The 54,200-nt window shown below is 58.5% G+C and carries 65 protein-coding genes and 3 tRNA genes (2 of these 68 cut by a window edge); 12 read left to right on the top strand and 56 right to left on the bottom strand.

The annotated features are described in order from the left end of the window. From dapA to HB780_RS14280, 4 genes are all read left to right on the top strand, one after another. Nucleotides 1–267, top strand: the final stretch of a protein-coding gene (gene dapA / locus HB780_RS14295; protein ID WP_183692816.1) for a 4-hydroxy-tetrahydrodipicolinate synthase. 675 nt of this gene lie to the left of the window's left edge; the window shows 267 of its 942 coding nt (coding positions 676–942); the start codon falls outside the window, past its left edge; it ends in the stop codon at nt 265–267. Nucleotides 268–409: 142 nt separating this feature from the next. Then, nucleotides 410–601, top strand: coding sequence for a hypothetical protein (locus HB780_RS14290; protein WP_183692815.1), 192 nt, complete (start codon nt 410–412; stop codon nt 599–601). Nucleotides 602–631: 30 nt separating this feature from the next. Beyond that, nucleotides 632–901, top strand: a complete 270-nt coding sequence (locus HB780_RS14285) for a hypothetical protein (protein ID WP_183692813.1) — start codon at nt 632–634, stop codon at nt 899–901. A 109-nt stretch (nt 902–1,010) separates the two neighbouring features. After that, nucleotides 1,011–1,343: a DUF1883 domain-containing protein gene (locus HB780_RS14280; RefSeq protein WP_183692812.1), complete on the top strand. Its 333-nt coding sequence runs from the start codon at nt 1,011–1,013 to the stop codon at nt 1,341–1,343. 8 nt (nt 1,344–1,351) lie between these two features. On the opposite strand, the gene HB780_RS14275 is transcribed toward HB780_RS14280, so the two are convergent. Both HB780_RS14275 and HB780_RS14270 read right to left on the bottom strand, forming a co-directional pair. Beyond that, nucleotides 1,352–2,668 (bottom strand): replication-associated recombination protein A, encoded by a 1,317-nt coding sequence (locus HB780_RS14275; RefSeq protein ID WP_183692811.1) that lies wholly within the window; start codon nt 2,666–2,668, stop codon nt 1,352–1,354. Then, entirely contained in the window at nt 2,665–4,068 is a 1,404-nt protein-coding gene (locus HB780_RS14270; protein WP_183692810.1) for a DegQ family serine endoprotease, read from the bottom strand. Before HB780_RS14270 ends, HB780_RS14275 begins: the two co-directional genes overlap by 4 nt. 175 nt (nt 4,069–4,243) lie before the next feature. Between HB780_RS14270 and HB780_RS14265 the strand changes: the two genes are divergently transcribed. Beyond that, entirely contained in the window at nt 4,244–4,609 is a 366-nt protein-coding gene (locus tag HB780_RS14265; protein WP_183692809.1) for a lysozyme inhibitor LprI family protein, read from the top strand. Nucleotides 4,610–4,683: 74 nt separating this feature from the next. Here HB780_RS14265 and ilvD read toward each other — a convergent pair whose 3' ends face one another. Continuing rightward, the gene (gene ilvD, locus HB780_RS14260; protein WP_183692808.1) at nt 4,684–6,522 is read right to left on the bottom strand and encodes a dihydroxy-acid dehydratase; all 1,839 of its coding nucleotides are present in this window, start codon (nt 6,520–6,522) and stop codon (nt 4,684–4,686) included. 345 nt (nt 6,523–6,867) lie between these two features. On the opposite strand from ilvD, the gene msrP reads away from it, so the two are divergent. Together msrP and msrQ are read left to right on the top strand one after the other, a co-directional pair. Then, nucleotides 6,868–7,815: a protein-methionine-sulfoxide reductase catalytic subunit MsrP gene (gene msrP / locus HB780_RS14255; protein ID WP_183692807.1), complete on the top strand. Its 948-nt coding sequence runs from the start codon at nt 6,868–6,870 to the stop codon at nt 7,813–7,815. Continuing rightward, nucleotides 7,812–8,468 (top strand): protein-methionine-sulfoxide reductase heme-binding subunit MsrQ, encoded by a 657-nt coding sequence (gene msrQ / locus HB780_RS14250; RefSeq protein WP_183697135.1) that lies wholly within the window; start codon nt 7,812–7,814, stop codon nt 8,466–8,468. Before msrP ends, msrQ begins: the two co-directional genes overlap by 4 nt. A 9-nt stretch (nt 8,469–8,477) precedes the next feature. Here msrQ and HB780_RS14245 read toward each other — a convergent pair whose 3' ends face one another. The 5 genes from HB780_RS14245 to HB780_RS14225 form a co-directional block, all read right to left on the bottom strand. Continuing rightward, on the bottom strand, nt 8,478–9,374 hold the full coding sequence (locus HB780_RS14245) for an efflux RND transporter periplasmic adaptor subunit (RefSeq protein WP_183692806.1): 897 nt from the start codon (nt 9,372–9,374) through the stop codon (nt 8,478–8,480). After that, nucleotides 9,371–9,580 carry a DUF1656 domain-containing protein gene (locus HB780_RS14240; RefSeq protein ID WP_183692805.1) on the bottom strand — a complete coding sequence of 70 codons (210 nt, stop codon included), beginning with the start codon at nt 9,578–9,580 and terminating at the stop codon, nt 9,371–9,373. Before HB780_RS14240 ends, HB780_RS14245 begins: the two co-directional genes overlap by 4 nt. A 4-nt stretch (nt 9,581–9,584) precedes the next feature. After that, nucleotides 9,585–11,657 (bottom strand): FUSC family protein, encoded by a 2,073-nt coding sequence (locus tag HB780_RS14235; RefSeq protein ID WP_183692803.1) that lies wholly within the window; start codon nt 11,655–11,657, stop codon nt 9,585–9,587. Next, the gene (locus tag HB780_RS14230; RefSeq protein ID WP_183692801.1) at nt 11,654–12,130 is read right to left on the bottom strand and encodes a MarR family winged helix-turn-helix transcriptional regulator; all 477 of its coding nucleotides are present in this window, start codon (nt 12,128–12,130) and stop codon (nt 11,654–11,656) included. Before HB780_RS14230 ends, HB780_RS14235 begins: the two co-directional genes overlap by 4 nt. Before the next feature lie 101 nt (nt 12,131–12,231). Then, nucleotides 12,232–12,627 carry a ribosomal maturation YjgA family protein gene (locus HB780_RS14225; protein WP_286203105.1) on the bottom strand — a complete coding sequence of 132 codons (396 nt, stop codon included), beginning with the start codon at nt 12,625–12,627 and terminating at the stop codon, nt 12,232–12,234. A 242-nt stretch (nt 12,628–12,869) separates the two neighbouring features. Here HB780_RS14225 and HB780_RS14220 point away from each other — a divergent pair, with 242 nt between their 5' ends. Further along, the gene (locus tag HB780_RS14220) at nt 12,870–13,739 is read left to right on the top strand and encodes a DUF817 domain-containing protein (RefSeq protein WP_183692797.1); all 870 of its coding nucleotides are present in this window, start codon (nt 12,870–12,872) and stop codon (nt 13,737–13,739) included. Nucleotides 13,740–13,801: 62 nt separating this feature from the next. Here HB780_RS14220 and HB780_RS14215 read toward each other — a convergent pair whose 3' ends face one another. Further along, entirely contained in the window at nt 13,802–14,398 is a 597-nt protein-coding gene (locus HB780_RS14215; protein ID WP_183692795.1) for a TetR/AcrR family transcriptional regulator, read from the bottom strand. Between the two features lie 102 nt (nt 14,399–14,500). Between HB780_RS14215 and HB780_RS14210 the strand changes: the two genes are divergently transcribed. Then, on the top strand, nt 14,501–15,058 hold the full coding sequence (locus HB780_RS14210) for a DinB family protein (RefSeq protein WP_183692793.1): 558 nt from the start codon (nt 14,501–14,503) through the stop codon (nt 15,056–15,058). A gap of 112 nt (nt 15,059–15,170) precedes the next feature. Here the strand turns inward: HB780_RS14210 and rplQ are convergent, their stop codons facing one another. The 31 genes from rplQ to rpsL form a co-directional block, all read right to left on the bottom strand. After that, on the bottom strand, nt 15,171–15,593 hold the full coding sequence (gene rplQ / locus HB780_RS14205; protein WP_007690793.1) for a 50S ribosomal protein L17: 423 nt from the start codon (nt 15,591–15,593) through the stop codon (nt 15,171–15,173). A 48-nt stretch (nt 15,594–15,641) separates the two neighbouring features. After that, a complete protein-coding gene (locus HB780_RS14200; protein WP_047454415.1) occupies nt 15,642–16,652 on the bottom strand; it encodes a DNA-directed RNA polymerase subunit alpha in 1,011 nt (336 codons plus the stop codon). Between the two features lie 103 nt (nt 16,653–16,755). Next, nucleotides 16,756–17,145, bottom strand: a complete 390-nt coding sequence (rpsK, locus tag HB780_RS14195) for a 30S ribosomal protein S11 (protein WP_183692790.1) — start codon at nt 17,143–17,145, stop codon at nt 16,756–16,758. A gap of 133 nt (nt 17,146–17,278) precedes the next feature. Further along, nucleotides 17,279–17,647: a 30S ribosomal protein S13 gene (rpsM, locus tag HB780_RS14190; RefSeq protein ID WP_047454406.1), complete on the bottom strand. Its 369-nt coding sequence runs from the start codon at nt 17,645–17,647 to the stop codon at nt 17,279–17,281. Between the two features lie 218 nt (nt 17,648–17,865). Next, the gene (locus HB780_RS14185; protein WP_183692788.1) at nt 17,866–18,516 is read right to left on the bottom strand and encodes an adenylate kinase; all 651 of its coding nucleotides are present in this window, start codon (nt 18,514–18,516) and stop codon (nt 17,866–17,868) included. Further along, entirely contained in the window at nt 18,513–19,853 is a 1,341-nt protein-coding gene (gene secY / locus HB780_RS14180) for a preprotein translocase subunit SecY (protein ID WP_183692786.1), read from the bottom strand. The genes HB780_RS14185 and secY overlap by 4 nt, the downstream gene beginning before the upstream one ends. A 225-nt stretch (nt 19,854–20,078) precedes the next feature. Continuing rightward, complete coding sequence (rplO, locus tag HB780_RS14175; protein WP_183692784.1) at nt 20,079–20,558, bottom strand: 50S ribosomal protein L15; 480 nt, start codon at nt 20,556–20,558, stop codon at nt 20,079–20,081. A gap of 16 nt (nt 20,559–20,574) precedes the next feature. Further along, nucleotides 20,575–20,787 (bottom strand): 50S ribosomal protein L30, encoded by a 213-nt coding sequence (gene rpmD / locus HB780_RS14170; RefSeq protein WP_183692782.1) that lies wholly within the window; start codon nt 20,785–20,787, stop codon nt 20,575–20,577. 13 nt (nt 20,788–20,800) lie between these two features. Continuing rightward, on the bottom strand, nt 20,801–21,370 hold the full coding sequence (rpsE, locus tag HB780_RS14165; RefSeq protein ID WP_183692780.1) for a 30S ribosomal protein S5: 570 nt from the start codon (nt 21,368–21,370) through the stop codon (nt 20,801–20,803). A gap of 129 nt (nt 21,371–21,499) precedes the next feature. Next, entirely contained in the window at nt 21,500–21,862 is a 363-nt protein-coding gene (rplR, locus tag HB780_RS14160; RefSeq protein ID WP_047454397.1) for a 50S ribosomal protein L18, read from the bottom strand. A gap of 12 nt (nt 21,863–21,874) precedes the next feature. Then, complete coding sequence (gene rplF, locus HB780_RS14155; RefSeq protein WP_183692778.1) at nt 21,875–22,408, bottom strand: 50S ribosomal protein L6; 534 nt, start codon at nt 22,406–22,408, stop codon at nt 21,875–21,877. 42 nt (nt 22,409–22,450) lie between these two features. Further along, nucleotides 22,451–22,849, bottom strand: a complete 399-nt coding sequence (gene rpsH / locus HB780_RS14150; RefSeq protein ID WP_007690778.1) for a 30S ribosomal protein S8 — start codon at nt 22,847–22,849, stop codon at nt 22,451–22,453. A gap of 12 nt (nt 22,850–22,861) precedes the next feature. Then, nucleotides 22,862–23,167 carry a 30S ribosomal protein S14 gene (gene rpsN / locus HB780_RS14145; RefSeq protein WP_183692777.1) on the bottom strand — a complete coding sequence of 102 codons (306 nt, stop codon included), beginning with the start codon at nt 23,165–23,167 and terminating at the stop codon, nt 22,862–22,864. 33 nt (nt 23,168–23,200) lie between these two features. Continuing rightward, nucleotides 23,201–23,758 (bottom strand): 50S ribosomal protein L5, encoded by a 558-nt coding sequence (gene rplE, locus HB780_RS14140; RefSeq protein ID WP_047454392.1) that lies wholly within the window; start codon nt 23,756–23,758, stop codon nt 23,201–23,203. Further along, a complete protein-coding gene (gene rplX / locus HB780_RS14135) occupies nt 23,751–24,059 on the bottom strand; it encodes a 50S ribosomal protein L24 (protein ID WP_183692775.1) in 309 nt (102 codons plus the stop codon). The genes rplE and rplX overlap by 8 nt, the downstream gene beginning before the upstream one ends. 12 nt (nt 24,060–24,071) lie before the next feature. Further along, the gene (rplN, locus tag HB780_RS14130) at nt 24,072–24,440 is read right to left on the bottom strand and encodes a 50S ribosomal protein L14 (RefSeq protein ID WP_003573790.1); all 369 of its coding nucleotides are present in this window, start codon (nt 24,438–24,440) and stop codon (nt 24,072–24,074) included. Nucleotides 24,441–24,619: 179 nt separating this feature from the next. After that, nucleotides 24,620–24,904, bottom strand: a complete 285-nt coding sequence (gene rpsQ, locus HB780_RS14125) for a 30S ribosomal protein S17 (RefSeq protein WP_183692773.1) — start codon at nt 24,902–24,904, stop codon at nt 24,620–24,622. 12 nt (nt 24,905–24,916) lie between these two features. After that, a complete protein-coding gene (rpmC, locus tag HB780_RS14120; protein ID WP_183692771.1) occupies nt 24,917–25,117 on the bottom strand; it encodes a 50S ribosomal protein L29 in 201 nt (66 codons plus the stop codon). 11 nt (nt 25,118–25,128) lie between these two features. Continuing rightward, a complete protein-coding gene (gene rplP / locus HB780_RS14115; protein ID WP_034507389.1) occupies nt 25,129–25,542 on the bottom strand; it encodes a 50S ribosomal protein L16 in 414 nt (137 codons plus the stop codon). Between the two features lie 36 nt (nt 25,543–25,578). Continuing rightward, on the bottom strand, nt 25,579–26,304 hold the full coding sequence (gene rpsC / locus HB780_RS14110) for a 30S ribosomal protein S3 (RefSeq protein ID WP_007690761.1): 726 nt from the start codon (nt 26,302–26,304) through the stop codon (nt 25,579–25,581). Beyond that, nucleotides 26,304–26,702 carry a 50S ribosomal protein L22 gene (rplV, locus tag HB780_RS14105; protein WP_183692769.1) on the bottom strand — a complete coding sequence of 133 codons (399 nt, stop codon included), beginning with the start codon at nt 26,700–26,702 and terminating at the stop codon, nt 26,304–26,306. The genes rpsC and rplV overlap by 1 nt, the downstream gene beginning before the upstream one ends. 2 nt (nt 26,703–26,704) lie before the next feature. Further along, on the bottom strand, nt 26,705–26,983 hold the full coding sequence (gene rpsS / locus HB780_RS14100) for a 30S ribosomal protein S19 (RefSeq protein ID WP_007690757.1): 279 nt from the start codon (nt 26,981–26,983) through the stop codon (nt 26,705–26,707). Between the two features lie 15 nt (nt 26,984–26,998). After that, nucleotides 26,999–27,835, bottom strand: coding sequence for a 50S ribosomal protein L2 (gene rplB, locus HB780_RS14095; protein ID WP_183692767.1), 837 nt, complete (start codon nt 27,833–27,835; stop codon nt 26,999–27,001). A gap of 11 nt (nt 27,836–27,846) precedes the next feature. Next, nucleotides 27,847–28,140 (bottom strand): 50S ribosomal protein L23, encoded by a 294-nt coding sequence (locus HB780_RS14090; RefSeq protein WP_007690755.1) that lies wholly within the window; start codon nt 28,138–28,140, stop codon nt 27,847–27,849. Then, a complete protein-coding gene (gene rplD, locus HB780_RS14085; protein ID WP_047454371.1) occupies nt 28,137–28,757 on the bottom strand; it encodes a 50S ribosomal protein L4 in 621 nt (206 codons plus the stop codon). Before rplD ends, HB780_RS14090 begins: the two co-directional genes overlap by 4 nt. Before the next feature lie 13 nt (nt 28,758–28,770). Continuing rightward, nucleotides 28,771–29,412, bottom strand: a complete 642-nt coding sequence (gene rplC, locus HB780_RS14080) for a 50S ribosomal protein L3 (protein WP_183692765.1) — start codon at nt 29,410–29,412, stop codon at nt 28,771–28,773. Nucleotides 29,413–29,452: 40 nt separating this feature from the next. Continuing rightward, nucleotides 29,453–29,761, bottom strand: a complete 309-nt coding sequence (gene rpsJ / locus HB780_RS14075) for a 30S ribosomal protein S10 (RefSeq protein ID WP_003507767.1) — start codon at nt 29,759–29,761, stop codon at nt 29,453–29,455. 159 nt (nt 29,762–29,920) lie between these two features. Continuing rightward, nucleotides 29,921–31,096: an elongation factor Tu gene (tuf, locus tag HB780_RS14070; RefSeq protein ID WP_183692737.1), complete on the bottom strand. Its 1,176-nt coding sequence runs from the start codon at nt 31,094–31,096 to the stop codon at nt 29,921–29,923. Nucleotides 31,097–31,163: 67 nt separating this feature from the next. After that, nucleotides 31,164–33,263, bottom strand: a complete 2,100-nt coding sequence (fusA, locus tag HB780_RS14065) for an elongation factor G (protein ID WP_183692763.1) — start codon at nt 33,261–33,263, stop codon at nt 31,164–31,166. Nucleotides 33,264–33,293: 30 nt separating this feature from the next. Next, nucleotides 33,294–33,764, bottom strand: coding sequence for a 30S ribosomal protein S7 (gene rpsG, locus HB780_RS14060; RefSeq protein ID WP_183692761.1), 471 nt, complete (start codon nt 33,762–33,764; stop codon nt 33,294–33,296). Between the two features lie 80 nt (nt 33,765–33,844). Next, a complete protein-coding gene (gene rpsL, locus HB780_RS14055; protein ID WP_003507760.1) occupies nt 33,845–34,216 on the bottom strand; it encodes a 30S ribosomal protein S12 in 372 nt (123 codons plus the stop codon). Between the two features lie 507 nt (nt 34,217–34,723). Here rpsL and HB780_RS14050 point away from each other — a divergent pair. Further along, nucleotides 34,724–35,017: a transcriptional regulator gene (locus HB780_RS14050; RefSeq protein WP_183692759.1), complete on the top strand. Its 294-nt coding sequence runs from the start codon at nt 34,724–34,726 to the stop codon at nt 35,015–35,017. Nucleotides 35,018–35,127: 110 nt separating this feature from the next. On the opposite strand, the gene rpoC is transcribed toward HB780_RS14050, so the two are convergent. The 12 genes from rpoC to HB780_RS13990 form a co-directional block, all read right to left on the bottom strand. Further along, the gene (gene rpoC / locus HB780_RS14045; protein ID WP_183692757.1) at nt 35,128–39,339 is read right to left on the bottom strand and encodes a DNA-directed RNA polymerase subunit beta'; all 4,212 of its coding nucleotides are present in this window, start codon (nt 39,337–39,339) and stop codon (nt 35,128–35,130) included. A 189-nt stretch (nt 39,340–39,528) separates the two neighbouring features. Beyond that, nucleotides 39,529–43,671 (bottom strand): DNA-directed RNA polymerase subunit beta, encoded by a 4,143-nt coding sequence (rpoB, locus tag HB780_RS14040; RefSeq protein ID WP_183692755.1) that lies wholly within the window; start codon nt 43,669–43,671, stop codon nt 39,529–39,531. Between the two features lie 263 nt (nt 43,672–43,934). Next, complete coding sequence (rplL, locus tag HB780_RS14035) at nt 43,935–44,312, bottom strand: 50S ribosomal protein L7/L12 (protein ID WP_183692753.1); 378 nt, start codon at nt 44,310–44,312, stop codon at nt 43,935–43,937. A gap of 57 nt (nt 44,313–44,369) precedes the next feature. Further along, entirely contained in the window at nt 44,370–44,888 is a 519-nt protein-coding gene (rplJ, locus tag HB780_RS14030; protein WP_183692751.1) for a 50S ribosomal protein L10, read from the bottom strand. A 332-nt stretch (nt 44,889–45,220) separates the two neighbouring features. Continuing rightward, a complete protein-coding gene (rplA, locus tag HB780_RS14025) occupies nt 45,221–45,919 on the bottom strand; it encodes a 50S ribosomal protein L1 (RefSeq protein WP_183692749.1) in 699 nt (232 codons plus the stop codon). A gap of 4 nt (nt 45,920–45,923) precedes the next feature. After that, the gene (rplK, locus tag HB780_RS14020) at nt 45,924–46,355 is read right to left on the bottom strand and encodes a 50S ribosomal protein L11 (protein ID WP_183692747.1); all 432 of its coding nucleotides are present in this window, start codon (nt 46,353–46,355) and stop codon (nt 45,924–45,926) included. A gap of 223 nt (nt 46,356–46,578) precedes the next feature. Continuing rightward, nucleotides 46,579–47,109 (bottom strand): transcription termination/antitermination protein NusG, encoded by a 531-nt coding sequence (gene nusG / locus HB780_RS14015; protein WP_183692745.1) that lies wholly within the window; start codon nt 47,107–47,109, stop codon nt 46,579–46,581. Nucleotides 47,110–47,127: 18 nt separating this feature from the next. Then, nucleotides 47,128–47,328: a preprotein translocase subunit SecE gene (secE, locus tag HB780_RS14010; protein WP_133706442.1), complete on the bottom strand. Its 201-nt coding sequence runs from the start codon at nt 47,326–47,328 to the stop codon at nt 47,128–47,130. Nucleotides 47,329–47,523: 195 nt separating this feature from the next. Continuing rightward, a tRNA-Trp gene (locus HB780_RS14005) sits at nt 47,524–47,599 on the bottom strand. A 216-nt stretch (nt 47,600–47,815) separates the two neighbouring features. Then, nucleotides 47,816–48,700: a 3-deoxy-manno-octulosonate cytidylyltransferase gene (locus HB780_RS14000; RefSeq protein WP_183692744.1), complete on the bottom strand. Its 885-nt coding sequence runs from the start codon at nt 48,698–48,700 to the stop codon at nt 47,816–47,818. A gap of 18 nt (nt 48,701–48,718) precedes the next feature. Further along, on the bottom strand, nt 48,719–49,405 hold the full coding sequence (locus HB780_RS13995) for a glycosyltransferase family protein (protein WP_183692742.1): 687 nt from the start codon (nt 49,403–49,405) through the stop codon (nt 48,719–48,721). 335 nt (nt 49,406–49,740) lie between these two features. Beyond that, nucleotides 49,741–50,634: an NAD-dependent epimerase/dehydratase family protein gene (locus tag HB780_RS13990; protein ID WP_183692741.1), complete on the bottom strand. Its 894-nt coding sequence runs from the start codon at nt 50,632–50,634 to the stop codon at nt 49,741–49,743. A gap of 145 nt (nt 50,635–50,779) precedes the next feature. Here HB780_RS13990 and HB780_RS13985 point away from each other — a divergent pair, with 145 nt between their 5' ends. Beyond that, on the top strand, nt 50,780–51,286 hold the full coding sequence (locus HB780_RS13985) for a GrpB family protein (RefSeq protein WP_183692739.1): 507 nt from the start codon (nt 50,780–50,782) through the stop codon (nt 51,284–51,286). Between the two features lie 104 nt (nt 51,287–51,390). On the opposite strand, the gene tuf (HB780_RS13980) is transcribed toward HB780_RS13985, so the two are convergent. The 4 genes from tuf (HB780_RS13980) to HB780_RS13965 form a co-directional block, all read right to left on the bottom strand. After that, on the bottom strand, nt 51,391–52,566 hold the full coding sequence (tuf, locus tag HB780_RS13980) for an elongation factor Tu (RefSeq protein WP_183692737.1): 1,176 nt from the start codon (nt 52,564–52,566) through the stop codon (nt 51,391–51,393). A gap of 424 nt (nt 52,567–52,990) precedes the next feature. After that, nucleotides 52,991–53,413 carry a DUF3597 domain-containing protein gene (locus HB780_RS13975; RefSeq protein ID WP_183692735.1) on the bottom strand — a complete coding sequence of 141 codons (423 nt, stop codon included), beginning with the start codon at nt 53,411–53,413 and terminating at the stop codon, nt 52,991–52,993. A gap of 211 nt (nt 53,414–53,624) precedes the next feature. Then, nucleotides 53,625–53,698 (bottom strand) — tRNA-Gly (locus tag HB780_RS13970). 27 nt (nt 53,699–53,725) lie between these two features. Next, nucleotides 53,726–53,810: transfer RNA gene (locus tag HB780_RS13965), tRNA-Tyr, on the bottom strand. A 197-nt stretch (nt 53,811–54,007) separates the two neighbouring features. Between HB780_RS13965 and rlmB the strand changes: the two genes are divergently transcribed. Then, a protein-coding gene (rlmB, locus tag HB780_RS13960) for a 23S rRNA (guanosine(2251)-2'-O)-methyltransferase RlmB (protein ID WP_183692733.1) crosses the window boundary here: on the top strand, nt 54,008–54,200 show its 5' end (the start). Its footprint extends 716 nt past the window's final position; the window shows 193 of its 909 coding nt (coding positions 1–193); the start codon lies at nt 54,008–54,010; the stop codon falls past the right edge of the window.

The raw sequence follows: 54,200 nt of genomic DNA, 5'->3' as shown, positions 1-54,200 counted from the left end.
ATGTCGGCTGGATGTGACCATCTGGCGGCGGCCCAGCTAATCGACGACCGGCTGCGGCTGTTGTTCAAGGCGCTTTCGCGCGAAAGCGAACCCGCGACTGTGAAGCATGCGCTGGCGTTGATGAAGAATATGAGCCCCGATGTGCGCCTGCCGCTGACCGGCATAGAGGCGGAGACGGATGCGGCAATCCAGACAGCCATTGCTTCGCTTCGACTGGATTGCGATCACCGCGCTCCCGCGCCACTGGCTTTCCGCCTAGGATTATAAAAGCGCTCTATCGCTATGAGATTTTTATATTTTAGCTCTTCCTGCCAAATGGAAATCCTACCGCATAGCACATAGATTTGAGTGCGTGGCGCTTGCGTCGGTCAAGATCGACAGCAGCGCCGGTGACACTTGGAAAGGAACTATGATGTCACGCTACATGGAATACGGTACTGCCGCCGACCCGCTCCAACGCCCTCGGGGTACTGCCGGGGCCACACGCCCGGCCCGTTCGCATGCGCTGCAAGACGGCCTTCTCGCCATCGCGCCGCGGCTTGCCCTCGTCGTTCTCGCCGCCGGCGTCGTCCAGGTGCTGATGCACTGGGCCGTCAACTGAGCCTACCGAAGCGATTTACGAGAGAAAACCATGGCAAACGCACAGCATATCCAACGCCGCACGGCTCATATAGCCGCTTCCCCGGCACCCGCCCGCTTCACCGTCGGCCGCGACCGGCGCGGCACCTGGATCGTCCAGGATCGGCAGGGTCTCGTCGGCGGCCTGTTCGCCAACGAAGCCGCAGCGCTGCATTTCGCGGCGGAAGAATGCAATCATAACCCGGCCGATATCTGCCGCGCTCCCGAAGGCTCGGTTCTCGACCTCAACGGCCTCGTCATACCGTTCTCCAACCTGCATTAAGACGGGATAGTTCGAGATATTCTTCGAGCGCCTCGCGCACCCGGCCCAACGCTTCCTTAACCCACGCTTGGGTAAAATAGCGGCCGGGTGCCATCAGAGTGAAAGCGCAATGTCGAAGCCTGCCTTCCGTTATAGCCACTACGATCTCAAGGAGCAGCGTGCCGGAACCGTGATCGAGATCACGCTATCGGCCATCGCCAATGTCCGGCTGATGAACAGCTCCAATTTCGAGCGCTTTACGGAAACCCTTAAGCACCAGTTCCTTGGCGGCGTCGCCAAGAAATCGCCGATCCGGCTGACGATACCAGAGACCGGCCTTTGGCATCTGGTGGTCGACATGGAAGGCCATAACGGCCTGGCAGAGTCGAGCGTCAAGATGATCGACAAGACGCCTGCGCCACGCATGCAGAAGACCAGAACGCAGACCGTCACTAACAGGTGATATCTAGCCTACCGCTCGCCGCGCTCCTTGCGCAGCTTCGCCCACCAGTCCAGCCGCTTGCGAATTTCGCGCTCGAAGCCGCGCTCCGGTGGATCATAGAAGGTCTGGCGGCCCATCTTTTCCGGAAAATAGTTCTGGCCTGAAAAGGCATCCGGCTCGTCGTGATCGTAGCGATAGCCGTCACCATAGCCCTCCGTGCGCATCAGCTTCGTTGGCGCGTTGAGGATCTGTTTGGGCGGCAACAGCGAGCCGTTTTCCTTGGCGGCCTGCGTGGCGGCCTTGAAGGCGGTGTAGAGAGCATTCGATTTCGGGGCGGTGGCGAGATAGACGCAGGCTTGGGCCAGCGCCAACTCCCCTTCCGGCGACCCTAGATAATCATAAGCATCCTTGGCGGCGTTGCAGATGACCAGCGCCTGCGGATCGGCAAGCCCGATATCCTCCACCGCCATCCGCACCAACCGCCGTCCGAGATAAAGCGGGTCTTCGCCGGCATCGAACATGCGGGCGAGATAGTAGAGCGCCGCATCGGGATCGGAGCCGCGCACGGACTTATGCAGCGCCGATATCAGATTGTAGTGGCCGTCCTGCGCCTTGTCATAGACCGGAGCACGGCGCTGCACGATCTTCACCAATGCGTCCGGATCGAAAAGCTCGTCCTTGCGGGCGGCGCGCCAGACTTCTTCCGCCAGCGTCAGCACCGAGCGGCCATCGCCATCCGCCATGCGGATCAGGCTGGCGCGGGCATCCTCGGTCAACGGCAGCGGCTTGCCCTCCGTCTTCTCGGCGCGGCTCAACAGCTCCGCCAGGCTTTCCTCGTCATGGGAGCGAAACGTCAAGACGCGGGCGCGGGACAAAAGAGCGGCGTTGAGCTCGAAGGACGGGTTCTCGGTCGTGGCACCCACCAGAATGACGGTGCCGTCCTCCATGACGGGCAGGAAACTATCCTGCTGGGCGCGGTTGAAGCGATGGATCTCGTCGACGAACAACAGCGTCTGGCGGCCATCCATGCGGCGCAGGCGTGCGGTTTCGAACATTTTCTTGAGATCGGCAACGCCGGAGAAGATTGCCGAGATCTGCTCGAAGGCCAGGCCCGCCTCGCCCGACAGTAGCCGCGCCACCGTCGTTTTGCCGGTGCCGGGCGGCCCCCAGAAGATCATCGAGCCCAGCGAGCCGGACTCGATCATGCGGCGCAGCGCACCATCCTCGCCGGTCAGATGGGACTGACCGGTGACATCAGCCAAAGTTTGCGGCCGCAGACGATCGGCAAGAGGTCGCTTGCTGGCGACCCCTTCCGGTATCTTCGGTGCAAACAAGTCATCACTCATCGGAAAAACTGCCGTATGCGCTGGCCATCGCGTTCGATCTCGACGCGCCAGAAGCTTGGATTGCCGCTAACGGTCTGCTGTAACATGTCGGTCGAGGTGATAGCGACGCCATTGACCGAAATAATGATATCCTTCGGTGCGAAACCAACGCGATCGGCCGGCGAATTCGCCTTCAGGCCTTCGACCACGACACCAGCAGTATCCGGCGGCAGATGCAATTCGTCGGCAACGCGCGGCGAGAGATTAGCCACCGTCACACCCGCAAAGGGATTGTTGCCCTCGATGAGCTTTTCGGCACGCGGGGTTGTTTCGGGCGCGGCGGCGAGCGTCATGCTGGCCTGATGCTCCTTGCCGCCATCCAGGACCGTCAAAGCCACGGTGACGCCGAGCCCGGCCGTCGTCAGACGGTAACCCAATGCGTCCGGGTGTTCGACGGGGATGTTGTTGAGGGCAGTCACGACCTCGCCCGGCTTCAAGCCAGCCTTTGCCGCCGGTCCACCATCGACCACCTTGGTCACCAGCGCGCCGCGCACCTTGTCGAGGCCGAGCGCTTCGGCAACGTCCGAGGTCACCGGCTCGAAGGAGGCGCCTATATAGGGCCGGTCGAAGGTCTTGTCGCCACGATCGGCGGCGGCGAGGAAAACCTTCACCAGGTTGGCGGGAATGGCGAAGCCAATACCGTTGGAGCCACCGCCCTGCGAGAAGATCGCCGTGTTGAGGCCGATCAGCTCACCGCTCATATTCGCAAGCGCACCGCCGGAATTGCCGGGGTTGATCGAGGCATCGGTCTGGATGAAGAAGCCGACCTCGTTCTTCACCTGGTTGCGGGCGAGCGCGGAGACGATGCCGCTTGTTACCGTCTGGCCGACGCCGAAGGGATTGCCGATCGCAAGCACGAGATCGCCAACTTCAACGCCATCGGAATTACCGAGCGGCAGGATCGGGAAAGTCTCGTTCTTCGACTGGATCTTCAGCACCGCGAGATCGACCCGGTCATCCTTCAGGATCACCTTGCAGGGAAATTCGCGGCCATCCGACAGCGCGATCTTGATATCGTCGGCGCCATCGACAACGTGATTGTTGGTGATGACAGTGCCGTTTGCCTCGACGATGACGCCGGAGCCCAGGGAGGATTGCTTCTCCGTGCGGTTCGGCATGCGCTGGCCGAAGAACTGCTCGAAGAAGGGATCACCGGCAAACGGCGATTGCCGCTGTACCACCCGCTCGGCATAGACGTTGACCACCGCGCCAGCCGTCTGCTTGACCAGCGGCGCAAACGACAGCTGCATTTGCATCTGGCTTTCCGGCACAGACTTCGCAGTCTGCGCCGCGGCGGAAAGCGGCATCGCCATGACGAGGGCAATCATCGAAACGGCAGCGCGCGTCAGCAGGACCTGCATGGAATTTTCCTTTTTTAATGCTCTTGAAACAACGTTGTAGCGCTAGACGGTAGAAAGAAAAGAGGGCGGAAGCATGAAGCATAGATGGTCGTGCGCACTTATAAAAAACAGGTGGAATGAACAAAACCATGTGATTGCGCATTTCACTTCGGAAATCGACAGATGGAGTAACCTTATGCGATCAAACAGCCTAACGGCAGCCTTCCTCATCACCTCCCTCGCCCTCCTCGGCACGCTCGCCGCGACCGGCACATCCCGGGCCGCGAGCTTCAACTGCGACGCGCAAAGTCTTCAGCCTGACGAAAAGACGATCTGCGATGTCAGAGCGCTCAACGATGCCGACGTGAAGATGGTGACGACCTTCGACCTGCTCTCCGGCCTGCTCGCCATGGGTTCGCGTGGCACGCTGCAGGATGAACAATCCGCCTGGTTGAAGAAGCGGCAGGCCTGCGGCGCGGATGTCGGATGTTTGACATCGTCCTATCAAGAGCGGCTGAAGGAGCTGGATGAGACGTATAAAAAGATCAATCGGCCGATCTAAAAGCAAAGTAGCCCAAAAAGACAAAACCCCTGATGTGTAATCAGGGGTTTTGCGCTTGTCTTAGATGGTCGAGATTACTTGCCGCTCAGATCCCTGACGGCACCACGGTCCGCGCTGGTCGCAAAGGCCGCATAGGCCTTCAGCGCCGTCGTGACATTGCGCTTGCGCTTTTCGGTCGGGAACCAGCCCTTGGCGTTCTGGGCTTCGCGGCGGGCTGCGAGTTCCGTCTCGTCGACGCGCAGGCTGATCGTGCGGTTCGGGATATCGATGTCGATCATGTCGCCTTCGCGCACCAGGCCGATCGTGCCGCCGTTTGCCGCTTCCGGCGAGGCATGGCCGATGGAGAGGCCCGAGGTGCCGCCGGAGAAACGACCGTCGGTGATCAACGCGCAAGCCTTGCCGAGGCCCTTGGACTTCAGGTAGCTGGTCGGATACAGCATTTCCTGCATACCCGGGCCGCCCTTCGGGCCTTCATAGCGGATGACCACGACGTCGCCGGCCACGACCTCATTGCTGAGGATGCTCTTGACCGCCGAATCCTGGCTTTCGAAGACCTTGGCCGGACCGGAGAATTTCAGGATCGATTCATCGACGCCGGCGGTCTTCACGATGCAGCCATCGAGCGCCAGATTGCCCTTCAAGACGGCGAGACCGCCATCCTTGGAGAACGGATGCTGGGCATCGCGGATGACACCCTTTTCACGATCGAGATCAAGCTCTTCCCAGCGCGCACTCTGGCTGAAGGCAACCTGCGTCGGGACACCGCCAGGGGCCGCGCTGAAGAGCTCCAGAGCCGCCTTGTTGTCGGTAACCGCGATATCCCATTGCGCCAGCGCATCGCCCAGCGTCGGGGCGTGGACGGTCGGCAGATCGGCATTCAACAGCCCGGCACGGTTCAACTCGCCGAGGATCGCCATGATACCACCGGCGCGATGCACGTCTTCCATGTGAACGTCTGCCTTGGCCGGGGCCACCTTGGAAAGGCAGGGAACCCGCCGAGACAGGCGATCGATGTCATCCATGGTGAAATCGATTTCACCCTCATGCGCCGCCGCGAGGATATGCAGAACGGTATTGGTCGAGCCGCCCATGGCGATATCGAGCGCCATGGCATTCTCGAACGCACCCTTGCTGGCGATTGTCCGCGGCAGTGCCGTGACATCGTCCTGCTCGTAGTAGCGCTTCGCGAGAGCGACGATACGGCGACCGGCCTCGAGGAAGAGTTCCTTGCGGTCCGAATGGGTGGCGAGCGTCGAGCCGTTGCCGGGCAACGACAGGCCGAGCGCTTCCGTCAGGCAGTTCATCGAATTGGCGGTGAACATGCCGGAACAGGAACCACAGGTCGGACAGGCCGAACGCTCGATGATCGCGACGTCCTCGTCGCTGATCTTGTCGTCGGCAGCGGCAACCATGGCGTCGACCAGATCGAGCGCGACCTTCTTGCCGTGCATGATGACCTTGCCGGCTTCCATCGGGCCGCCGGAGACGAAGACCGTGGGGATGTTGAGGCGCAGCGACGCCATCAGCATGCCAGGGGTGATCTTGTCGCAGTTGGAAATGCAGACCATGGCGTCGGCGCAATGGGCGTTGACCATGTATTCGACGCTGTCGGCAATCAGCTCGCGCGAGGGCAGCGAATAGAGCATGCCGTCATGGCCCATGGCAATGCCGTCATCAACGGCAATCGTGTTGAATTCCTTGGCGACGCCGCCGGCCGCTTCGATTTCACGCGCGACGAGCTGGCCGAGATCCTTCAGGTGGACGTGACCCGGCACGAACTGCGTGAAGGAGTTGACCACCGCAATGATCGGCTTGCCGAAATCGCTGTCCTTCATACCCGTGGCGCGCCAAAGGCCGCGTGCGCCCGCCATGTTGCGGCCGTGGGTTGTGGTTCTGGAACGATAAGCTGGCATGGTGTATTCCTCGTCGTCTCGGAAATTGTGAGGCGCCGGCCGTCCCCAAAAGGGAGCGCCGACATTCCTGCTTTTTGGAATTGTCCTAATCCAATCGCGCCGGACTGTCACTATCAACTCAGCCGAATCCGGTACGCCGCAAGGGCAAACCCAGCCTCGGGCCGTTTGTCGGGCGTATTCATCGGCCAAATGACGTGAACACGTGAGCAAGCCGTTTCTTCGATCACGGACAGACACAAAAAATTGGTTTCCGTTCGGAAGAAATACCGGCGTAAGACCGTAACAAATCGTGCGTCCCGTACGTAGAGGTCGTATCATCTCTACGATCGCTGAAAGGACTATAGCATGCCTTCCTATCGCCCGCCAAAAATCACCTCCTCCGAGATCACGCCGCGCTCGATCTATCTCGGGCGCCGGGAATTCCTGACGGCGGCGGCTGGAGCCGGTATGGCCATCGCCGGCGGCAAGGCTGCCTTGGCGGATCCGCTGACCGCGACGAAGAGCAACTATACGGTGGACGAGAAGCTGACGCCGATCAAGGATGTCACCACATACAACAATTTCTACGAATTCGGGCTCGACAAGGCTGACCCGGCAAAGCTTTCCGGCAGCTTCAAACCGCGTCCCTGGACTATCAAGGTCGACGGCATGGTCGGCAAGCCCGGCACCTTCGACATCGACGCGCTGATCAAGGAATTTCCGCCGGAAGAGCGTGTCTACCGCATGCGCTGCGTCGAAGCCTGGTCGATGGTCATTCCTTGGGACGGCTTTCCGCTGGCAGCCTTGCTCGACAAGGTGGAGCCGCTCGGCAGCGCCCAATTCGTCGCCTTTGAGACGGTCGTGCGGCCCTCGGAAATGCCGGGCCAGTCAGGCCTTCTCCAGTCGCTGGACTGGCCTTATGTCGAGGGTCTGCGGCTCGATGAAGCCCGCAATCCGCTGACGCTTCTGGCCGTCGGACTCTATGGTGAGACCTTGCCGAACCAGAATGGCGCGCCGATCCGCCTCGTCGTACCCTGGAAATATGGTTTCAAGGGCATCAAGTCGATCGTGCGTATCACGCTCACCGACAAGCAGCCGATGAATACATGGCAGGTCGCCAACAGCCAGGAATACGGCTTCTACGCCAACGTCAATCCGGCGGTCGACCATCCGCGCTGGAGCCAGGCAACCGAGCGCCGCATCGGCGAAGGTGGTTTCTTCAGCGCCAACCGCCACCCCACCCTGCCCTTCAACGGCTATGCCGACCAGGTCGCCAGCCTCTATGCCGGCATGGATCTGAGGGCGAACTTCTGATGGCCTTGTCCCTCGCCTTGCCGAAACGCTGGCAACCGGCCTCCGTCTGGGCGCTCTATGTCGTCGCGCTGATACCGGCGGTATGGGAATTCTATCTCGGCGCCACCGACCAGCTCGGCGCCGACGCGGTGAAGACCTTCGAGCTGTTCCTCGGGCTCTGGGCGATCCGCTTCCTGCTGCTGACGCTCGCCGTCACCCCGGCGCGCGATCTGTTCGGCTGGAACTATCTGCGCTATCGCCGCGCGCTCGGCCTGCTCTGTTTCTACTACGCGCTGATGCATCTGGCTGTTTACATGATCCTCGACCAGGCGCTCGACGTGCAGGCGGTCGTCGACGACGTGCTGAAGCGGCCCTTCATCATGTTCGGCATGGCCGGACTGGTGATGTTGCTGGTGCTGGCCGTGACCTCGAATAGTTTCTCGATCAAGCGCCTCGGCAAGAAATGGATCTGGCTGCACCGGCTGGTCTATATCATCGCCGCCTGCGGCGCGTTGCATTTCGCGCTGTCGACCAAGGTCCTGTCGCTGGAGCAATTTATCTATATCGGCCTGCTGATCGCCATGATCCTCTACCGGTCATACCGGCCGATCATGATGGAGAGACGCAGGGCGGCGCGGAAACCATCTGCCTCTGCTCGATCAAAGGCTGCGTGACGCAAGAGGCTATTCGACCGTTGTTCCGAGCGAAGCCTGCTTTTGCTGACCGTCGGAAATCTCGACGGTCGCCGTCAGGCCGGCAATCAGCTTGGTACCGTCTGGCACCTTGTCGAGCGCAATGCGCACCGGCACGCGCTGCGCCAGGCGAACCCAGCTGAAGGTCGGCGTGATATTGGCAAGCATGCTGCCGGATGTGCGCTCGCGATCCTCGATGCCGTTGGCGATGCTTTCGACGTGGCCGGTCAGCTTTTCCGTCTGGCCCATCAGATGGATGGAAACGGTATCGCCGACATGGATGCGCGGAAGTTTGGTTTCCTCGAAATAACCCTCGACGCGCAGGGAATCGCTATCGATCAGCGCCACTTCGGCGCTGCCCGCCGTCACATAGTCGCCTGGACGCAGGCTCAGGTTCGAGATCCTGCCGTTAACGGTGGCACGAACCTCGGAGCGATCGAGATTGAGCTGGGCGAGATCGCGACTGGCTTGCGCCTGGCGGAAGGCCGCATCGGCCTGCTGTTCGGCGGTCAGTGCCTGCTCCTTCTGCTGCAGGGAACCTGCGTCGCCGAGGCGGGACTGCCGCTGGTTTTCGCGGTGGGCCTGATCGAGCGCGGCCTTGCTGCTTTCAAGTGCAGCATCGGCCTGCGCCAGCGCGATGGCGAAGCGCTCCCGGTCGACGCGGAAGAGGACGTCGCCCTTGTTGACGGTCTGGTTGTCCTTGACCAGCACGTCGCTAACGAGACCAGCGACATCCGGCGCGATGCCGACGACATCGGCGCGCAGGCGCGCGTCGCGCGTCCACGGCTCATCCATATAATGCCCCCAGAGTTCGCGGCCGACGAAGACGGCTCCGACGACAAAGGCAAGGGTAACGGCGATACGGCCAATCATTTTGAACGTGTTCATGTGAAGTACCAACGGGAGAGTGAGGAAACGGCGCCAAGCAGCAGGACGTAGAGCGCGAGATCGAAGAGACCGCGATGCCAGACCAGGGCATAGGCCCCGACCCTTGCGAGAAGGCGACGGAGGGGAATGACGGCGAGCAGCGCCACCAGCATGAGGACGAGGAGGCGTGGGATATAGACGCCATAAAGATCGAATTCTGCAGGCATGATGTCACTCGGCGGCAATGGAAAGAGGTGAAGATGTATCAGACATGGGCGGCTGCCAGCTTTGCGGCGGCTCGGCATGGGGAAAGAGCGCTCGGCGCAAGCCGACCAGGGCATCGAGGCTCGAACGACCCACCGACCCATCCCGGAGCGCGATGGCCTCCAGGCTGTTGTCGATCGACTGGCGCAATCCATCCGATGGATCGATAGCCTGCCCCACCTTCAACCGCGAGCGATAGAAATCCGCGACGCCGGAGAGAACCGTGCCGACCGACGAAGCGCTCGTGGTAGTCAGCTGCACGCGTTCCTTCTGAAGCATCAGCACGTTGAAACCGAGGCGAACATCGGCGTAGCCGTCGACCTTTTTCAGCTCGCGGTCCTCGACGGCGGCAAGGCGCGGAACGAGTTGACCGAGGCGATCGAGGATGCGGCCAGACAGACGAGCATGATCGCGTCGCCGCGCACCGGTGGCGGTTTCGGCAAGGTCGCTCCAGCCAGCCCGCACCAGCCGCGAAGCGGCGAGTTCGGAGCCGAACGGCCGTGTCAGCTGCGTCCAGACCAGCGCGAAGCCGACGCCCGCCAGAGCAGCGACCGCTCCATTGATGAAGGTGCTGAAATCGGCCGTATAGTGATCCTGCAGCGCGATGAAGGTGGCGCCGTTCACCGTCAGCAGCATGGCGAGCATGTTCGATTGCGGCCGCGGTATCAGCAGACCGATCACCAGGAAGGGCGGCGCGAAAGCCAGCACGAGCAGTTCGTAGCTGTTGATGCCAGGCAATATGCCGAAGATATAGACGAAGGCGATCACCAGGCTGAATGCGGTCCAGACGAACATCGAGGTGATGAACGGCGCCGGACGGTCGAGCGCTGCGAAGAAGGAACAGGCGACGGCCGCCATGGTCACGAAGCCGGCGCCGTCTTCCCAGCCGGTGAATATCCAGAGCAGGCAGGCCACGAAGATGCCGACGACGACCGATCCGGCTGAGAAGGCCAGCAGCGCATAGTCATAGTGCCGGTTGCGTCCGACGACATCACGATGGCGAAAGGCAGGGAGCCAGGAACCAGCTCGCTTGCCAACGACGATCTCATTGCGCAGCGTCAGGCAATCTTGCCACAGATCGACGATCTCCTTCAGCCGGGCGAGCGCGCTGGACAGCACGAGATCATCCCAGCTCAGATCGGGATCGGCATTCTGCAAAGCGTCGATCTTTCCGGAGAGGACTATGGCCGTTGTGTCGGCTTCGCTCTTGCCACCCTTGCTTAACCAATCGGCCACTTCGTTCATGACCGCGAGGAGTTCGGGAGGCAGTACTTTCTCCCTCGCCTTCAACGCATGCAGGCGATCGGCCAGAGATGAGAAGAGCGGCAACAACATCAGGAGACGGCCGCGCAGCTCGCGGGAGTGACGGACGATATCACGGCTATCCGCATCATAGCCGAGCTGGCTGATGATGAGGTCAAGTCCAGTGACATCCGAGGCAAGCTTCTGCCGCTTCAAGGGCGTGGCGGGTGACGCACCCTCCCCGCGCAGGATTTCATCGGCCCAGCTGCCGGCATCATCGAGCCATGTCGTGATGCGTTGACCGAGGACCGAGCGCACGCTGGTCGGGAAAAAGACGGCGCTGACGACGCTGGCGCAGACAATGCCGATGATAATTTCCTCGGAACGAGCGAGCGCGACATCGAAGACGGTTTCCGGAGAGCCGACCGTCGGCAAGGCGATCATGGGCAGCGTGTAACCGGCCAGCATGAAGACATAGCTGCGCGAGGTCCGGTCGAGCATCGATATGAACAGCAGCGTACCCGTCCATAGCGCGATGACGATGGAAAGAAGTATAGGCGCATTGGCGAAGAGCGGAACGAAAAAGACGGCGGCGGACGCTCCGAGCAGCGTGCCGAGCGCGCGATAGAGCGCTTTCGAGCTGGTTGCCCCCGCAAGCGGATTGGCAACGACATAGACGGCTGCCATGGCCCAATAAGGCCGCGGGAGATCCAGCGACAATGCGATGAAGAGCGCGAGCATGGCCGCCACAAAGGCCTTGCCGGAAAACAGCCAGTCACGCCAGGACGGGAGGCTCATAGCGCTTCCTCGCGCTGCTGATTGGTTCCAGATGCCTTCGGCGCCTCGAAATCCTCGAAGGCCTGCAACACACGGATCGCGGCTTCGATATCGGCCTTGTCGACATTGGCGAGGATCCTGCCCCGCAATTCGTCCAGTGTCTCCTCCATGCGCGCCGCAAGCGCCTCGCCTTCGGCGGTCAGCCACAAGCCTTTTGCCCGACGATCTGTCGGATCATCCTTGCGCACGACAAGCCCGAGACTTTCGAGCTGATCGAGCAACCGCACTAGCGACGGGCCTTCGATACCGACGTAATTGGCAAGAACCACCTGCCGCACTCCGCCGCCGAGACGGCCGATCCACAATAGAGGAGCGGCGGACGCCTCCGAGATCCCGTGGGAACTCAGGACAAGATCAACGACCTTCCGCCACTGGCGGCCGGTCGACAGGAGATTGGCTGTGAAGATGCGCTGCAGGGCGTTAAACGATTTCATGGCTATCTATTAGCATTAAATTAGTTATGATTCAAACGATATGGACGAAATGAGCCTGCCAAAACGGAAAGGCAGCTATGCGGTGGAAGACGGGTACTGCGTCACGCGGCAGGTTTCTGCCGAACTCCCCTGCTCGCCGGAAAGGCGGCATCAAGCGCCAGAGCTGCCCCTATCCCCGCGGCATAGGCCAATATGTTCCACAGGGAAAACACCCGCCCCAGCAATAGCGCACCTGCCGTCGTCAATCGAAAGGCGTCCAGCCACGGCGTATGAACCAGCCGGAAAAATTCGACGAAAATGGCAATCAACGCTGCCGCCATGGCGATCTTTCCAGGTTTCGTAGTGACCCGTAACGACGCCAACAGAAGATAGACCATCGATCCCCACAGGATCGAGCCGCCATATTTGACGACCGCAAAAGGCAGATGCGCTTCGTATCCAAACCGCCTGAGCGCGAGACCACAGGCGATGGTCAGGGCTAGGGTGGAAAGCAGCAATACTCTTCTCGATGAGCTTTTTTCTTGGACTTCCAACGTCGTCCCTCACAGGCAAAGCAGGCATCAACCTTTGACGCAGGTAGCCCGCCATCCCGATGAAAAGCAAGAGCATGCCGAGCGGCTCTGGATACGGAAAATTCACGGGTACCGACACAATGTTGAGCTGTAATTTCGCCACGCTCTTCCTGTCATCAGCATTGGCATCCGAGACGTCATCAGCGCCAAGCGTGAGAAACATTGAAATGTCCAAAGCTGCTGCACTGGAAAAGCTTCTGCCGTCTCTCGATAACTATCTCACCCGCGCGCCTGCCTGTTCCGATCTGAAGGGTGTCCGCCGGTTTGCCGTCGAATTCCTATTCTTCGGCATCAAGGAGGCACGCGCCTGTCTTTTCGTAGGGCTGTTTTTCCTGGCAATTTTCACGGTTCCGCACGCGGGGATCCTAGGCATCCCGCGCTATGACGTCCTGCTGATCATTGCGCTCGCCGTTCAAATCGGGATGGTCTGGGCGAAGCTGGAAACCGTCGACGAGTTGAAGGCAGTCTGCCTCTTCCACGTCGTTGGCTTTGCACTCGAAGTTTTCAAAACGTCGGGCAGCATACAATCCTGGGCCTATCCGGATTTCGCCTACACCAAGCTCTTCGGCGTCCCGCTATTTTCCGGCTTCATGTATGCCGCCATCGGCAGCTACATCATCCAGGCGTGGCGCCTCTTCGACCTGCGCATCAAGCATCATCCCCCCTATTGGATGGCGGGCCTGATGGCGGTCGCGATCTACGCCAATTTCTTCACGCATCATTATATCGGCGATTATCGCTGGTATATTGTGGCCTGCACGCTGGGGCTCTATGCGCGCTCGACAGTCGTCTTCCGCCCCTACGACCGCGATCGCCGCATGCCACTGCTGCTGTCCTTCATCCTGATCGGCTTCTTCATCTGGCTCGCAGAGAACATCAGCACCTTTTTCGGCATCTGGAGATATCCAAATCAGATCGGCGCCTGGTCCGCGGTCCACATCGGAAAATGGAGCTCCTGGTCGCTTCTCGTCATCATGATCTTCACCATCGTCGCCAATCTGAAACACATCAAGAAACATGTACATATTCCGGCCTAGGTGGAGCCTCATCGATGGATATCCGCGCTGGCGTGTGATCGCGTTACACGTTGGCAACGCCTTCAAAAATCTGGGCGACGCAAGTATGCGCAGATCATCAAGATGAGCTCCTGTTTCAGCTCCGGCGAGCTGAGTATTCCCTTTCGAGCTGCACTATGGATCACACCTTCGACCGCACCGGATAGCAATTGAGCAACAATTTCGGCGTTCGAACTGCCATCGCTGTTGCCATAGGAAGCGACAAACGCCTTATAGTGGTCCTGATATTCCGCCAGAAAAGCGTCATGAGCTCGCCTGGAAGAACCATCGTGGCCGGGCACTTCGTCCAGAAGCACTCTGTGCAGGTCCGCATTGACGCTATGCGCTTCGATCATGCCTTGCACGAGAGCTTCAACCTGCTGCGACAGCGATCGCTCGCCTTTCCTCGTCCCACGCATCACCGCCAAGACTTCATCGAAGTGATGACGGCGGATCGCTTCGACCAGAGAAAGCTTGTCCGGAAAATACTGATACAGCGAACCGATGCTGACGCCGGCAACATCGGCGACCCCGTTGGTCGTGAACCCGGCCCATCCTCGATCGGCCAAAATGCGAGCACCTGCCTGAATGATGGCATCGACGGTCGCGCGAGAACGGGCCTGGCTCGGCTGTTTTCGCATCGGAGATCGCGGCTTTTTAATGCGAGTAGACATGCGTGCCTTGTCCCGGGAATATGTGAACACCTTACTCACATTTTCCGAAACGATAAAGGCACCCAAATTATGAGCGCATTGCCACTGCTCCGCACCCTTTTCAAATACCAGGCTTGGGCCAATAGCGAGCTACTGCAAAGCATCGCGGACCTGGATCCCGAATTGCATGGCGAAGAACGACATGCCGCAACGCGGTTGATCAACCACTCCTATATCGTCGACCGAATATTCGCGGCGCACCTTGTCAGGCAAAAGCATGGTTTTTCCGCAGACAATACGCCGGGTTCCCCTGCCCTGAAAGACCTTCGCGCGGCCGTTATTGCATCCGACGAATGGTATCTTGACTATCTGGAAACGATGACGGCCGAGCGGTTGTCGGAATCTCTGCCATTCGTGTTTACCGATGGAGACAGAGGCTACATGTCGCGCGAGGAAATGCTGACCCACGTTGTCGTCCATGGCGGATACCATAGAGGTGAGGCCGGTCGCATCCTGGCGCAACTTTCCATCACGCCGCCGTGGGACACTTTTGCGGTCTACCTTCACCAAACCGAGCCTTCCCGCCGACAACAGGCAAATGTGTCTGTCATAAGCTCCCTCACCGAGGATCTCGCTCTTCTATTATAGGCCTTGCTCGCGACCTCATTGGTTTGGATTACGCGTCCAACCAGTTCAGGCTAAACAGAAAAAGGCCGGATGATCGCTCATCCGGCCTTTTGATTTTTATCCGAAGCGAGCCTTAAGCGGCTGCGGCTTCTTCCTCGGCAGCAACGCGGGCCTTGTCGGCTGCGCCCTTGGCAGAGGTGTCGCGATCAACGAATTCGACGACTGCGAGAGCGGCATTGTCGCCCTGACGGAAGCCGGCCTTCATGATGCGCAGGTAGCCGCCGTTGCGGGTGGCGTAACGCGTTGCAATCGCATCAAACAGCTTGGCAACGACAACAGCGTCGCGGATCTGCGAGATGGCCTGACGACGAGCGTGCAGGTCGCCGCGCTTGCCGAGGGTGACAAGCTTTTCGACGATCGGACGAATTTCTTTCGCCTTCGGCAGGGTGGTAACGATCTGCTCATGCGTGATAAGCGAAGCCGCCATGTTGGCGAACATCGCCTTACGGTGGCTAGCGGTTCTATTCAGCTTGCGGCCGGCTTTACCGTGGCGCATTGCTATTCTCCTTCACTTGCAGGCTAGATCCACCTGCAGTTTGATTGGTTAGTATTGGTCTTCGTAGCGCTTGGCGAGATCTTCGATGTTCTCAGGCGGCCATGCCGGCACTTCCATGCCGAGGTGCAGACCCATGGAAGCGAGAACTTCCTTGATTTCGTTCAGCGACTTGCGACCAAAATTCGGCGTGCGGAGCATCTCTGCTTCGGTCTTCTGAATGAGGTCGCCGATATAGACGATGTTGTCGTTCTTCAGGCAATTTGCCGAGCGAACAGACAGTTCCAGTTCGTCCACCTTCTTTAGGAGCGCCGGGTTGAAAGCAAGTTCTGTAACTGCTTCTTCTTCGGCTTCCTTCTGCGGCTCGTCGAAGTTGACGAACACGCCAAGCTGATCCTGGAGGATGCGAGCCGCGAAAGCGACAGCATCTTCACCGGTGATCGAACCATCGGTTTCGATCGACATGCTCAGCTTGTCGTAGTCGAGAACCTGTCCTTCGCGGGTATTTTCTACCTTGTAGGACACCTTCTTGACCGGCGAATAAAGGCTGTCGACCGGGATAAGACCGATCGGAGCATCTTCCGCACGATTACGATCGGCCGGGACATAGCCCTTGCCGTTATTGACGGTGAATTCCATGCGGATTTCGGCACCCTCGTCGAGCGTGCAGATGACATGCTCGGGGTTGAGGATTTCGATATCGCCGACCGTCTGAATATCGCCAGCCGTTACGACGCCCGGGCCCTGCTTACGGACAACCATGCGCTTGGCATCATCGCCATCCATCTTGATGGCGATTTCCTTGATGTTCAGCACGATGTCCGTCACATCTTCCCGGACGCCCGGGATAGAGGAGAACTCATGCAGTACGCCGTCGATCTGCACGGCCGTCACAGCGGCGCCGCGCAGAGAAGACAGCAGAACGCGACGCAGCGCGTTGCCGAGGGTGAGGCCGAAGCCACGCTCCAGCGGTTCGGCCACAAGCGTTGCCTTGGTACGGCCGCTCGAGGTGAACTCGACCTTGTTCGGCTTGATCAGTTCCTGCCAGTTTTTCTGAATCATATTCTTGCCTTCCGTTCGTTGTCACCATCCAATCGTGACAACCGAGCTTGAAAAGCACCGAGCCGGACACTTGTGCGCCGGCCGGTGTCGTGAGTGGCGATGATCAGACGCGGCGCTTCTTGCGCGGGCGGCAACCATTGTGCGGGATCGGCGTTACGTCGCGGATGGACGTAATCATGAAACCAGCAGCCTGGAGCGCGCGCAGAGCGGATTCACGACCGGAACCCGGACCGCAAACTTCAACTTCCAGCGACTTCATGCCATGTTCCTGGGCCTTCTTGGCGCAGTCTTCAGCAGCGATCTGGGCAGCGAACGGGGTCGACTTGCGCGAACCCTTAAAGCCCTTGGCACCAGCGGACGACCAGGCAATCGTGTTGCCCTGTGCGTCGGTGATGGTGATCATCGTGTTGTTGAAGGTCGAATTGACGTGCGCAACGCCCGACGAAATATTTTTACGCTCGCGACGGCGAACGCGTACGGCTTCCTTGGCCATGGTAGTCCTTTCTTGGATCTCTGCACCGCCGTAATACCAGCGGCTCCACCGGAGCGGCGCCGAACTAGCGCCATTCCAAACTCAAAAGAGGCCGGCGCAGACCGCCAGCCTCCCACATCCGGTTTCCCGGAGATTACTTCTTCTTACCAGCAATAGCCTTTGCCGGACCCTTGCGGGTGCGGGCATTGGTATGGGTGCGCTGGCCGCGAACCGGAAGGCTGCGACGATGGCGCAGGCCACGGTAGCTGCCAAGGTCCATCAGACGCTTGATGTTCATCGAAGTATCACGACGAAGGTCGCCTTCGACCTGATAATCGCGATCGATGGTTTCGCGGATCTGCAGAACTTCAGCGTCCGTCAACTGGTTGACGCGACGCTCAGCCGGAATACCGACCTTCTCGCAGATTTCCTGTGCAAACTTCGGTCCGATCCCGTGAATGTAGCGAAGCGCAATAACTACGCGCTTTGCGGTCGGGATGTTGACGCCAGCGATACGAGCCACGCCTGTTCTCCTTGCATTCCTTTTGCCGAAGCAAAGGGCTTTTGTTATGCAGCCCGGGAGCTGCTTGTTCGATTACGTCCGCAACACGTCAAAACGACCGTACCCGGACTTCCCGATGGAAATCCGCGCCGATCGCTTGGTATGTCGCGAGTTGGCGCGGTGTTTAACGGAATCAGTGCAAAAAAGCAACCGCTCCCGGCAAGTTTATTTTAAGCTGTCTAAAGCTTAGAGAGGATTGCCTCGATATCGGCCGTCACATGTTCGATATCCGACATGCCATCGACCGACTGAAGCTTGCCCTTGGCATAATAGTAGCCGATGAGCGGCGAGGTTTCCTTGTAGTAGACCTGCAGGCGCTCGACGACCGTTTCTCTGTTGTCGTCGGCCCGACGTTTGAAATGGGTGGAACCGCAACGGTCACACACACCCTCCACCTTCGGCCTCAGGTTTTCGTCGTGATAGCCAGCGCCGCAGTTGGCGCAGGTATAACGGCCCGAAATACGATCGGCGAGCACGGCGTCATCGACCTTGATCTCGATCACGGCGGAGAGCCCAAGACCCTTCGCCTTCAACATCGCTTCCGTCGCATCAGCCTGAACGAGCGTGCGCGGAAAACCATCGAGGATGAACCCCTTGACGCAATCCGGTTGATCGATTCGCTCGGACACGATGGCATTGACGATCTCGTCTGAAACAAGCTTGCCGGCGTCCATGACGGCCTTGGCGCGCTTACCTACTTCAGTCCCGGCCGCCACGGCAGCCCTCAGCATATCCCCCGTGGAAAGCTGCGGAATGCCATGCTTTTCCACGATACGCTGGGCCTGGGTTCCCTTACCTGCACCCGGCGGCCCTAAAAGTATCAATCTCATCGCCCCCTCTTTCCTCCACGCAACTTCGATTTCTTGATCAGGCCTTCGTATTGCTGTGCGATCAGGTGACCCTGAATCTGTGCCACCGTATCCAGCGTTACGCTAACCACGATCAGAAGCGAAGTGCCACCCAGAGCCAACGGAATACCGGTCTGGGACACAAGAATTTCGGGCAGAATGCAGACGAAGACGAGATAGAGAGCGCCGATAACCGTGATGCGGGTGAGCACATAGTCGATATATTCGGCGGTGCGATCGCCCGGACGGATGCCCGGGATGAAGCCACCATGCTTCTTCAGATTGTCGGCCGTGTCCTTCGGATTGAAGACCAGGGCGGTATAGAAGAAGGCGAAGAAGGCGATCAGGGCGGCGTAGAGTACCATGTAGAGCGGCTGGCCGTGACCAAGAGCCGCAACGATCGAGGTGACCCAGGCCGGCAGTGCCGTGTTGGTGCCAAGACCGGCGATGGTCGCAGGCAGGAGCAGCAGCGACGATGCGAAGATCGCTGGGATAACGCCCGAGGTGTTGAGCTTCAGCGGCAGATGCGAGGTGTCACCCTGGAACATGCGGGTACCGACCTGGCGCTTCGGATACTGGATCAACAGGCGGCGCTGGGCGCGCTCAACGAAGACGATCAGCGCGATGACCAGAACAGCCACGATAAGCACGAGGAGAATGAGGCCCGTCGACAGAGCGCCGGTACGGCCGAGTTCGAGCGTGCCGGCAAGTGCCGTCGGCAGACCGGCTGCAATGCCTGCAAAGATGATCAGCGAAATACCGTTGCCGATACCACGCGAGGTAACCTGCTCGCCAAGCCACATCAGGAACATCGTGCCGCCGAGCAGCGTGATGACGGTGGAAATACGGAAGAACCAGCCCGGATCAAGAACAACGCCATTGCCATGCTCGAGGCCGATCGCAATGCCATAGGCCTGCAATGCGCCGAGCAACACGGTGCCGTAGCGGGTGTACTGGTTGATGATCTTGCGGCCCTGCTCGCCTTCCTTCTTCAGATTTTCGAGCGCCGGCACGACCGAGGTCATGAGCTGCACGATGATCGAAGCGGAGATGTAGGGCATGATACCGAGCGCGAAAATCGCCATACGCTGGACGGCGCCGCCGGAAAACATGTTGAAGAGGCCGAGAATGCCGCCAGACTGATTCGAGAAAGCCTGGGCGTAAGCCGCCGGGTTGAGGCCCGGAAGCGGGATATGTGTCCCCAGTCGATAAACGAGGAGAGCACCGAGCGTGAACCACAAGCGCTTCTTGAGATCCTCGGCTTTGGCAAAGGTCGAGAAATTGAGATTGGACGCCAATTGTTCCGCTGCAGAAGCCATGCAAATCTCCGCACTACCAATTCCGGCAAAATCGGCCGGGTCCGGAATCAGTTGTCAAATTGTTCAAAAGCCGGGCTTCGGACGGATTGCACTGCAATCGAATGCCTCACCCTGGGTTCCCGTTATTCACCAGAAAGACACAGTTGCATCATTCAGGTTCGTGAGGCTCTCATATGGGAGCAAAATCGCCCGGTGTGAAGCACCCCGGGCGACTTATTGATAAGATTATTCTGCGACAGCAGCTGCTGCTGCGAGCAGCTTGATGGAACCGCCAGCCTTTTCGATCTTTTCGACCGCCGACTTGGAGGCGCCGGCAACTTCCAGCGAAAGCTTCGCCTTCAGTTCACCGTCCGAGAGAACCCGAACGCCGTCCTTGACGCGGCGAATCACACCGGCAGCCTTGAGAACGGCAGCATCGATGGTCTTCGTAGCGTCGAGCTTGCCAGCGTCAACCGCGGTCTGGATGCGCTCCAGCGACACGACAACATAATCGGAAGCGAAGATGTTGTTGAAACCGCGCTTCGGCAGGCGACGGTAGATGGGCATCTGACCGCCTTCGAAGCCGTTGATAGCAACGCCCGAACGGGACTTCTGACCCTTCACACCACGGCCACCGGTCTTACCGGTGCCGGAGCCGATGCCGCGGCCGAGGCGCTTGCGGCTATGGGTCGAGCCTTCGTTATCCTTGATCTCATTCAATTTCATAGCGAATACCTCCGGCTCACTTCTCTTCGACAACGCGAACGAGATGCTGGACTGCACGGATCATGCCACGGACAGCTGGAGTATCTTCCAGCGTGCGGCGACGGTGCATCTTGTTCAGTCCGAGACCGATCAGCGTCTTCTGCTGAACATCCGGACGGCGGATGGGGCTGCCAATCTGCTCGACCGTAACGGTCGCATTGGCGTTAGCCTTCTTGGTCGTCTTGGCCATAGGTCAAACTCCCTTATTCTTCGGAGGCATTGCCCGAAGCGGAACGACGAGACTGCAGAGTGGCATACTTGATGCCGCGCTGAGCTGCGATGTCCTTCGGGTGAACCTGGTGCTTCAGGGCGTCGAACGTGGCGCGAACCATGTTGTAAGGGTTCGACGAACCGGTCGACTTCGCAACGACGTCATGAACGCCGAGCGTTTCGAAAACAGCGCGCATCGGGCCGCCGGCGATGATACCGGTACCGACCTTGGCCGAGCGCAGCAGAACCTTGCCGGCGCCATGACGGCCATGGACGTCATGATGCAGCGTACGGCCGTCACGCAGCGGTACGAAGATCAGGTCGCGCTTGGCGCTTTCGGTGGCCTTACGGATGGCTTCCGGCACTTCGCGTGCCTTGCCATGACCGAAGCCTACGCGGCCCTTCTGGTCACCAACAACGACGAGAGCGGCGAAACCGAAACGGCGGCCACCCTTTACAACCTTGGCGACGCGATTGATCGCTACCAGCTTGTCGACGAATTCGCTATCGCGCTCGTCACGGCTCTGACGGTCATCCCGCGAGCCCCTCTTTTCCTGTGCCATTGTCCTCTTCCTTTTTCTTTTCCGGGTGCAATCGGCAAACGACAAGGACCGCATGCCCTCCCCCTAAGGGGAAACTTGCGGTCCGGTGAATATCCGGTCGACGCTTAAAGCGGCCGACCGGAAACTTGATCAGAAGGACAGGCCGCCTTCGCGGGCTGCTTCAGCCAAGGCCTTGATACGGCCGTGGTAGATAAAGGCGCCGCGATCGAACACGACTTCCTTGACGCCTGCCTTGGAAGCACGCTCGGCTACGAGCTTGCCAACGAGGGCGGCGGCTGCGGTGTCGGCACCGGTCTTCAGAGAACCGCGCAGATCCTTGTCGAGGGTGGAGGCAGACGCAAGCGTCTTGCCGGCCACATCATCGATGACCTGGACGTAGATGTTCTTCGACGAGCGATGAACCGACAGGCGCGGGCGGCCATTGGCCACCGACTTAAGTTGACGACGCACGCGGTTGGCACGACGTGCAAGTGCTTCTTTCCTGCTAGCCATTTCGCGTGATCCTTACTTCTTCTTGCCTTCTTTGCGGACGATCCGCTCGCCGGCATACTTAACGCCCTTGCCCTTGTAAGGCTCAGGACCGCGGTATTCGCGGATTTCAGCGGCAACTTGGCCGACCTGCTGCTTGTTGATGCCGGTGACGACGATTTCCGTCGGCTTCGGCACAGCAATCGTAATGCCTTCCGGCGGCTCATAAACCACGTCGTGGCTGAATCCGAGCGCGAGCTGCAGGTTCTTGCCCTGCAGGGCGGCACGGTAGCCGACGCCGTTGATTTCGAGCTTCCGCTCGTAGCCGTCCTTAACACCCTTCAGGATGTTTTCGATCATCGTGCGGGACATGCCCCACTTCGAACGAGCATCCTTGGAGTTGCTAAGCGGCGTTACGACAATTGCATTATCTTCCAGCTTGAGACCGATTTCGTCGTTAGCAACGAAAAACAGTTCGCCCTTGGGGCCCTTAGCAGTCACCTTTTGGCCATCAACCGAGGCGGTGATTCCTGCAGGCACCTGAACGGGCTTCTTACCGATACGAGACATTTTTTCAAACCTGTCTGTTTCGAAGGAGATCCATGTTCGGTCTTAGAAGACCGAGCAAAGAACCTCACCACCAACATTCTGTTCACGAGCCTGGTGATCGGCCATCACACCCTTCGGAGTCGAAAGGATGATGATACCGAGACCGTTCGCGACCTGCGGAATGGACTTAACCGAGACATAAACTCGGCGGCCCGGCTTAGACACTCGGCCGATCTCGCGGATCACCGATGAGCCTTCATAGTACTTGAGTTCGATGCTGAGCTCAGACTTGCCGTTGCCGAAATCGACGACAGAGTAGCCACGGATGTAGCCTTCAGCCTGGAGAACATCGAGAACGCGTGCACGGAGCTTGGAAGCAGGCGTCGAAACCGACGACTTGCGACGCGAAGCGCCATTGCGGATGCGTGTGAGCATATCGCCCAAAGGATCAGTCATAGTCATCTAATCTGCTCCTTACCAGCTCGACTTGACAATGCCCGGCACCTTGCCGAAATTGCCGAGTTCACGCAGCGCAATACGCGACATGCGCAGTTTGCGGTAATAGGCGCGCGGGCGGCCCGAAATTTCGCAACGGTTGCGAACACGAGTCTTCGATCCATCGCGCGGGAGCGATGCCAGCTTCAGTGTGGCCTTGAACCGGTCTTCGATCGGGAGAGACTGGTTCATGATGGTTGCCTTCAGAGCAGCCCGCTTCGCGGATTGAGTGGCAACCGTATTGCGGCGGCGCTTGTTCTTTTCAACTGCGCTTGTCTTCGCCATATTTAGGTTCCTTTTCTACGCTCGTCGTTACGGTTATTGACGGAACGGGAAGTTGAACTCTTTCAGAAGAGCCCGAGCTTCGTCATCCGCGGTCGCCGTCGTGCAAACGATGATGTCCATGCCCCACATCTGATCAACCTTATCGTAGTTGATCTCAGGGAACACAATGTGTTCCTTGATGCCCATGGCGAAGTTGCCACGACCGTCAAAGCTTTTCGGGTTCAGGCCACGAAAGTCGCGAACGCGCGGGAGCGCGATGTTGATCAGACGATCCAGAAACTCGTACATGCGGGCGCCGCGAAGGGTTACCTTGGCGCCGATTGGCATATTTTCGCGGACCTTGAAGCCTGCGATGGAGTTGCGAGCATGCGTGATAACCGGCTTCTGGCCGGCAATCGCTGCAAGGTCGGCGGCAGCAACAGTCGGCTTCTTCGAATCAGCCGTTGCTTCGCCCACGCCCATGTTGATCACGATCTTATCAAGCTTCGGGATCTGCATTTCGTTGGCGTAGGAGAACTGCTCCTGCATCGCCGCACGAATGCGGGCAACGTATTCTTTCTTGAGCCGCGGCTCGTACTTTACCTCAGCCATCGATCACTTCTCCCGAGGTCTTCGCCACGCGGACCTTCTTGCCGTCTACAACCTGAAAACCGACGCGGGTCGGCTTACCGTCCTTGTCGACGATTGCGAGGTTGGACAGGTGAAGCGAGGCTTCCTTGCTGATAATGCCAGCTTCCTGGGTCTGCGTCTGGCGCTGGTGGCGCTTGATGACGTTGACGCCACGGACGACCGCACGGTCTTCCTTCGGCAGCATTAGAATGACTTCGCCGGTACGGCCCTTGTCCTTGCCGGCCAATACGACAACCTTGTCGCCTTTACGGATCTTTTTCATCGCTCCGCTCCCTTACAGTACTTCTGGAGCGAGCGAGATGATCTTCATATGGTTCTTAGCGCGAAGTTCGCGCGGAACCGGTCCGAAGATACGGGTGCCGATCGGCTCTTTTTTGTTATCGATGAGGACTGCTGCATTGGTATCGAAGCGGATAACGCTGCCATCCGGACGACGGATGTCTTTAGCGGTGCGAACGACAACCGCCTTCATCACGTCACCCTTCTTCACGCGGCCGCGCGGAATGGCTTCCTTGATCGAAACGACGATAACGTCGCCGATCGAGGCATACTTGCGCTTCGAACCGCCCAGCACCTTGATGCACATGACACGACGTGCGCCGGAATTATCCGCCACGTCGAGGTTTGTTTGCATCTGAATCATGTCAGGTCGCCTTCTTGTTGTTACCGGAATGGTTGGGTCTAACGACCCCCTACCCCGGCTTATGGACTAGTCTCTTGTCTGATTTCTCCAGCGCTTGGAACCACAAGGGTTACCTTTGCCAGCCATCAACAAAGCAAAAGAACGCTCGTACTCGAGCGTCCTGCTTCCAAGCTCGTGCTTCATACAGATATTTCGCCCAGACGCAAGGGCCTGAGCGAAATTCTGTTACTTGACTGGGCGGAAACGACCGTCCAGGTCTTGTCTTTGGAGATCGGCGCGCATTCCTCGATGGAAACGTTGTCGCCGACCTTGTACTGATTGTTCTCGTCGTGGGCCTTGTACTTTTTGGAACGACGAACGGTCTTCTGGAGCAGCGGGTGAGCGAAACGACGCTCAACGCGGACAACTACCGTCTTCTCGTTCTTGTCGCTGACCACGACGCCCTGCAGAATGCGCTTCGGCATGTTATTTTTCCTTTAGGCCTTTGCTTCTGCCGCCTTCTGGCGGGCAATGGTTTTCACGCGAGCGATATCCTTGCGGACTTCGTCGATGCGCGAGGACTTCTCAAGCTGACCAGTCGCCTTCTGAAAGCGCAGATTGAACTGCTCCTTCTTCAGCTTGGCAAGCTCGTCCTTGAGTTGGTCGGCGCTCAGGGCGCGAACATCTGCGGCTTTCATGAGCTTCTTCCTTACTCTGCAATGCGCTGCACGAAGCGCGTCTTGACCGAGAGCTTGGCGGAACCGAGGCGCAGAGCCTCACGAGCGATTTCTTCGCTTACACCATCGATCTCGAACATCATACGGCCGGGCTTGACCTTGCATGCCCAGTATTCGACAGAGCCTTTACCCTTACCCATACGGACTTCGGTCGGCTTCTTGGTTACCGGAACATCCGGGAACACCCGGATCCATACACGGCCGGCACGCTTCATGTGACGCGTGATCGCGCGGCGAGCCGCTTCGATCTCGCGAGCGTTGACGCGGTTGGGTTCCTGCGACTTCAGGCCGAATTCGCCGAATGCGAGATCAGAACCGCCCTTGGCAACGCCCTTGATGCGACCCTTAAATTGCTTCCGGTACTTCGTACGCTTTGGCTGCAACATTTTTCTATTCTCCGAACTTATCTGCCACGTACGCTATTAAGCGTTATCGCGGCGGCGGTCTCTATCGCGATCACGGCTAGCCGGACCCTGGGCGTCGCCTTCCAGCGCACGGCGTTCGGAGGCCATCGGATCATGCTCAAGGATTTCGCCCTTGAAGATCCAAACCTTGATGCCGCAGATGCCGAATGCGGTTTCTGCTTCAGCCGTACCGTAATCGATATCGGCGCGCAGCGTATGCAACGGCACGCGACCTTCGCGATACCATTCCGTACGAGCGATTTCAGCGCCGCCAAGACGGCCACCGCAGGTGATCTTGATGCCTTCGGCGCCAAGACGCATTGCGGACTGAACAGCGCGCTTCATGGCGCGACGGAACGCCACGCGGCGTTCGAGCTGCTGAGCGATCGACTGGGCAACCAGAACAGCGTCGATTTCCGGCTTGCGTACTTCAACGATGTTGAGGTGCGTTTCGGAATTCGTCATGTCCGACAGCTTCTTGCGAAGCTTGTCGATGTCTGCGCCCTTCTTGCCGATGATCAGGCCCGGACGAGCCGAGTGGATCGTGACGCGGCACTTCTTGTGCGGACGCTCGATGACCACCTTGGAGATACCAGCCTGCTTCAGTTCGTCCATGACGAACTTACGCATCTTCAGATCTTCGTGGAGAAGCTGACCATACTCGGCGTTGTCCGCAAACCAGCGGCTATCCCAAGTACGGTTGATGCCGAGACGAAAACCGATTGGATTGATTTTCTGACCCATTATGCAGCCTCCCCTTGAGCTTCAACCGCTTCCACTTCACGAACAACGATCGTCAGGTGGGCGAACGGACGCTCGATGCGAGACGCACGGCCACGGCCACGAGCGTGGAAACGCTTCATGACGATCGACTTGCCGACGTAGGCTTCCGCTACGACCAGCGAATCAACGTCGAGATCATGGTTGTTCTCAGCATTGGCGATCGCAGATTCAAGCGTCTTCTTGACGGCGCCTGCGATACGCTTGCGGGAGAATTCCAGCTCTGCGAGTGCACGATCAACCTTCTTGCCGCGGATAGATGCTGCAACCAGGTTGAGCTTCTGCGGGCTGACGCGGAGCGTGCGCGCAATTGCCTGCGCTTCATTATCCTTCAGCCGGCGTTCGGCTTTTGCCTTGCCCATTGTTACTTCCTCTTCGCCTTCTTGTCCGCGCCGTGACCGTAGTAGGTGCGGGTCGGGGCGAACTCACCGAACTTGTGACCGACCATGTCTTCGTTGACACTGACCGGAATGTGCTTGCTGCCGTTGTATACGCCGAAGGTAAGACCAACGAACTGCGGCATGATCGTGGAGCGACGGCTCCAGATCTTGATTACTTCACTGCGTCCGCCTTCGCGTACCTTCTCAGCCTTCTTGAGAAGATAGCCGTCAACAAACGGACCTTTCCATACTGAACGAGCCACTTGAGACTTCCTCTCTTACTTCTTGCGCTGATGGCGCGAGCGCATAATCATTTTATCGGTCGACTTGTTCGACCGCGTGCGCTTGCCCTTAGTCGGCTTGCCCCATGGGGTCACCGGATGGCGACCACCGGAGGTCCGGCCTTCACCACCGCCGTGCGGATGGTCGACTGGGTTCATGACGACGCCGCGAACGTGCGGCTTCTTACCGCGCCAACGCGAACGACCGGCCTTGCCATCGTTGATGTTGCCATGGTCCGGGTTGGAAACGGCACCGATCGTTGCAAGGCAAGTGCCGTGCACGAGGCGCTGTTCGCCGGAGTTCAGGCGAAGGATTGCCATGCCCTGGTCACGACCGACGAGCTGGGCGTAACCGCCAGCAGAGCGAGCGATCTGACCACCCTTGCCCGGCTTCATTTCCACATTGTGGATGATGGAGCCGACCGGGATGAACTGAAGCGGCATGGTGTTGCCTGGCTTCACGTCCACGGCCTTTTCGGAGGCGATGACCTTGTCGCCGGTCGTCAAACGCTGCGGCGCAAGGATATAGGCCTGATCGCCATCAGCATACTTCACCAGAGCGATGTATGCGGTACGGTTCGGGTCGTATTCGATACGCTGAACGGTTGCTTCAATGTCGAACTTACGACGCTTGAAGTCCACCAGACGGTAGGTACGCTTGTGACCGCCACCCTGGAAACGCACGGTAATGCGACCGGTGTTGTTACGACCACCCTTGGAGCTCAGACCTTCCGTCAGCGACTTGACCGGCTTGCCCTTGTAGAGGGACGAGCGATCAACGATGACCAGCTGACGCTGGCTCGGGGTCGTCGGATTGAATGTTTTCAATGCCATTTTCTTATTCCTCAGAGACCGGTGGAGACGTCGATCGACTGGCCTTCGGCGAGCGTCACGATAGCCTTCTTCACGTCCTTCTGCTTGCCGACGAGACCTTTAAACCGCTTGGTCTTGCCCAGGCGCAGCAGAGTGTTGACGGCCGTAACCTTGACGCCGAACAGAGCTTCGACGGCGGCCTTGATTTCAGGCTTTGTCGCGGTCTTGGCAACGTTGAAAACAACCTGGTTATTGTCCGAAAGCAGGGTGGACTTTTCGGTGATCGCAGGAGAAACGATCACATCGTAATGGCGAAGATCCGTCACTTGAATCGCTCCTCTAGAGCTTCAACTGCAGCCTTGGACAGCACGAGCTTGCCGCGGCGCAGGATATCGTAAACGTTGATGCCCTGAACCGGCAGAACATCGATATTCGGGATGTTAGCGGCTGCGAGCTTGAAGTTGCTGTCGAGCTCGGCACCACCGATGAAGAGCGCGTTGGTCAGGCCAAGCGTCTCGAAAGCGCCGGCCAGAACCTTGGTCTTGGTATCAGCCGCGACCAAGTTGTCGAGGATGATAACGTCCTCGGCCTTGAACTTAGCGGACAGAGCGAGACGCAGGCCGAGGGCGCGAACCTTCTTCGGCAGATCATGCTCATGGCTGCGCACGACCGGGCCGTGTGCCTTACCACCGCCGCGGAACTGCGGAGCACGAGCCGAATGGTGACGAGCGCGGCCCGTACCCTTCTGCTTGTACATCTTGGCGCCTGTGCGCCAAACTTCAGCGCGGCCCTTAGCCTTGTGCGTGCCCTGGCGCTTCTTGGCCAGCTGCCAGCGAATGACGCGTGCGATAATATCTTCACGCGGCTCAAGGCCGAAAATCGCGTCAGAAAGGGAAACCTTCCCAGCGTCTTTGCCCTCGAGGGTCTTGACGTTCAATTCCATTGGTTTGGCTCCCTTACTTCGCTGCCGACTTGACGGCATCGCGTACGATGATCCAGGCACCCTTGGAGCCGGGAACTGCGCCCTTGACGAGGATCAGACCGCGATCTTCATCGGTCGATACCACTTCGAGGTTCTGCGTCGTGATACGCGTCTGGCCCATGTGACCAGCCATCTTCTTGTTCTTGAACACCTTGCCCGGATCCTGGCGCGAGCCGGTCGAACCGTGCGAGCGGTGCGAAACAGACACACCGTGCGTGGCACGCAGACCGCCGAAGCCGTGGCGCTTCATGGCGCCGGCAAAGCCCTTACCGATCGTCGTACCAGTCACATCGACGAGCTGACCCGTCGCGAAGTGAGCTGCCTTGATCTCGGTGCCGACCTCAAGCAGATTGTCATCCGAAACACGGAATTCAACGAGCTTGGCCTTAGGCTCAACGCTGGCAACGGCGAAGTGACCGCGAAGGGCCTTCGACGTGTTCTTGACTTTAGCCTGGCCGGCACCGAGCTGAACTGCGGTGTAGCCATTCTTTTCTACTGTGCGCTGGGCTACGACCTGGCAGCCTTCCATACGCAATACGGTTACCGGGACATGCTCGCCGGCGTCGTTATAGACGCGGGTCATTCCCACCTTCTGTGCAATCACACCTGAACGCATCGGTTCAATCCTTCTCACTCAGCTCGAGAACCCTAAGGTCTCAGAGCTTGATCTCAACATCGACACCGGCGGCGAGATCGAGCTTCATCAGCGCGTCTACCGTCTGCGGGGTCGGGTCAACGATATCGAGAAGGCGCTTATGCGTGCGCATCTCGAACTGCTCGCGGCTCTTCTTGTCGACGTGCGGGGACCGGTTAACCGTGAACTTCTCGATACGGGTCGGAAGTGGAACGGGGCCCCGGACGCTAGCACCGGTGCGCTTAGCCGTCGATACGATCTCGCGCGTGGAAGCGTCGAGAATTCGATGATCGAACGCCTTAAGGCGGATGCGGATATTCTGGCCGTTCATTCGACTTTATCCTTGTGTCTGTTACCTGCGTGCCTCTCTAAAAGACACGTCTTTAACTTTAGTTACTCGAGGCGGGCCGCCGGTTTCAAAGATCGAGAGGGACACCAGGTTCGGTGTCCCTATCCTTAATCCCGGGCTTTGGCCCAGCCGCCTAATGACTTACTCTACGATGCTAGCAACGATGCCGGCGCCGACGGTACGGCCGCCTTCGCGGATAGCGAAGCGCAGCTTTTCTTCCATCGCGATCGGAACGATCAGCTCGACTTCAACAGTGATGTTGTCGCCTGGCATAACCATTTCCGTGCCTTCTGGAAGCGTCACGATGCCGGTCACGTCCGTCGTGCGGAAGTAGAACTGCGGACGGTAGTTCGTGAAGAACGGCGTATGACGGCCGCCTTCTTCCTTCGTCAGGATGTAGGCTTCGGCCATGAACTTCTTGTGCGGCTTAACAGAGCCCGGCTTGCACAGGATCTGACCACGCTCAACGCCGTCACGGTTAACACCGCGAACCAGGGCGCCGATGTTGTCGCCTGCCTGGCCCTGATCGAGCAGCTTGCGGAACATTTCAACGCCGGTAACCGTCGTCTTCGACGTCGGGCGAATGCCGACGATCTCGACTTCTTCACCAACCTTGACGATACCACGCTCAACGCGGCCGGTCACAACCGTACCACGGCCAGAGATCGAGAACACGTCTTCGATCGGCATCAGGAACGGCAGGTCGATCGGACGCTCAGGCGTCGGGATGTAGGCGTCAACAGCAGCCATCAGCTCGCGGATCGCGTCTTCGCCGATCGTCTTGTTGCTGTCGTTAAGGGCAGCAAGAGCCGAACCCTTGATGACCGGGATGTCGTCGCCCGGGAAGTCGTAGGACGACAGAAGTTCGCGAACTTCCATCTCCACCAGTTCCAGAAGCTCGGCGTCGTCAACCTGGTCGACCTTGTTCAGGAACACGACAACTGCCGGAACGCCAACCTGGCGGGCGAGCAGGATGTGTTCGCGGGTCTGCGGCATCGGGCCGTCAGCGGCCGAGCAAACCAGGATCGCGCCGTCCATCTGTGCGGCACCCGTGATCATGTTCTTGACATAGTCAGCGTGGCCGGGGCAGTCGACGTGCGCGTAGTGGCGAGCAGGCGTCTCGTATTCAACGTGGGCCGTCGAAATCGTGATGCCGCGGGCCTTTTCTTCCGGTGCAGCGTCGATCTGGTCATACGGCTTGTACTCACCGAAGTACTTCGTGATCGCTGCCGTCAGAGACGTCTTGCCGTGGTCAACGTGGCCAATCGTGCCGATGTTAACGTGCGGCTTATTGCGCTCAAACTTACTCTTTGCCATTTTCGGCTCTCCGTTTTTCTTGTCCCCGAAGGGATCAATTATTGTTATCGGTCAATTGGTATTCCGGTCACTTCTGACCGGAATACTTTGCCTGGATTTCTTGTGCGACGTTCGACGGAACCGGCGCGTAATGATCGAAGGTCATCGTGTACTGTGCACGGCCCTGGGACATGGAACGCAGGTTGTCGACGTACTTGAACATGTTTGCCAGCGGGACGTTCGCGTTGATGACAACAGCAACACCGCGGCTTTCCTGGCCCTGGATCTGGCCACGACGGGAGTTCAGGTCGCCGATAACGTCACCGACGTAATCTTCCGGCGTCACAACTTCGACCTTCATCATCGGCTCGAGGAGCTGGGCACCAGCTTCGCGGGCTGCTTCACGGAAGCAGGCACGGGAAGCAATTTCGAAGGCCAGAACCGACGAGTCGACGTCATGGTAGGCACCGTCGATGAGCGTCGCCTTGACGCCGAGCATCGGGAAACCAGCCAGCGGGCCGGAAGACAGAACGCTTTCGATACCCTTCTGAACGCCCGGGATGTATTCCTTCGGAACAGAACCGCCGACGACCTTGGACTCGAACTTGAAGTCTTCGCCGTCCGGGTTCGGTTCGAACACGATCTTGACGCGAGCGAACTGTCCAGTACCACCCGACTGCTTCTTGTGGGTGTAGTCCTTCTCGGTCTGACGCGTAATGGTTTCGCGATAAGCAACCTGCGGCGCGCCGACTGTTGCTTCAACCTTGAATTCACGACGCATGCGGTCGACGATGATGTCGAGATGAAGTTCACCCATGCCGGCGATGATCGTCTGACCCGATTCCTGGTCCGTCTTCACGCGGAAGGACGGATCTTCAGCAGCCAGACGGTTAAGCGCGAGGCCCATCTTTTCCTGGTCGCCCTTGGTCTTCGGCTCGATCGCGATCTGGATGACCGGTTCCGGGAATTCCATGCGCTCGAGGATAACCGGCTTTAGCGGATCGCAGAGCGTATCGCCAGTAGTGGTTTCCTTGAGGCCGGCCAGAGCAACGATGTCGCCAGCGAAGGCTTCTTCGATGTCTTCACGCGAGTTCGAGTGCATCTGCAGCATACGGCCGACGCGCTCGCGCTTGTCCTTGACCGTGTTGATGACCGACGTACCCTTTTCGAGCTTGCCGGAATAGATGCGAGCGAAGGTCAGCGAACCGACGAAGGGGTCGTTCATGATCTTGAATGCCAGCATCGACAACGGCTCGCTGTCGTCAGCATGACGTTCAATTTCGGCTTCGGTCTTGAAGTCGATGCCCTTGATCGCCGGAATGTCGAGCGGCGACGGCAGGTAGTCAACGACGGCGTCGAGCAGAGGCTGAACACCCTTGTTCTTGAATGCGGTGCCGCAGAACATCGGATGGAACTTGACGTCGATGGTGCCGCGACGGACGAGCGCACGGATCTGATCGTTGTCAGGCAGATTGCCTTCGAGGTAGGCTTCGGTCGCGGCTTCATCGATCTCGACAACGGTCTCGATCAGCTTCTCGCGATATTCCTGCGCCTTAGCCTTCATGTCTTCCGGGATTTCGACGACGTCCCACTGCGCGCCGAGCGATTCGTCGCGCCAGATGAGAGCATTCATCTCGATCAGGTCGATGACGCCCTTGAATTCCGTTTCAGCACCGATCGGCAGCTGCATAACAACAGCAGTGGCGCCGAGACGAGTCTTGATCATCTCAACCGAGCGATAGAAGTCAGCGCCGGTCTTGTCCATCTTGTTGCAGAAGATCATCCGCGGGACATTGTACTTCTCAGCCTGACGCCAGACGGTTTCCGTCTGCGGCTCAACACCGGCGTTGGCATCGAGCAGCGCGATGGCACCGTCGAGAACGCGCAGCGAACGCTCGACTTCAATGGTGAAGTCGACGTGGCCGGGAGTGTCAATGATGTTGAAGCGGCGGGTCGTGCCGTCGCGGCCCTTCCAGTAGGTGGTGGTAGCAGCAGAGGTGATCGTGATGCCACGCTCCTGCTCCTGCTCCATCCAGTCCATGGTGGCTGCGCCGTCGTGGACTTCGCCGATCTTGTGCGACTTGCCGGTGTAGTAAAGAATACGCTCGGTGGTCGTGGTCTTGCCGGCGTCGATGTGCGCCATGATACCGAAATTGCGGTAGTCTTCGATTTTATATTCGCGAGCCATAATGGACTGCCTTTCGGATACCGTTCGGGATTACCAGCGATAATGCGAGAACGCACGGTTGGCATCAGCCATCTTGTGCGTGTCTTCGCGCTTCTTGACGGCAGAGCCGCGGTTGTTGGAGGCATCAAGAAGTTCGCCGCAGAGACGGTCGACCATGGTAGTTTCATTGCGCTTGCGAGCAGCAGTGATCAGCCAGCGAATGGCAAGAGCCTGACGACGCTCGGGACGAACATCGACCGGAACCTGGTAGGTAGCACCACCAACACGACGCGAACGAACTTCAACGTGCGGAGCGATGTTATCCAAAGCCTGATGGAACACGCCGAGCGGTTCCTGCTTTGCCTTGCCCTGCACGGCGTCGAATGCGCCGTATACGATGTTTTCAGCTACGGACTTCTTGCCGTCCAGCATGATGGCATTCATGAACTTCGTGACGACCAGATCGCCGAACTTAGGGTCCGGATTGATCTCGCGCTTTTCTGCTCTGTGACGTCGGGACATACTTCTCGTCTCTCAACTTGTTAGCGGCGCTTTATCACGCGGAGAACCTCGCGCAGCGCCGGATGATCTAAAACCGAATATTACTTCGGACGCTTCGCACCGTACTTGGAACGGCGCTGCTTGCGGTTCTTGACACCCTGGGTATCGAGAACGCCGCGGATGATGTGGTAACGAACGCCCGGAAGGTCCTTTACGCGGCCGCCACGGATCATGACGACAGAGTGTTCCTGAAGGTTGTGACCTTCGCCGGGAATATAACCAATGACTTCAAAGCCATTGGTCAGGCGGATCTTTGCGACCTTACGCAGAGCCGAGTTCGGCTTCTTCGGCGTGGTCGTGTAGACGCGGGTGCAAACGCCGCGCTTCTGCGGGTTCTCCTGAAGAGCGGGAACCTTATTACGCTTTACCTGTGCCTGGCGTGGCTTGCGGATCAGCTGGTTTACGGTAGGCATTCAACCATCCCTTGTAAATCTATCTTATACACCCTTACGGGCTTAACTCTCGCCGTCTCCGGCAACGACACACGATCGTCTCAATGCGCAAAACGTGGCCCGACCCGCTTTCGCAGATGGACCACAGAAAAGCAGAGGACACGGTAACCGCGTCTTGCGTGCAGCATTCTCGTCTTCAACGTGCGTTTTGAACCTTGTTTGAGGTGAACTCCAGAGCGTGTCGCTCCGAATGGCCATGCCTCACATGGGTCCGATGGCGGCGTAACTACTGGTTTCCCGCTGGTTCGTCAAGGCCGGTTAAGGAATTATCTTCGTCACAAAGCCCTAAAAGGCCCTGCAAACCAGCACTTTGGCGTATTCGTTAACGAAATGGCGCCCCTCCGGCAAGATAGACTTGGGTATTTCACTAAAATCCCTATAAGGAATCACAGACTGACAATTTCACGAGACGGCGACGGCAGATCGAGAGAATCGCCCGGCCGAATCGAAACTTCCGAAGGACGACTCATGATTACTGCGCCAGACAACGACAACAATCTTGACGGCCCCATGGTCTTCATCATCATCGGCAAGGGATATGAGACCGACGGCAGCGAAGGCGTCGAGCTGCATGTCATGCTCAAGGCACCGGATGACGATACCGCCGTGCGCGAGGCGCTGAACGCGCTTGCAGAGGAAGGCTTCATTGAGGCCGACCTCGACCAGATTGGCATGCTGACCGACATACCGGACGAAGAACCGCATGCCTCCGCCTATCAGGGCGCGCTGGAAGGCGAAGTGGCGATCATCCGCTTCCGCTGAGCCGCCACTCGGGCGCGCTCATGGCGGCGGCCCTCACCTCTTCTACACAAGAATGCAAAAAACCGCCCGGATCGCTCCGGGCGGTTTTGATTTGTGCTGGCTACAGCCGCTTATTCAGCGGCCGGAGCACTTTCGCCTGCCATATCCTGCAGCATCGGCGTGGCGACGGCTGAACCCGTGCCCTTGCGGCGCTCTTCCAGGATAAGCTCGTCGCGAGCCGTCGCGATGCGGCGGATCTGGGTCATGGTACCACCCGTACCGGCCGGGATGAGGCGGCCGACGATGACGTTTTCCTTCAGGCCCTGCAGGCCGTCGGTCTTGCCGGCGATTGCAGCTTCCGTCAGCACCTTCGTCGTTTCCTGGAAGGAAGCGGCGGAGATGAAGGACGGCGTCTGCAGCGACGCCTTGGTGATGCCGAGCAAAACCGGATCGCCGTAGGCAGGCTTCTTGCCTTCTTCGGCCAGGCGGTCGTTGTTGTCGTCCAGCTCGATACGGTCGACATTGTCGCCGACGATATAATGGCTGTCGCCCGCATCGGTGATTTCCACCTTCTGCAGCATCTGACGGACAATCACTTCGATGTGCTTGTCGTTGATGACAACGCCCTGCAAGCGGTAGACTTCCTGGATTTCGTTCACGAGATAGGAAGCCAAAGCTTCCACGCCCTTGATCGCCAGGATGTCGTGCGGAGCCGGGTTACCGTCGAGGATGTAGTCACCCTTTTCGATATAGTCGCCTTCCTGAAGATGGAAGGGCTTGCCCTTCGGGATCAGGTATTCGACCGGCTCGACACCGTCTTCCGCCGGCTCGATGATGACACGGCGCTTGTTCTTGTAGTCGCGGCCGAGGCGGATCGTACCATCAATCTCTGCGATGACGGCGTGGTCCTTCGGACGACGGGCTTCGAACAGTTCGGCAACACGCGGCAGACCGCCGGTGATGTCCTTGGTCTTGGCGCTTTCCAGCGGCGAGCGGGCAAGAACGTCACCCTGAGCTACCTTCTGGCCCGGCTCGACGGACAGGATCGCGTCAACCGAGAGCAGGAAGCGGGCTTCACCACCACGCGACAGCTTGGCAACATTGCCGCTGGCGTCCTTGATGACGATGGCCGGCTTCAGATCCGAACCACGCGGCGTCGAACGCCAGTCGATAACCTGACGCTTGGTGATGCCGGTCGACTCGTCGGTCGCTTCGAGAACCGAGAGACCGTCGATGACGTCTTCGAACTGAACCGTACCGGCCAGTTCCGTCATCATCGGACGGGTGTAAGGATCCCATTCCGCCAGACGCTGGCCGCGCTTCACCTTGTCGCCTTCGTCCACATAGATCTTGGAGCCGTAAGCGACACGCTGCGAGGAGCGCTCGATACCACGTTCATCCAGGATCTGGACGGCCATGTTGCGGCCCATGGCAACCAGGATGCCATCGGAGTTGCGCAGCATGTTGCGGTTCTTGATCTGCACCGTGCCTTCATACGAAGCTTCCAGGAACGACTGGTCGACCACGGTCGCCGTGCCGCCCAAGTGGAAGGTACGCATGGTCAGCTGCGTGCCCGGCTCACCGATCGACTGAGCGGCGATAACGCCAACAGCTTCACCGAGGTTGACCGGCGTACCGCGCGCGAGGTCGCGGCCGTAGCAGATCGAGCAGACGCCCGTCTGGATTTCGCAGGTCAGGGCCGAACGGATACGGATCGACTGGATACCAGCCTTTTCGATCTCGATGACATCCGGTTCCAGGATCATCCTGCCGGCATCAACGATGCGCTCACCCGTAATCGGATGATCGATATCGTCCAGCGCCGTACGGCCGAGGATTCTGACGCCGATGGAGGCAACGACCTGACCGGCATCGATGATGGCGGTCATGGTGAGGCCCTTGTCGGTGCCGCAATCGACGTGCGTGACGATGCAATCCTGCGCGACGTCGACGAGACGGCGGGTCAGGTAACCGGAGTTTGCAGTCTTCAAGGCGGTGTCTGCCAGACCCTTACGGGCACCGTGCGTCGAGTTGAAGTACTCGTTAACGGTCAGGCCTTCCTTGAAGTTCGAGATGATCGGCGTCTCGATGATTTCGCCTGACGGCTTGGCCATGAGGCCGCGCATACCGCCCAGCTGACGCATCTGGTTCGGAGAACCGCGGGCGCCCGAATGGCTCATCATGTAGATCGAGTTCATCGGCTTCTGACGACCGGTCGCCGGATCGAATTCGACGGCCTTAATGCGGGCCATCATTTCCTCAGCGACCTTTTCCGTGGCCTTGCCCCAAGCGTCGACAACCTTGTTGTACTTTTCGCCCTGGGTGATCAGACCGTCATTGTACTGCTGCTCGTATTCCTTCACGAGCGATTCAGTATCGCCGACGATCTTCGCCTTGGTGTCCGGAATAACCATGTCGTCCTTGCCGAACGAAATGCCGGCGCGGCAAGCATGGGCAAAGCCGAGCTGCATGATGCGGTCGCAGAAAATGACCGTGTCCTTCTGGCCGCAATGACGGTAGACCGTGTCGATCATCTTGGAGATGTTCTTCTTGGTCATTTCCTGGTTGCAGATGTCGAAGGTCACCTTGCCGTGCTTCGGCAGCAATTCGCCGATGAGCAGGCGGCCAGGCGTCGTTTCGTAGATCTTCGAGTAGGCCTTGCCTTCCTCGTCAACCGACTTGAAGCGGCCGCGGATCTTGGAATGCAGCGTCACGACCTTGTTTTCAAGAGCATGATGCAGCTCGCCGAGATCGGAGAAGGCCATGCCTTCGCCTGGCTCGTTCTGGTTCAGGATCGACAGATAGTAGAGACCGAGAACCATGTCCTGCGACGGAACGATGATCGGTGCGCCGTTTGCCGGATGCAGGATGTTGTTGGTCGACATCATCAGCACGCGGGCTTCAAGCTGGGCTTCAAGCGACAGCGGTACGTGAACAGCCATCTGGTCGCCGTCGAAGTCGGCGTTGAAGGCCGTGCAGACAAGCGGATGCAGCTGGATAGCCTTGCCTTCGACCAGCATGGGTTCGAAGGCCTGGATGCCCAGGCGGTGCAGCGTCGGCGCACGGTTCAGGAGAACCGGATGCTCGCGGATGACCTCGTCGAGGATATCCCAGACTTCCGGCTTTTCCTTTTCAACCAGCTTCTTGGCCTGCTTGACGGTCGAGGAGTAACCCTTGGCGTCGAGGCGGGCGTAAATGAACGGCTTGAACAGTTCGAGCGCCATCTTCTTCGGCAGGCCGCATTGGTGCAGCTTCAGTTCCGGACCGGTCACGATGACCGAACGGCCGGAATAGTCGACGCGCTTGCCGAGCAGGTTCTGACGGAAGCGGCCCTGCTTGCCCTTGAGCATGTCGGACAGCGACTTCAGCGGACGCTTGTTGGCGCCGGTGATGACGCGGCCTCGGCGGCCGTTGTCGAACAGCGCATCGACAGATTCCTGCAGCATGCGCTTTTCGTTACGGATGATGATGCCCGGAGCGCGCAGTTCGATCAGGCGCTTCAGACGGTTGTTACGGTTGATGACGCGGCGGTACAGATCGTTCAGATCCGACGTCGCGAAACGGCCGCCGTCAAGCGGCACCAGCGGACGCAGGTCCGGCGGGATGACCGGGACGACCTTCATGATCATCCATTCCGGACGGTTGCCGGACTCCATGAAGTTCTCGACGATCTTCAGGCGCTTCATCAGCTTCTTCTGCTTGAGATCCGACGTGGTCTCAGCAAGTTCTGCGCGCAGGTCGCCGGCGATCTTCTCGAGATTCATGCTGGCCAGAAGCTCATAGATCGCTTCAGCACCGATCATGGCGGTGAACTGGTCTTCGCCATATTCCTCGACGGCGAGCATGTACTCTTCTTCCGAGAGAAGCTGATGCTCCTTCAGAGCAGTCAGGCCCGGCTCGGTGACGATGTAGTTTTCGAAGTAGAGGACGCGCTCGACATCCTTCAGCGTCATGTCGAGCAGCGTGGAGATGCGGCTCGGCAGCGACTTCAGGAACCAGATGTGGGCAACGGGAGCGGCAAGCTCAATATGGCCCATGCGCTCACGGCGAACGCGCGACAACGTCACTTCGACGCCGCACTTTTCGCAGATGATGCCCTTGTACTTCATGCGCTTGTACTTGCCGCACAGGCACTCGTAATCCTTGATCGGCCCGAAGATTCGCGCGCAGAAGAGACCATCGCGTTCCGGCTTGAACGTGCGATAGTTGATCGTCTCCGGCTTCTTGATCTCACCATAAGACCAGGAAAGAATCTTCTCCGGCGATGCGATCGAAATCCGGATGGAATCGAAATTCTGTGCAGGCACCTGCGGATTGAAAAGATTCATGACCTCTTGGTTCATGCCTGTCTCCTTTTGGGGCGAAACGCCCTCGAACTGCAATCAGCACCGGCAAATTCCCGGGAACCGGACTGATGCGTTAAAACGACAATAACCGCGAAATGCGGCAAAAACGTCCTTGCCTGCGCTACACGAAATCGGGCGCTTGCAAGAACGGTGCGCGCTGTTTGTCAGCGCGCACCCTGTCGACTGCTACTCGGCTGCGTCCGGAAGCTGGCCAGCTGCCTGCAGATCGTCGAGCTTGGAGTTTTCCAGTTCGACGCTGAGACCCAGCGACCGCATTTCCTTGACAAGAACGTTGAAGCTTTCCGGAATGCCCGCTTCGAAGGTGTCGTCACCACGGACGATCGCTTCGTAGACCTTGGTGCGGCCGGCCACGTCGTCCGACTTGACCGTGAGCATTTCCTGCAGCGTGTAAGCTGCGCCGTAAGCTTCGAGCGCCCAGACTTCCATTTCCCCGAAGCGCTGACCGCCGAACTGCGCCTTGCCGCCCAGCGGCTGCTGGGTAACGAGCGAGTAAGGACCGATCGAACGAGCGTGGATCTTGTCGTCGACCAAGTGGTTGAGCTTCAGCATGTAGATGTAGCCAACCGTGACCTGGCGGTCGAACTGCTCGCCGGTACGACCGTCATAGAGCGTCGACTGACCGGTCTCCTTAAGACCTGCCATGGCGAGCATCTCATTGACGTCGGCTTCGCCGGCACCGTCGAAGACCGGGGTCGCGATGGATACGCCACGCTTCCACTGCTCGGCCAGACGCAGAACCGAATCATCGTCATAATTATGAACGTCGTCGCTCTTCGGACCGTCGCCAACGACCATGTCGATCGTCTTGCGCAGGGGGGCGATGTTACCGCTCGCCTTGTAAGCTTCGATCAGTTCGCCGATCTGGCGACCCATGCCGGCGCAAGCCCAGCCGAGGTGCGTCTCAAGGATCTGACCGACGTTCATGCGCGACGGCACGCCGAGCGGGTTGAGCACGATGTCGACATGCGTACCGTCTTCGAGGAACGGCATGTCTTCAACCGGCACGATGCGCGATACAACACCCTTGTTGCCATGACGGCCGGCCATCTTGTCGCCCGGCTGGATCTTGCGCTTCACAGCGACGAAGACCTTGACCATCTTCATGACGCCCGGAGGCATTTCATCGCCGCGCTGGACCTTTTCGACCTTGTCCATGAAGCGCTGTTCGAGGTGCGACTTGGATTCGTCGTACTGGCCGCGCAGAGCTTCGAGCTCGCCCTGAACCTTCTCGTCCTCGACAGCAAACATCCACCATTGCGAACGCGGATATTCGGAGACGACGGCGTTGGAAAGTTCCGTGCCCTTCTTGAAGTTCTTCGGGCCGGCAAGTGCCACCTGGCCGCGGAGCATTTCGATCAGACGGCCGTAGACGTTACGGTCGAGGATCGCCTGCTCGTCGTCGCGGTCCTTGGCGAGACGTTCGATCTCTTCGCGCTCGATTGCCATGGCGCGTTCGTCCTTCTCAACGCCGTGGCGATTGAAGACGCGAACTTCGACGACCGTACCGTAGGTGCCGGGCGGCATGCGCATGGAGGTGTCGCGAACGTCGGACGCCTTTTCACCGAAGATGGCGCGCAGAAGCTTTTCTTCCGGCGTCATCGGACTTTCGCCCTTCGGCGTGATCTTGCCGACGAGGATATCGCCCGGCTGAACTTCAGCGCCGATGTAAACGATGCCGGCTTCGTCCAGGTTCTTCAGCGCTTCTTCCGAAACGTTCGGAATGTCGCGGGTGATTTCTTCCGGACCGAGCTTGGTGTCACGCGCCATCACTTCGAATTCTTCGATGTGGATGGAGGTGAACACGTCGTCGGCAACGATACGCTCGGAGAGCAGGATCGAGTCTTCGTAGTTGTAACCGTTCCACGGCATGAACGCGACGAGCACGTTCCGGCCAAGCGCCAGATCGCCGAGGTCAGTCGACGGACCGTCTGCCAGGATGTCGCCCTTGTTCACGAAGTCACCGACGGTGACCAGCGGACGCTGGTTGACGCAGGTGTTCTGGTTCGAACGCTGGAACTTCATCAGGCGGTAGATATCGACGCCAGACTTCGACGGATCGAGGTCTTCGGTGGCGCGGATAACGATACGCGTCGCGTCGACCTGGTCGACCACACCGCCGCGACGGGCACCGATGGCGGCGCCGGAGTCACGGGCAACGACCGGCTCCATGCCGGTGCCGACGAACGGAGCTTCGGCACGCAGCAACGGCACGGCCTGACGCTGCATGTTCGAGCCCATGAGCGCGCGGTTGGCGTCGTCGTTCTCCAGGAACGGGATCAGAGCAGCAGCAACCGAAACCAGCTGCTTCGGCGAGACGTCCATCAGGTTGATGTTGTCGCGCGGAGCGAGCATGACTTCGCCAGCATGACGGCAAACGACGAATTCCTCGATGAAGAACCCTTCGGCATCAAGCTCGGCGTTGGCCTGGGCAACGTAGTACTTCGCCTCTTCCATGGCGGAGAGGTAGAGCACATCGTAGGTCACCTTGCCGTCGATGATGCGACGGTAAGGGCTTTCGATGAAGCCGTACTTGTTGACGCGGGCAAAGGTCGCCAGCGAGTTGATAAGACCGATATTCGGGCCTTCCGGCGTCTCGATCGGGCAAATACGACCGTAGTGGGTCGGATGCACGTCGCGGACTTCGAAGCCGGCGCGCTCACGGGTCAGACCGCCCGGGCCAAGAGCCGAAAGGCGGCGCTTGTGGGTGATTTCCGAAAGCGGGTTCACCTGGTCCATGAACTGCGACAGCTGCGAGGAGCCGAAGAATTCGCGAACGGCGGCAGCAGCCGGCTTGGCGTTGATCAGGTCCTGAGGCATGACCGTATCGATCTCGATCGAGGACATACGTTCCTTGATCGCGCGCTCCATGCGCAGCAGGCCGAGACGATACTGGTTCTCCATCAGCTCGCCGACTGAGCGAACGCGACGGTTGCCGAGGTTGTCGATGTCGTCGATTTCACCCTTGCCGTCGCGCAGTTCGACCAGCATCTTGACTACGGCCAAGATGTCTTCCTTGCGCAAAACGCGAACAGTGTCGGCGACTTCGAGGTCGAGACGCATGTTCATCTTCACACGGCCAACGGCGGAGAGGTCGTAACGCTCCGAATCGAAGAACAGCGAGTTGAACATGGCTTCGGCCGAATCCATGGTCGGCGGTTCACCCGGGCGCATGACACGATAGATGTCGAACAGAGCGTCCTGACGGTTCTCGTTCTTGTCGGCGGACAGCGTGTTGCGGATGTAGGCGCCGACATTGATATGGTCGATGCCCAGAACCGGGATCTCGTCGAAACCAGCCTTGAGGATCACCGGCAGGGTCTTCTCGTCGATTTCGTCGCCGGCTTCGAGATAGATCTCGCCGGTCTGGACGTTGACGATGTCTTCCGCCAGGAAGAGGCCATACAGCTCTTCGTCGGTAGCCTTCAGAGCCTTGAGACCCTTGTCCTGTAGCTGACGCAGCAGACGCGGGGTCAGCTTCTTGCCACCTTCGACCACGACTTCGCCGGTGTCGGCGTCGATCATGTCGGTAACGGTCTTGGCACCCTTCAGCGTTTCCGCATTGAAGGGAATGCGCCAGCCGTCGCCGGAGCGCTCATAAAGCGACTTCGTGTAGAAGGTCGACAGGATTTCTTCGCCATCCATGCCGAGCGCCATCAGCAGCGACGTCACCGGAATCTTGCGGCGGCGGTCGATACGGGCGTAGACGATGTCCTTGGCGTCGAATTCGATGTCGAGCCAGGAACCGCGATAAGGAATGACGCGGGCAGCGAAGAGCAGCTTGCCGGAAGAATGGCTCTTGCCCTTGTCGTGATCGAAGAAGACGCCCGGTGAACGGTGCATCTGCGATACGATAACGCGTTCGGTGCCGTTCACGATGAACGTACCGTTGTTGGTCATGAGCGGCATGTCGCCCATGTAAACGCTCTGTTCCTTGATGTCCTTGATGGACTTCGCGCCGGTATCCTCGTCGATATCAAACACGATCAGACGGAGAGTGACCTTCAGCGGCGCGGCGTAGGTCAGGTCGCGCTGGCGGCACTCATCGACGTCGAACTTCGGCGGCTCGAATTCATAGGATACGAATTCCAGCATGGAAGCGCCGGAGAAATCTGTGATCGGAAAAACCGACTTGAAGACGGACTGAAGACCTTCGTCTGGGCGGCCGCCCTTCGGTTCTGCAACCATAAGGAACTGATCGTAGGATGCCTTTTGAACCTCGATGAGGTTCGGCATCTCTGCGACTTCGGGAATCTTACCAAAAAACTTGCGTACGCGCCTACGACCATTGAACGAAAGGGTCTGAGCCATCGTCGCTCCTCTAAATTCTGCACCCGGGCCTGCAACGGACGGGAACCGCTGGCCAGGCGATCCCGTCAATCAATGAGTAGTTCAATCTCGTCTAACTAACCGAAAACCGCTCAGCACGGATTGCGTCGCGGTTCGGTTTGAGACCATCCTCTTGAAGAACCCATTACCCAAAAGCCGTTTCACCTGCGGCTTTTGGGTAATTTGTTCAAAAAAACGGCAAATGGGAGGGGGCAAAAATGCCACCTCCCAAAGCAGTTTCAAGCTTACTTAACGTCGGCCTTGGCGCCAGCGTCTTCGAGCTTCTTCTTGATGTCAGCGGCTTCAGCCTTGGAAACAGCTTCCTTGACAGCCTTAGGAGCAGCTTCGACGAGGTCCTTAGCTTCCTTGAGGCCGAGACCGGTGATGGCGCGGACTTCCTTGATGACGTTGATCTTGTTAGCGCCGACATCCGTGAGGATAACGTCGAACTCGGTCTTTTCTTCTTCAACGACAGCCGGGCCAGCCGGGCCGCCAACAGCAGCAACAGCTACCGGAGCAGCGGCGGAAACGCCCCACTTTTCTTCGAGAAGCTTAGACAGTTCTGCGGCTTCGAGAACGGTCAGCGAGGAGAGGTCGTCTACGATCTTTGCGAGATCAGCCATGTTTTAGTTCCTTTTGTTCGGTTCGAACTGGTTGGTTATGAACAGCGAAAAACCGCCTTAAGCGGCTTCGTCCTTCTTGGCGTAGGCCGCGAACACACGAGCAAGCTGGCTTGCCGGTGCTGCAACAACACTTGCGATGCGTGTAGCAGGCGTCTGGATCATGCCCAGCAACCTTGCACGCAGCTCGTCCAGCGAAGGCAGGGTCGCGAGCGACTTCACACCTTCGGCGTTGAGCGTTGTTGTTCCCATGGCGCCGCCCAAAACAACGATTTTGTCGTTGCCCTTGGCGAAATCCACGACGACCTTCGGAGCGATAATCGGATCAGTGCTGTATGCAATCAGCGTCTGACCGGTGAAGAGATCAGAAATCCCTTCCGCATCCGTGCCCTGAAGAGCAATTTTGGCCAGGCGGTTCTTCGCGACTTTGACGGTGCCGCCTGCAGCGCGCATCTTCGAACGAAAATCGTTCATCTGAGCGACTGTAGCACCAGCATAGTGGGCCACGACAACCGAGCCCGAAGCCTTGAAGACTTCGTTCAGTTCCGTGACGAATTCGCGTTTTTCCGCTCTTTCCACTGCTTTTCTCCAGTTGACAGGACCGGGTTAACGGGCCTGCCGGGTTGCCTTTTGCCTCCTGGGATCAAGAGAGATCCCAAGCGACGCTTGAGGATCCTGTCCCCTCGCGCTCGAGCCGTAAGGCTCCAAGGCACAAGGCATCCAAGGCTCGAACCGAGTTCATCGAAGCAAAGCTTCATCAAAATTCGGGTCTTACCCGTCTCATGCAGGCTTAAGTGATTAAGGGATAACCACCTGCAATCTCGGACAGGAATTCCGGATTTCTCCGGATATCCCGGCCTCGAGAGGCCGGGAATTCTTGAGAAGCCGGACTTAACGCCCGACTAAAATCATTAAGCGTTCGTAGCCGTGACCGAGGCGAGCTCGATCTTGACACCCGGACCCATGGTCGAAGAGATAGCTACGCGCTTGACGTAGTTGCCCTTGGCGCCAGCCGGCTTCGCCTTTACGACGGCGTCGGCGAAAGCGCGGATGTTTTCTTCCAGAGCCTTTGCGTCGAAGGAAGCCTTGCCGATACCGGCATGGACGATACCAGCCTTCTCGACGCGGAACTCGACTGCGCCGCCCTTGGAGGCTTCAACAGCACTTTTGACGTCCATGGTAACCGTGCCGACCTTCGGGTTCGGCATCATGCCGCGCGGGCCGAGAACCTTACCGAGACGACCGACGAGCGGCATCATGTCCGGGGTCGCGATGCAACGATCGAAGTCGATCTTGCCGCCCTGAACGATTTCAACCAGGTCTTCCGCACCGACGATGTCAGCACCGGCAGCCTTGGCTTCGTCAGCCTTGGCACCACGAGCGAAAACGGCAACGCGAACCGTGCGGCCAGTGCCGTTCGGCAGGTTGACAACGCCGCGAACCATCTGGTCTGCGTGACGCGGGTCAACACCGAGGTTCATGGAAACTTCGATGGTTTCATCGAACTTGGCGATAGCCCGCTCCTTGACCATGCCAATGGCAAGGCTCAGAGCATAGAGCTTTGTGGGATCAACGCCTTCGCGGATCTTCTGAATACGCTTTGCAACCATGATCTTAACCTACCACTTCCAGGCCCATGGCGCGGGCGGAGCCCTCGATCATGGCCATTGCGCCTTCGATATCGGCGGCGTTCAGATCCTTCATCTTGGCTTGGGCGATAGACTGCACCTGAGCCTTGGTGAGGGTACCAGCCTTGGCGCCCTTGCCGGGAGTCTTCGAGCCGGACTGGATCTTCGCTTCCTTCTTCAGGAAGTAGCTGACTGGCGGCTGCTTCATGATGAAGGTGAAGGACTTGTCCTGATAGTAGGTGATGACGACCGGGATCGGCATACCCTTTTCCAGTTCCTGCGTGGCGGCATTGAACGCCTTGCAGAATTCCATGATGTTAACGCCACGCTGACCAAGCGCAGGACCGATCGGAGGCGAAGGATTCGCCGAGCCGGCCTTGACCTGCAGCTTGAGTTGGCCTGCAACTTTCTTAGCCATTTCTCTCTGCCTTTCTAACTGGCCGGTTGCCCGGCCTCTTGTGCCGGATCGCTCCAGCGGCTGCGGTTGCGTGGTGCGGATATCAAGGTCCGGCTAAGACCCCTACCCTTCCACGCGGATTGCGGCGATGCCGCGAGATGTAAATAAGAATTTACTTACTTACATCCAAACTCAAACGAAAGACCAGCCACCAATGACTGATCTTTCCAATCCGATAAAACGATCAGACCTTCTCGACCTGACTGTATTCCAGCTCGACCGGCGTAGCGCGGCCGAAGATCGAAACTTCTACCTTCAGGCGCGAACGCTCTTCGTCCACGTCCTGAACGGTGCCGTTGAACGAGGCAAACGGACCATCCGAAACACGAACCTGCTCGCCGATCTCGAAAGACACGGAAGCCTTGGGCCGCTCGACACCTTCCTGGACCTGACCGAGAATGCGATCGGCTTCATAATCCGGAATCGGAATCGGCTTATTGTCGGAGCCGAGGAAGCCAGTGACCTTCGGCGTATTCTTGATCAGGTGGTAAGCTTCATCCGTCAGGTTGGCACGAACCAGCACATAACCCGGGAAGAACTTGCGCTCGCTATCGACCTTACGACCGCGACGCACTTCAACCACCTTCTCGGTCGGCACCAGGATTCTTTCGAACAGATGCGAAAGACCCTTCTGCTTGGCCTTCTCCTCAATGGATTCAGCCACTTTCTTTTCGAAATTAGAATAAGCGTGGACGATGTACCAACGTGCCGCCATGTTCATCTCCACCCGATATTAATTGCCGGTATTCAGCACGTAGCCGAGAACCCAGCCGATGAGCTGGTCAGCAGCAAAGAAAAACAGCGAGGCGAAAACAACCATGACCAACACCATTACCGTCGAGATCATCGTCTCGCGGCGGGACGGCCAAGTGATTTTCGACGTTTCAGAGCGGACCTGCTGCAGAAACGCTAGTGGATTCGATTTGGATGCCATTGACTGCCCACGCAATTACGGCGCGTAAAGCTGAACATATCAGCCCCACGCACCGCGTGTCTGTTGAACCCTTACATAAACACCGATTCCCGATTTAACAAGAGAGAATTCGATGCTTTCGAAATTTTGCCGTCGATCCGGCATATCCCCGACCCAAGAAGCAGCGGACTGACGCGCCAATCAAATCAAGGAAAATGGCAGGGGCAGCAGGGCTCGAACCTACGACCTGCGGTTTTGGAGACCGCCGCTCTACCAACTGAGCTATACCCCTTCATGTTCCAGTCACCAGCTCTGTGCGGTTGCCCGCCAGCGCCTTTCGGAAACATGGCGCTCCCTTTAAGACGGGACGAAACGATTGGCAAGTGCGTTTTTTGTTTTTTCCCAATCAGGTACGTCGCTTCGTTCGACACAAACCGTCACCATGCCACCGGCGTTGGGGAATTGCAGACATCTCGCCACCCTTTCGCCAGAGGCGCGTCGGCAGGTTTTAGCCTTCCTTCTGCTCGCCGGGCGTTCCCTTGGGCTTCCGCTTCAGAAATTTCGGCCGCAAACGGCGCATGAAATTGTCCATGGAGCGAATCACGTTGGTCAGCGAAATCAGCTTGTCGACCTCGGCATCGGTATTACCCAGCCGTTCCGACAGCACCTCCGCCACCGCCAGCGAAATCTCCGCAGGCGGGACTTCCGAGAAGCGTTCGGCAAGCCTGGCATAAGCATTGGCGGAAACGCCGCCATGGATGGTGATCTTGCCCAGCCGAGCGAAGAGACGCAGGAAGGTCTGCTCGAAGCTCCAGTCGTGAACCGAGACCACCCGCCATTTCTCGCTGCGCTTGGCCGAGAAGCCGGCCAGCACGATGGCGGCCGGCAATTTCAGGTCGCTCAGCCAAAGCGCCAGCGCAAAGCCGCTGGTCGGCGTCTTGGCCTCCGTGTAGAGATCGCCGCAGAAACCGACGAGATCGAGATGACCGGTCGGCGCGCCCTGGAAATCGGCGGCAGGATTGAGCTTCTCCTCGAGGCCGAGACGGATGTTCATGATGCCGAGGAAATATTCGCTCGGGAAGAATTTGACCACCTCGCCCACCTCGCCCCGATAGACGATGTTGGCACCGCGCGGCTGACCGCGCGAGATCAGCAGCGAATGCCCGAGGAATGGGCGATCCAGGACCTTGTAGACCTTATTGAAGAAGACGAAGAGAGCCGTCGGCGGGAACTGTGCCTGCAGGCTCCCGATATCGACCGTGTCGCTGTTGGCGACAAGGACGATATGAGAGAACGCTGTCAGTATGGCGCGCCAATCCTCGGCGGTCGTCAACCCTGCGGCGGCTCCGGCCGCCGGGAAAGCAGGCTTGTCGGTCGCTGTTTCGGATGTCACGCCCTGATCCTGTTCTTGTTACTTCTGCTGGACGTGCAGCAGACGTTCGCGCATGGCGAACCATTCGTCGGCGTAATCGTCGTTGCGATACTCGTCAAAATACGGGCCGCCATCGGTGAAGTGCACCAGTTGCGCATCCGGCCGGTGGTCATATTCGTTGACGAGGTAATTCCAGGTCACGGGAACTTCGCCGATCTGATCTTCACTTTCCAGCCACTTGAACTGATGAAGCTGCAGACCGGTGGCAGTGTTCACATAGTCCTTCGTCAATGCCTTGCACTTGGCATTGTTGAAAAGGATCATGCTCGACCAGTTCTTCTTTTCATATTTGGTCTGGGTCTGGCCGAGAAACTTGGTTTCGACCTTCGGCTGATAGTCGTGCTTGACGCACATGGCGGCATAGCGGTCGTCGCGCAGCTTCCAGAGCTCGGCAATATCGGCGCGGGCGAGCATGTCGCAATCCATGAAGATGCTCCAGCCCTCAAAGTCGCTGAGGTAGGGAACCAGGAAGCGGGAGAAGGAGAACTCGGTCGATTGCAGCGCGTTGCGCTCGCGCGTGAAAATGCCGTCGAGATTGCTGAGCACGATCGGCGAAAACACCACCGGGATCGAGGAACGCTCGATTATGCTTTGTGCGAGGACGTGATAGGCGACAACTTCCTTAGAGTCGAAGCCGACAAAAATACGTGCAACACCGTCGTTCATAGTCCCTCCTAAACGGCCGACCGCCTAGGAGATCAGCCGACTAAAATATCTTTCCGTCGCAGCGCAGACCGCGCTGCCGGACATCGTGTCGGCACATGGGCCACAACATGCCCGCTCCAAACACTGATCGCGACTGTATCGTCGAATGCCATTGCAATTTCCCCGATACGCCTCACGAACGCAGACCTACTTACTTCACCCCAGATATTTGTCGAGTGTTTGCCGAAGCATTTTTGGTTTGCGGCCGTAACAAATAGAGAGGCTGCCCTCCAGCGACTGCGGGCTCGACCGGGCGCGACAACCGCGCCCAGTATCATCTCAGCCGCTGCGCTGCCTCAAACCTTCACGTATCGACGCCAGTCATGCTCTTCCTTGAAGCCCAGGACTTCGCGGATCTTGCGGTTGGAGAGCAAGCCCTCATATTCGCCGATCTCGCGGGTAAAAGGCACGTTCGGAAAGTGCTTGGCGGCAAGCTCGCGTGACGGCGTGTTGGCCGATACCGTATCGTTGGCGGCGTTGAACACCTGGAAGCCGAGGCCATTCTTCTCGATGCACAAATGAACGATCTGGCCGAGATCGCGGGCGTCGATATAGCTCCAGGCGATGCGCTTGCGGATTTCGCTATCGGCGAAAAATTCCGGGAAGCGCTCATACTCATGCGGCTCGATGACGTTGCCGATGCGCAGCGCATAGATGTCGATGCCGAAACGTTCGGCAAAGGCGCGGGCCGTCTTTTCGTTCAGGACCTTGGACAGGCCGTAGGAATCCATCGGATTGACGTCATAGTCTTCTTCCAGCGGAAACTGGTGGAAATCACGATGACCCTCGGCAAAGCAGATGCCATAGGTGGTCTCGCTGGAGGCGACGATGATCTTCTTGATGCCGAGCTTCGCCGCCGCCTCGATGACATTATAAGTGCTCATCGTGTTAATGCGGAAGGTTTCGTTGTCCGGCTTCAGCAGAATACGCGGCACGGCGGCGAAATGCACAACCGCGTCATAGGGCTGCACGCCCTTGCCCTGATCGAGATCGGGGAAATCGCGATGCATCGTGAGGACATTATAAACTTGTCCCGCATCAGTGACGTCAGCCTGCAGATTGGTGACGCCGGGGCTGTCCAGCGGCACGAGATCGATATTGTGGACCTCGTAGCCGGCTTCGACCAGCCAGGGAACCGTGTGACGCCCGGCCTTGCCGCTGCCGCCGGTGAACAAAATACGCTTCTTCATGAAATCTCCTCCAGATAAAATCGAGCGATAGATAGACCGTTTCCGGCGTTTCGCAAGACGGGCGAAGCGGTCTGATTGTCTCAGCCGGTGGATTGGGTGCAAGATCCGCTGATATTGGTGAAAACGTTCAAGGGGTGGAGCGCGCGTGCGTCCTGTCAAGCTTGTCGACTACGATCCAGCGTGGCCTACCCTCTTCCGAACCCGGCGTGAGGCTATCGCCGCCCTGCTCGGCCATCACGCCGATATCCATCATATCGGCAGTACATCCGTCCCCGGACTTTGCGCCAAGCCGAAGCTCGATATCGATGCCGTGCTTGCGACGTCCGATGACAGGCTCGTCGCCTCGGAACGCTTGAAGGAGGATGGTTACACCTTCCATGACGATCCGTATGGCGCCGACAGATGGATCTTCACCAAGGACGAAACACCCTACGGAACTCGCCTTTATCTATGCCTCCCCGGTAATCCCGCCCATTGTGATCGCATCCTCTTTCGCGATTACCTTCATGCCCATCCTGAAGCGGCCGAGAACTACGCCGCATTGAAGCGGCGGCTGGCCATGGAAGCGAATGGCAATTGGGATCACTATAGCGGCGGCAAGAGTAACTTCGTTGTCGACATCCTTCGTCGGGCGCTTGCCGAGTTGACGTAGCGCAGAAAAGTCACCTCCCGGAGACTTGCATTCCCCCCACACCAAAACGCAAAAAGCCCCGCTGTTTCCAGCGGGGCCTTCGTAATCACCGAATAATCCGAGGATTACTCTACGATGCTAGCAACGATGCCGGCGCCGACGGTACGGCCGCCTTCGCGGATAGCGAAGCGCAGCTTTTCTTCCATTGCGATCGGAACGATCAGCTCGACTTCAACAGTGATGTTGTCGCCTGGCATAACCATTTCCGTGCCTTCTGGAAGCGTCACGATGCCGGTCACGTCCGTCGTGCGGAAGTAGAACTGCGGACGGTAGTTCGTGAAGAACGGCGTATGACGGCCGCCTTCTTCCTTCGTCAGGATGTAGGCTTCGGCCATGAACTTCTTGTGCGGCTTAACAGAGCCCGGCTTGCACAGGATCTGACCACGCTCAACGCCGTCACGGTTAACACCGCGAACCAGGGCGCCGATGTTGTCGCCTGCCTGGCCCTGATCGAGCAGCTTGCGGAACATTTCAACGCCGGTAACCGTCGTCTTCGACGTCGGGCGAATGCCGACGATCTCGACTTCTTCACCAACCTTGACGATACCACGCTCAACGCGGCCGGTCACAACCGTACCACGGCCAGAGATCGAGAACACGTCTTCGATCGGCATCAGGAACGGCAGGTCGATCGGACGCTCAGGCGTCGGGATGTAGGCGTCAACAGCAGCCATCAGCTCGCGGATCGCGTCTTCGCCGATCGTCTTGTTGCTGTCGTTAAGGGCAGCAAGAGCCGAACCCTTGATGACCGGGATGTCGTCGCCCGGGAAGTCGTAGGACGACAGAAGTTCGCGAACTTCCATCTCCACCAGTTCCAGAAGCTCGGCGTCGTCAACCTGGTCGACCTTGTTCAGGAACACGACAACTGCCGGAACGCCAACCTGGCGGGCGAGCAGGATGTGTTCGCGGGTCTGCGGCATCGGGCCGTCAGCGGCCGAGCAAACCAGGATCGCGCCGTCCATCTGTGCGGCACCCGTGATCATGTTCTTGACATAGTCAGCGTGGCCGGGGCAGTCGACGTGCGCGTAGTGGCGAGCAGGCGTCTCGTATTCAACGTGGGCCGTCGAAATCGTGATGCCGCGGGCCTTTTCTTCCGGTGCAGCGTCGATCTGGTCATACGGCTTGTACTCACCGAAGTACTTCGTGATCGCTGCCGTCAGAGACGTCTTGCCGTGGTCAACGTGGCCAATCGTGCCGATGTTAACGTGCGGCTTATTGCGCTCAAACTTACTCTTTGCCATTTGAATGCTTCCTATGAACGTAAATGAGTGACCCCGGCGAACCGGTTTAGTGCCGCCGTTTAAGGCTTTCATCGCATTTGCGCAAGACTTAATTGCAGGCCCTGTTCTAGGCGAAGTAAGGTCGATGACGGGCAGTGAGCGGCCCTCGGCATCAATTCGCCGCGAAGGTTTCGCCGGCCGATCCGGAAAGGCATAAAAGCGTTTGCCGGTTCAGCAGCTTAGATAGGTATGTCGAGGAAATAGTTCCAGATGCAGGAAGCGGTATCGCACCCGCATTTGTCGAGAGAGCGGCGCCGCGCAAACGAAAAGCGCCCTCTCCTATCATGGAAAGGGCGCTGAAAGCCGCGATCGCAGGATCGCCTAATCTAATTGTCGACTTATGGTGCTCTTACCCTTCAGGCAACGCACCACGAGCCAGCTGCAATCAATCGAGCAGATCGGCCGGCACCTTGCCGCCATTGTCCGAAAGCTTCTTCAGCAGCGCCTTGTGCAGGAAGATGTTCATCTTGGCGGAATCACCCGCGTCGCCAGTATAGCCCAGCTCCTGTGCAAGCTCCTTACGTTCCGTAAGGCTCGCATCCATCCCGAGCGCCTTCATCAGATCCACGATCGAATGTTTCCAATCGAGTTTCTGGCCACTCTTTTTCACGGCCGCGTCGAGAATCGAAGCGATATCCACCGGGGAAGCCGATGGCGTGGAGGCCGGTGCACTTGCAGCAGGCGTTGTCGGCGCGGAAGATGAAGGTGCCGCGCCAGTCGTGGTGGTGGTTGGCGTTGCCGTGGGAGAAACTTCGGCAGCCTTTGCCTCTCCCCAGATTGCATTCTTGATCTTGTCGAAGATACCCATGTGCACTCCCCCTTTTCGGTTGGCTCACAAATATCTACCGCTCATTAAAATATAAGCAACCCCTCACGTCAAAGATGCAGAGCTGAATATTCTATGGAGATTGCGGGATGCATTTCGCCCGCCGGATTCATCCGTGCCAGCGTCGAATCGACGAAAGCGCGCCATCGAACAGGACAACGACATCGAGACCAAAAACAGACATTGAAAATGCTGGAGCGGGTAGCGGGAATCGAACCCGCGTATTCAGCTTGGAAGGCTGCTGCTCTACCATTGAGCTATACCCGCGGCGGGTGGTCAAGATCCGGTCCGGAATGGTGGAGGGAGTTGGATTTGAACCAACGTAGGCTGAGCCAACGGATTTACAGTCCGTCCCCTTTAACCACTCGGGCATCCCTCCAGTATTCCGACTGGATCTTGCGACCAAGCTTGCTAGACCGTGCGTCGCCGCTTCGATCTGCGCCGCGTATATGACCGGCCCGTTTCCGTCTGTCAACACAAGGAATTGCCAAAAATGACGAAAAAATTTCAGCTCAAGGGAAAACCCGTGGACGAAAGAGGACTATGCGCTCCGAGGCGCTGCCGCTATAAAGCCGCATGAGCAAAGATAAAACATTGGGCCATTCCGGCCCTGAAACCCCCGTCGACGACAACTCGGCCAAGGACACGCATTACGCCACACTGCGGCGCGCGCATCGCGATGCCAAGCGCGAGCGTGGCGAAATCCCGACGCCGGTGCCGCAGAAACGCAAACGGTCGAGCGCGGACGACTGGAAGCCGCCAGCGTTGG

The organism is Rhizobium lusitanum (assembly GCF_014189535.1).
Taxonomy (GTDB): domain Bacteria; phylum Pseudomonadota; class Alphaproteobacteria; order Rhizobiales; family Rhizobiaceae; genus Rhizobium; species Rhizobium lusitanum_C.
Note: the sequence above shows the minus strand (reverse complement) of the source record. Positions and strands in the feature narration are given on the sequence as shown.

What these genes read in the sequence shown, in the direction of transcription:
- HB780_RS14290 (WP_183692815.1), top strand. Translation starts at nt 410, where the DNA reads ATGATGTCACGCTACATGGAATACGGTACTGCCGCCGACCCGCTCCAA.
- HB780_RS14285 (WP_183692813.1), top strand. Translation starts at nt 632, where the DNA reads ATGGCAAACGCACAGCATATCCAACGCCGCACGGCTCATATAGCCGCT.
- HB780_RS14280 (WP_183692812.1), top strand. Translation starts at nt 1,011, where the DNA reads ATGTCGAAGCCTGCCTTCCGTTATAGCCACTACGATCTCAAGGAGCAG.
- HB780_RS14275 (WP_183692811.1), bottom strand. Translation starts at nt 2,668, where the DNA reads ATGAGTGATGACTTGTTTGCACCGAAGATACCGGAAGGGGTCGCCAGC.
- HB780_RS14270 (WP_183692810.1), bottom strand. Translation starts at nt 4,068, where the DNA reads ATGCAGGTCCTGCTGACGCGCGCTGCCGTTTCGATGATTGCCCTCGTC.
- HB780_RS14265 (WP_183692809.1), top strand. Translation starts at nt 4,244, where the DNA reads ATGCGATCAAACAGCCTAACGGCAGCCTTCCTCATCACCTCCCTCGCC.
- ilvD (WP_183692808.1), bottom strand. Translation starts at nt 6,522, where the DNA reads ATGCCAGCTTATCGTTCCAGAACCACAACCCACGGCCGCAACATGGCG.
- msrP (WP_183692807.1), top strand. Translation starts at nt 6,868, where the DNA reads ATGCCTTCCTATCGCCCGCCAAAAATCACCTCCTCCGAGATCACGCCG.
- HB780_RS14245 (WP_183692806.1), bottom strand. Translation starts at nt 9,374, where the DNA reads ATGAACACGTTCAAAATGATTGGCCGTATCGCCGTTACCCTTGCCTTT.
- HB780_RS14240 (WP_183692805.1), bottom strand. Translation starts at nt 9,580, where the DNA reads ATGCCTGCAGAATTCGATCTTTATGGCGTCTATATCCCACGCCTCCTC.
- HB780_RS14235 (WP_183692803.1), bottom strand. Translation starts at nt 11,657, where the DNA reads ATGAGCCTCCCGTCCTGGCGTGACTGGCTGTTTTCCGGCAAGGCCTTT.
- HB780_RS14230 (WP_183692801.1), bottom strand. Translation starts at nt 12,130, where the DNA reads ATGAAATCGTTTAACGCCCTGCAGCGCATCTTCACAGCCAATCTCCTG.
- HB780_RS14220 (WP_183692797.1), top strand. Translation starts at nt 12,870, where the DNA reads ATGTCCAAAGCTGCTGCACTGGAAAAGCTTCTGCCGTCTCTCGATAAC.
- HB780_RS14215 (WP_183692795.1), bottom strand. Translation starts at nt 14,398, where the DNA reads ATGCGAAAACAGCCGAGCCAGGCCCGTTCTCGCGCGACCGTCGATGCC.
- HB780_RS14210 (WP_183692793.1), top strand. Translation starts at nt 14,501, where the DNA reads ATGAGCGCATTGCCACTGCTCCGCACCCTTTTCAAATACCAGGCTTGG.
- rplQ (WP_007690793.1), bottom strand. Translation starts at nt 15,593, where the DNA reads ATGCGCCACGGTAAAGCCGGCCGCAAGCTGAATAGAACCGCTAGCCAC.
- HB780_RS14200 (WP_047454415.1), bottom strand. Translation starts at nt 16,652, where the DNA reads ATGATTCAGAAAAACTGGCAGGAACTGATCAAGCCGAACAAGGTCGAG.
- rpsK (WP_183692790.1), bottom strand. Translation starts at nt 17,145, where the DNA reads ATGGCCAAGGAAGCCGTACGCGTTCGCCGTCGCGAGCGTAAAAATATT.
- HB780_RS14185 (WP_183692788.1), bottom strand. Translation starts at nt 18,516, where the DNA reads ATGAGATTGATACTTTTAGGGCCGCCGGGTGCAGGTAAGGGAACCCAG.
- secY (WP_183692786.1), bottom strand. Translation starts at nt 19,853, where the DNA reads ATGGCTTCTGCAGCGGAACAATTGGCGTCCAATCTCAATTTCTCGACC.
- rplO (WP_183692784.1), bottom strand. Translation starts at nt 20,558, where the DNA reads ATGAAATTGAATGAGATCAAGGATAACGAAGGCTCGACCCATAGCCGC.
- rpmD (WP_183692782.1), bottom strand. Translation starts at nt 20,787, where the DNA reads ATGGCCAAGACGACCAAGAAGGCTAACGCCAATGCGACCGTTACGGTC.
- rpsE (WP_183692780.1), bottom strand. Translation starts at nt 21,370, where the DNA reads ATGGCACAGGAAAAGAGGGGCTCGCGGGATGACCGTCAGAGCCGTGAC.
- rplR (WP_047454397.1), bottom strand. Translation starts at nt 21,862, where the DNA reads ATGGCTAGCAGGAAAGAAGCACTTGCACGTCGTGCCAACCGCGTGCGT.
- rplF (WP_183692778.1), bottom strand. Translation starts at nt 22,408, where the DNA reads ATGTCTCGTATCGGTAAGAAGCCCGTTCAGGTGCCTGCAGGAATCACC.
- rpsH (WP_007690778.1), bottom strand. Translation starts at nt 22,849, where the DNA reads ATGACTATGACTGATCCTTTGGGCGATATGCTCACACGCATCCGCAAT.
- rpsN (WP_183692777.1), bottom strand. Translation starts at nt 23,167, where the DNA reads ATGGCGAAGACAAGCGCAGTTGAAAAGAACAAGCGCCGCCGCAATACG.
- rplE (WP_047454392.1), bottom strand. Translation starts at nt 23,758, where the DNA reads ATGGCTGAGGTAAAGTACGAGCCGCGGCTCAAGAAAGAATACGTTGCC.
- rplX (WP_183692775.1), bottom strand. Translation starts at nt 24,059, where the DNA reads ATGAAAAAGATCCGTAAAGGCGACAAGGTTGTCGTATTGGCCGGCAAG.
- rplN (WP_003573790.1), bottom strand. Translation starts at nt 24,440, where the DNA reads ATGATTCAGATGCAAACAAACCTCGACGTGGCGGATAATTCCGGCGCA.
- rpsQ (WP_183692773.1), bottom strand. Translation starts at nt 24,904, where the DNA reads ATGCCGAAGCGCATTCTGCAGGGCGTCGTGGTCAGCGACAAGAACGAG.
- rpmC (WP_183692771.1), bottom strand. Translation starts at nt 25,117, where the DNA reads ATGAAAGCCGCAGATGTTCGCGCCCTGAGCGCCGACCAACTCAAGGAC.
- rplP (WP_034507389.1), bottom strand. Translation starts at nt 25,542, where the DNA reads ATGTTGCAGCCAAAGCGTACGAAGTACCGGAAGCAATTTAAGGGTCGC.
- rpsC (WP_007690761.1), bottom strand. Translation starts at nt 26,304, where the DNA reads ATGGGTCAGAAAATCAATCCAATCGGTTTTCGTCTCGGCATCAACCGT.
- rplV (WP_183692769.1), bottom strand. Translation starts at nt 26,702, where the DNA reads ATGGGCAAGGCAAAAGCCGAACGCCGGCTGAAGGATAATGAAGCGCAG.
- rplB (WP_183692767.1), bottom strand. Translation starts at nt 27,835, where the DNA reads ATGGCATTGAAAACATTCAATCCGACGACCCCGAGCCAGCGTCAGCTG.
- rplD (WP_047454371.1), bottom strand. Translation starts at nt 28,757, where the DNA reads ATGGAATTGAACGTCAAGACCCTCGAGGGCAAAGACGCTGGGAAGGTT.
- rplC (WP_183692765.1), bottom strand. Translation starts at nt 29,412, where the DNA reads ATGCGTTCAGGTGTGATTGCACAGAAGGTGGGAATGACCCGCGTCTAT.
- rpsJ (WP_003507767.1), bottom strand. Translation starts at nt 29,761, where the DNA reads ATGAACGGCCAGAATATCCGCATCCGCCTTAAGGCGTTCGATCATCGA.
- tuf (WP_183692737.1), bottom strand. Translation starts at nt 31,096, where the DNA reads ATGGCAAAGAGTAAGTTTGAGCGCAATAAGCCGCACGTTAACATCGGC.
- fusA (WP_183692763.1), bottom strand. Translation starts at nt 33,263, where the DNA reads ATGGCTCGCGAATATAAAATCGAAGACTACCGCAATTTCGGTATCATG.
- rpsG (WP_183692761.1), bottom strand. Translation starts at nt 33,764, where the DNA reads ATGTCCCGACGTCACAGAGCAGAAAAGCGCGAGATCAATCCGGACCCT.
- rpsL (WP_003507760.1), bottom strand. Translation starts at nt 34,216, where the DNA reads ATGCCTACCGTAAACCAGCTGATCCGCAAGCCACGCCAGGCACAGGTA.
- HB780_RS14050 (WP_183692759.1), top strand. Translation starts at nt 34,724, where the DNA reads ATGATTACTGCGCCAGACAACGACAACAATCTTGACGGCCCCATGGTC.
- rpoC (WP_183692757.1), bottom strand. Translation starts at nt 39,339, where the DNA reads ATGAACCAAGAGGTCATGAATCTTTTCAATCCGCAGGTGCCTGCACAG.
- rpoB (WP_183692755.1), bottom strand. Translation starts at nt 43,671, where the DNA reads ATGGCTCAGACCCTTTCGTTCAATGGTCGTAGGCGCGTACGCAAGTTT.
- rplL (WP_183692753.1), bottom strand. Translation starts at nt 44,312, where the DNA reads ATGGCTGATCTCGCAAAGATCGTAGACGACCTCTCCTCGCTGACCGTT.
- rplA (WP_183692749.1), bottom strand. Translation starts at nt 45,919, where the DNA reads ATGGTTGCAAAGCGTATTCAGAAGATCCGCGAAGGCGTTGATCCCACA.
- rplK (WP_183692747.1), bottom strand. Translation starts at nt 46,355, where the DNA reads ATGGCTAAGAAAGTTGCAGGCCAACTCAAGCTGCAGGTCAAGGCCGGC.
- nusG (WP_183692745.1), bottom strand. Translation starts at nt 47,109, where the DNA reads ATGGCGGCACGTTGGTACATCGTCCACGCTTATTCTAATTTCGAAAAG.
- secE (WP_133706442.1), bottom strand. Translation starts at nt 47,328, where the DNA reads ATGGCATCCAAATCGAATCCACTAGCGTTTCTGCAGCAGGTCCGCTCT.
- HB780_RS13995 (WP_183692742.1), bottom strand. Translation starts at nt 49,405, where the DNA reads ATGAACGACGGTGTTGCACGTATTTTTGTCGGCTTCGACTCTAAGGAA.
- HB780_RS13990 (WP_183692741.1), bottom strand. Translation starts at nt 50,634, where the DNA reads ATGAAGAAGCGTATTTTGTTCACCGGCGGCAGCGGCAAGGCCGGGCGT.
- tuf (WP_183692737.1), bottom strand. Translation starts at nt 52,566, where the DNA reads ATGGCAAAGAGTAAGTTTGAGCGCAATAAGCCGCACGTTAACATCGGC.
- HB780_RS13975 (WP_183692735.1), bottom strand. Translation starts at nt 53,413, where the DNA reads ATGGGTATCTTCGACAAGATCAAGAATGCAATCTGGGGAGAGGCAAAG.